The 57,671-nt window shown below is 53.2% G+C and carries 54 protein-coding genes (1 of these 54 running past the window's edge); 13 read left to right on the forward strand and 41 right to left on the reverse strand.

Translation table 11 applies throughout. The features are described from left to right. Positions 1 to 254: 254 nt before the first annotated feature. The gene (locus SQ11_RS10580) at positions 255 to 1,004 is read right to left on the reverse strand and encodes a Nif3-like dinuclear metal center hexameric protein (RefSeq protein WP_041514151.1); all 750 of its coding nucleotides are present in this window, start codon (positions 1,002 to 1,004) and stop codon (positions 255 to 257) included. Positions 1,005 to 1,061: 57 nt separating this feature from the next. On the opposite strand from SQ11_RS10580, the gene SQ11_RS10585 reads away from it, so the two are divergent. Next, the gene (locus SQ11_RS10585) at positions 1,062 to 2,246 is read left to right on the forward strand and encodes a S1C family serine protease (protein ID WP_041514152.1); all 1,185 of its coding nucleotides are present in this window, start codon (positions 1,062 to 1,064) and stop codon (positions 2,244 to 2,246) included. A 55-nt stretch (positions 2,247 to 2,301) separates the two neighbouring features. On the opposite strand, the gene tatC is transcribed toward SQ11_RS10585, so the two are convergent. The 13 genes from tatC to hisG form a co-directional block, all read right to left on the reverse strand. Next, a complete protein-coding gene (gene tatC, locus SQ11_RS10590; protein WP_041514153.1) occupies positions 2,302 to 3,117 on the reverse strand; it encodes a twin-arginine translocase subunit TatC in 816 nt (271 codons plus the stop codon). Between the two features lie 124 nt (positions 3,118 to 3,241). After that, entirely contained in the window at positions 3,242 to 3,628 is a 387-nt protein-coding gene (tatB, locus tag SQ11_RS10595) for a Sec-independent protein translocase protein TatB (RefSeq protein ID WP_041514154.1), read from the reverse strand. A gap of 94 nt (positions 3,629 to 3,722) precedes the next feature. Next, positions 3,723 to 3,950 (reverse strand): Sec-independent protein translocase subunit TatA, encoded by a 228-nt coding sequence (gene tatA / locus SQ11_RS10600; RefSeq protein WP_041514155.1) that lies wholly within the window; start codon positions 3,948 to 3,950, stop codon positions 3,723 to 3,725. Between the two features lie 10 nt (positions 3,951 to 3,960). Then, positions 3,961 to 4,314, reverse strand: a complete 354-nt coding sequence (locus tag SQ11_RS10605) for a histidine triad nucleotide-binding protein (protein ID WP_041514156.1) — start codon at positions 4,312 to 4,314, stop codon at positions 3,961 to 3,963. A 2-nt stretch (positions 4,315 to 4,316) separates the two neighbouring features. After that, positions 4,317 to 4,643, reverse strand: coding sequence for a phosphoribosyl-ATP diphosphatase (locus tag SQ11_RS10610; RefSeq protein ID WP_041514157.1), 327 nt, complete (start codon positions 4,641 to 4,643; stop codon positions 4,317 to 4,319). Next, positions 4,640 to 5,032: a phosphoribosyl-AMP cyclohydrolase gene (gene hisI / locus SQ11_RS10615; protein ID WP_041514158.1), complete on the reverse strand. Its 393-nt coding sequence runs from the start codon at positions 5,030 to 5,032 to the stop codon at positions 4,640 to 4,642. The genes SQ11_RS10610 and hisI overlap by 4 nt, the downstream gene beginning before the upstream one ends. Before the next feature lie 39 nt (positions 5,033 to 5,071). After that, the gene (gene hisF, locus SQ11_RS10620) at positions 5,072 to 5,845 is read right to left on the reverse strand and encodes an imidazole glycerol phosphate synthase subunit HisF (RefSeq protein WP_041514159.1); all 774 of its coding nucleotides are present in this window, start codon (positions 5,843 to 5,845) and stop codon (positions 5,072 to 5,074) included. Between the two features lie 96 nt (positions 5,846 to 5,941). Beyond that, the gene (gene hisA, locus SQ11_RS10625; RefSeq protein ID WP_041514160.1) at positions 5,942 to 6,712 is read right to left on the reverse strand and encodes a 1-(5-phosphoribosyl)-5-[(5-phosphoribosylamino)methylideneamino]imidazole-4-carboxamide isomerase; all 771 of its coding nucleotides are present in this window, start codon (positions 6,710 to 6,712) and stop codon (positions 5,942 to 5,944) included. 58 nt (positions 6,713 to 6,770) lie between these two features. Next, positions 6,771 to 7,439 (reverse strand): imidazole glycerol phosphate synthase subunit HisH, encoded by a 669-nt coding sequence (gene hisH, locus SQ11_RS10630; RefSeq protein WP_041514161.1) that lies wholly within the window; start codon positions 7,437 to 7,439, stop codon positions 6,771 to 6,773. 42 nt (positions 7,440 to 7,481) lie between these two features. Continuing rightward, on the reverse strand, positions 7,482 to 8,069 hold the full coding sequence (hisB, locus tag SQ11_RS10635) for an imidazoleglycerol-phosphate dehydratase HisB (protein ID WP_041514162.1): 588 nt from the start codon (positions 8,067 to 8,069) through the stop codon (positions 7,482 to 7,484). Between the two features lie 16 nt (positions 8,070 to 8,085). Further along, positions 8,086 to 9,186, reverse strand: coding sequence for a histidinol-phosphate transaminase (gene hisC / locus SQ11_RS10640; RefSeq protein ID WP_041514163.1), 1,101 nt, complete (start codon positions 9,184 to 9,186; stop codon positions 8,086 to 8,088). 6 nt (positions 9,187 to 9,192) lie between these two features. Further along, positions 9,193 to 10,512 (reverse strand): histidinol dehydrogenase, encoded by a 1,320-nt coding sequence (gene hisD / locus SQ11_RS10645; protein ID WP_041514164.1) that lies wholly within the window; start codon positions 10,510 to 10,512, stop codon positions 9,193 to 9,195. An 8-nt stretch (positions 10,513 to 10,520) separates the two neighbouring features. Beyond that, a complete protein-coding gene (gene hisG / locus SQ11_RS10650) occupies positions 10,521 to 11,189 on the reverse strand; it encodes an ATP phosphoribosyltransferase (protein WP_041514165.1) in 669 nt (222 codons plus the stop codon). 1,190 nt (positions 11,190 to 12,379) lie between these two features. Between hisG and SQ11_RS10655 the strand changes: the two genes are divergently transcribed. After that, the gene (locus SQ11_RS10655) at positions 12,380 to 13,351 is read left to right on the forward strand and encodes an HAF repeat-containing protein (RefSeq protein WP_052494175.1); all 972 of its coding nucleotides are present in this window, start codon (positions 12,380 to 12,382) and stop codon (positions 13,349 to 13,351) included. Between the two features lie 633 nt (positions 13,352 to 13,984). Here SQ11_RS10655 and lpdA read toward each other — a convergent pair. The 11 genes from lpdA to sdhC form a co-directional block, all read right to left on the reverse strand. Continuing rightward, positions 13,985 to 15,430, reverse strand: a complete 1,446-nt coding sequence (gene lpdA, locus SQ11_RS10660; protein ID WP_041514166.1) for a dihydrolipoyl dehydrogenase — start codon at positions 15,428 to 15,430, stop codon at positions 13,985 to 13,987. Between the two features lie 81 nt (positions 15,431 to 15,511). Continuing rightward, a complete protein-coding gene (gene odhB / locus SQ11_RS10665) occupies positions 15,512 to 16,747 on the reverse strand; it encodes a 2-oxoglutarate dehydrogenase complex dihydrolipoyllysine-residue succinyltransferase (RefSeq protein WP_041514167.1) in 1,236 nt (411 codons plus the stop codon). Between the two features lie 134 nt (positions 16,748 to 16,881). Then, a complete protein-coding gene (locus SQ11_RS10670) occupies positions 16,882 to 19,743 on the reverse strand; it encodes a 2-oxoglutarate dehydrogenase E1 component (RefSeq protein WP_041514168.1) in 2,862 nt (953 codons plus the stop codon). 42 nt (positions 19,744 to 19,785) lie between these two features. Then, a complete protein-coding gene (gltA, locus tag SQ11_RS10675) occupies positions 19,786 to 21,087 on the reverse strand; it encodes a citrate synthase (protein ID WP_041514169.1) in 1,302 nt (433 codons plus the stop codon). A 46-nt stretch (positions 21,088 to 21,133) separates the two neighbouring features. Continuing rightward, a complete protein-coding gene (locus SQ11_RS10680) occupies positions 21,134 to 21,367 on the reverse strand; it encodes a succinate dehydrogenase assembly factor 2 (RefSeq protein ID WP_041514170.1) in 234 nt (77 codons plus the stop codon). 135 nt (positions 21,368 to 21,502) lie between these two features. Then, complete coding sequence (locus SQ11_RS10685) at positions 21,503 to 22,198, reverse strand: succinate dehydrogenase iron-sulfur subunit (protein WP_041514171.1); 696 nt, start codon at positions 22,196 to 22,198, stop codon at positions 21,503 to 21,505. Between the two features lie 63 nt (positions 22,199 to 22,261). Then, entirely contained in the window at positions 22,262 to 24,817 is a 2,556-nt protein-coding gene (locus SQ11_RS10690; protein WP_052494176.1) for a glycogen/starch/alpha-glucan phosphorylase, read from the reverse strand. A gap of 31 nt (positions 24,818 to 24,848) precedes the next feature. Then, positions 24,849 to 26,354 (reverse strand): glucose-6-phosphate dehydrogenase, encoded by a 1,506-nt coding sequence (gene zwf, locus SQ11_RS10695; RefSeq protein WP_041514172.1) that lies wholly within the window; start codon positions 26,352 to 26,354, stop codon positions 24,849 to 24,851. Positions 26,355 to 26,446: 92 nt separating this feature from the next. Beyond that, positions 26,447 to 28,210, reverse strand: coding sequence for a succinate dehydrogenase flavoprotein subunit (sdhA, locus tag SQ11_RS10700; RefSeq protein WP_041514225.1), 1,764 nt, complete (start codon positions 28,208 to 28,210; stop codon positions 26,447 to 26,449). Then, entirely contained in the window at positions 28,201 to 28,563 is a 363-nt protein-coding gene (gene sdhD, locus SQ11_RS10705) for a succinate dehydrogenase, hydrophobic membrane anchor protein (protein WP_041514173.1), read from the reverse strand. Before sdhD ends, sdhA begins: the two co-directional genes overlap by 10 nt. Further along, positions 28,557 to 28,934 (reverse strand): succinate dehydrogenase, cytochrome b556 subunit, encoded by a 378-nt coding sequence (gene sdhC / locus SQ11_RS10710; RefSeq protein ID WP_232297970.1) that lies wholly within the window; start codon positions 28,932 to 28,934, stop codon positions 28,557 to 28,559. The genes sdhD and sdhC overlap by 7 nt, the downstream gene beginning before the upstream one ends. 436 nt (positions 28,935 to 29,370) lie before the next feature. Here sdhC and SQ11_RS10715 point away from each other — a divergent pair, with 436 nt between their 5' ends. From SQ11_RS10715 to SQ11_RS10740, 6 genes are all read left to right on the forward strand, one after another. Beyond that, the gene (locus tag SQ11_RS10715) at positions 29,371 to 29,646 is read left to right on the forward strand and encodes a hypothetical protein (RefSeq protein WP_041514175.1); all 276 of its coding nucleotides are present in this window, start codon (positions 29,371 to 29,373) and stop codon (positions 29,644 to 29,646) included. A 33-nt stretch (positions 29,647 to 29,679) separates the two neighbouring features. Beyond that, a complete protein-coding gene (gene prpB / locus SQ11_RS10720) occupies positions 29,680 to 30,576 on the forward strand; it encodes a methylisocitrate lyase (protein WP_041514176.1) in 897 nt (298 codons plus the stop codon). After that, entirely contained in the window at positions 30,569 to 31,726 is a 1,158-nt protein-coding gene (gene prpC / locus SQ11_RS10725; RefSeq protein ID WP_041514177.1) for a 2-methylcitrate synthase, read from the forward strand. The genes prpB and prpC overlap by 8 nt, the downstream gene beginning before the upstream one ends. 81 nt (positions 31,727 to 31,807) lie before the next feature. After that, a complete protein-coding gene (locus SQ11_RS10730; protein ID WP_041514178.1) occupies positions 31,808 to 32,398 on the forward strand; it encodes a DedA family protein in 591 nt (196 codons plus the stop codon). Between the two features lie 247 nt (positions 32,399 to 32,645). Beyond that, complete coding sequence (locus SQ11_RS16490; protein ID WP_198140850.1) at positions 32,646 to 32,921, forward strand: MliC family protein; 276 nt, start codon at positions 32,646 to 32,648, stop codon at positions 32,919 to 32,921. A gap of 156 nt (positions 32,922 to 33,077) precedes the next feature. Then, the gene (locus tag SQ11_RS10740) at positions 33,078 to 34,529 is read left to right on the forward strand and encodes a bifunctional 2-methylcitrate dehydratase/aconitate hydratase (protein WP_041514179.1); all 1,452 of its coding nucleotides are present in this window, start codon (positions 33,078 to 33,080) and stop codon (positions 34,527 to 34,529) included. Between the two features lie 43 nt (positions 34,530 to 34,572). On the opposite strand, the gene SQ11_RS17575 is transcribed toward SQ11_RS10740, so the two are convergent. Both SQ11_RS17575 and SQ11_RS10750 read right to left on the reverse strand, forming a co-directional pair. Then, entirely contained in the window at positions 34,573 to 35,991 is a 1,419-nt protein-coding gene (locus SQ11_RS17575) for a hypothetical protein (RefSeq protein ID WP_041514180.1), read from the reverse strand. A gap of 10 nt (positions 35,992 to 36,001) precedes the next feature. Further along, the gene (locus tag SQ11_RS10750) at positions 36,002 to 36,736 is read right to left on the reverse strand and encodes a triacylglycerol lipase (protein WP_156972470.1); all 735 of its coding nucleotides are present in this window, start codon (positions 36,734 to 36,736) and stop codon (positions 36,002 to 36,004) included. Positions 36,737 to 37,016: 280 nt separating this feature from the next. On the opposite strand from SQ11_RS10750, the gene SQ11_RS10755 reads away from it, so the two are divergent. Beyond that, positions 37,017 to 37,781 (forward strand): SDR family oxidoreductase, encoded by a 765-nt coding sequence (locus tag SQ11_RS10755; RefSeq protein ID WP_198140851.1) that lies wholly within the window; start codon positions 37,017 to 37,019, stop codon positions 37,779 to 37,781. 103 nt (positions 37,782 to 37,884) lie between these two features. Further along, a complete protein-coding gene (locus SQ11_RS10760) occupies positions 37,885 to 40,716 on the forward strand; it encodes an aconitate hydratase (protein ID WP_041514181.1) in 2,832 nt (943 codons plus the stop codon). Between the two features lie 101 nt (positions 40,717 to 40,817). On the opposite strand, the gene SQ11_RS10765 is transcribed toward SQ11_RS10760, so the two are convergent. After that, positions 40,818 to 41,594, reverse strand: a complete 777-nt coding sequence (locus SQ11_RS10765; RefSeq protein WP_041514182.1) for a Crp/Fnr family transcriptional regulator — start codon at positions 41,592 to 41,594, stop codon at positions 40,818 to 40,820. A 600-nt stretch (positions 41,595 to 42,194) separates the two neighbouring features. Here SQ11_RS10765 and SQ11_RS17580 point away from each other — a divergent pair. Next, positions 42,195 to 42,803 carry a hypothetical protein gene (locus SQ11_RS17580; protein ID WP_198140852.1) on the forward strand — a complete coding sequence of 203 codons (609 nt, stop codon included), beginning with the start codon at positions 42,195 to 42,197 and terminating at the stop codon, positions 42,801 to 42,803. 51 nt (positions 42,804 to 42,854) lie between these two features. Here the strand turns inward: SQ11_RS17580 and panC are convergent, their stop codons facing one another. The 8 genes from panC to SQ11_RS10815 all read right to left on the reverse strand — a co-directional run bounded on the left by panC (position 42,855) and on the right by SQ11_RS10815 (position 50,420). Further along, entirely contained in the window at positions 42,855 to 43,685 is an 831-nt protein-coding gene (gene panC, locus SQ11_RS10780; protein ID WP_041514185.1) for a pantoate--beta-alanine ligase, read from the reverse strand. A 12-nt stretch (positions 43,686 to 43,697) separates the two neighbouring features. After that, on the reverse strand, positions 43,698 to 44,489 hold the full coding sequence (gene panB / locus SQ11_RS10785; protein WP_041514186.1) for a 3-methyl-2-oxobutanoate hydroxymethyltransferase: 792 nt from the start codon (positions 44,487 to 44,489) through the stop codon (positions 43,698 to 43,700). 10 nt (positions 44,490 to 44,499) lie between these two features. Continuing rightward, positions 44,500 to 45,141, reverse strand: coding sequence for a deoxynucleoside kinase (locus SQ11_RS10790; protein ID WP_041514187.1), 642 nt, complete (start codon positions 45,139 to 45,141; stop codon positions 44,500 to 44,502). Further along, on the reverse strand, positions 45,142 to 45,642 hold the full coding sequence (gene folK, locus SQ11_RS10795; RefSeq protein ID WP_041514188.1) for a 2-amino-4-hydroxy-6-hydroxymethyldihydropteridine diphosphokinase: 501 nt from the start codon (positions 45,640 to 45,642) through the stop codon (positions 45,142 to 45,144). Continuing rightward, entirely contained in the window at positions 45,643 to 47,043 is a 1,401-nt protein-coding gene (gene pcnB / locus SQ11_RS10800; protein ID WP_041514189.1) for a polynucleotide adenylyltransferase PcnB, read from the reverse strand. It lies immediately after the preceding gene. Between the two features lie 29 nt (positions 47,044 to 47,072). After that, positions 47,073 to 47,861, reverse strand: coding sequence for an ABC transporter ATP-binding protein (locus SQ11_RS10805; protein WP_041514190.1), 789 nt, complete (start codon positions 47,859 to 47,861; stop codon positions 47,073 to 47,075). A 70-nt stretch (positions 47,862 to 47,931) separates the two neighbouring features. Then, positions 47,932 to 50,034 carry an ATP-dependent DNA helicase RecG gene (gene recG / locus SQ11_RS10810; protein WP_084226820.1) on the reverse strand — a complete coding sequence of 701 codons (2,103 nt, stop codon included), beginning with the start codon at positions 50,032 to 50,034 and terminating at the stop codon, positions 47,932 to 47,934. Then, positions 50,031 to 50,420, reverse strand: coding sequence for a RidA family protein (locus tag SQ11_RS10815; protein ID WP_041514191.1), 390 nt, complete (start codon positions 50,418 to 50,420; stop codon positions 50,031 to 50,033). The genes recG and SQ11_RS10815 overlap by 4 nt, the downstream gene beginning before the upstream one ends. Before the next feature lie 307 nt (positions 50,421 to 50,727). Here SQ11_RS10815 and murA point away from each other — a divergent pair, with 307 nt between their 5' ends. Beyond that, entirely contained in the window at positions 50,728 to 51,978 is a 1,251-nt protein-coding gene (gene murA / locus SQ11_RS10820; RefSeq protein ID WP_041514192.1) for a UDP-N-acetylglucosamine 1-carboxyvinyltransferase, read from the forward strand. 91 nt (positions 51,979 to 52,069) lie between these two features. Here the strand turns inward: murA and SQ11_RS16495 are convergent, their stop codons facing one another. Together SQ11_RS16495 and SQ11_RS10830 are read right to left on the reverse strand one after the other, a co-directional pair. Next, positions 52,070 to 52,960: an SUMF1/EgtB/PvdO family nonheme iron enzyme gene (locus tag SQ11_RS16495; RefSeq protein ID WP_084226821.1), complete on the reverse strand. Its 891-nt coding sequence runs from the start codon at positions 52,958 to 52,960 to the stop codon at positions 52,070 to 52,072. Between the two features lie 203 nt (positions 52,961 to 53,163). Further along, on the reverse strand, positions 53,164 to 53,655 hold the full coding sequence (locus tag SQ11_RS10830) for a TIGR02281 family clan AA aspartic protease (protein ID WP_232297972.1): 492 nt from the start codon (positions 53,653 to 53,655) through the stop codon (positions 53,164 to 53,166). 422 nt (positions 53,656 to 54,077) lie between these two features. On the opposite strand from SQ11_RS10830, the gene SQ11_RS10835 reads away from it, so the two are divergent. Further along, positions 54,078 to 54,389 (forward strand): hypothetical protein, encoded by a 312-nt coding sequence (locus SQ11_RS10835; protein WP_156972471.1) that lies wholly within the window; start codon positions 54,078 to 54,080, stop codon positions 54,387 to 54,389. Positions 54,390 to 54,459: 70 nt separating this feature from the next. Here SQ11_RS10835 and ettA read toward each other — a convergent pair whose 3' ends face one another. From ettA to SQ11_RS10850, 3 genes are all read right to left on the reverse strand, one after another. Further along, entirely contained in the window at positions 54,460 to 56,124 is a 1,665-nt protein-coding gene (gene ettA / locus SQ11_RS10840) for an energy-dependent translational throttle protein EttA (protein WP_041514194.1), read from the reverse strand. A 130-nt stretch (positions 56,125 to 56,254) separates the two neighbouring features. Next, the gene (locus SQ11_RS10845) at positions 56,255 to 57,592 is read right to left on the reverse strand and encodes a TolC family outer membrane protein (RefSeq protein WP_041514195.1); all 1,338 of its coding nucleotides are present in this window, start codon (positions 57,590 to 57,592) and stop codon (positions 56,255 to 56,257) included. 2 nt (positions 57,593 to 57,594) lie between these two features. Continuing rightward, positions 57,595 to 57,671, reverse strand: partial view of an HlyD family type I secretion periplasmic adaptor subunit gene (locus SQ11_RS10850; RefSeq protein ID WP_232297973.1) — the 3' end only. It continues 1,279 nt past the right edge of the window; 77 of the gene's 1,356 nt are visible here — the last part of the coding sequence; the start codon falls outside the window, past its right edge — the gene reads right to left on this strand; the stop codon is at positions 57,595 to 57,597.

A 57,671-nucleotide genomic window follows, 5' to 3' on the forward strand; every position in this document is an offset into this window, starting at 1 on the left:
AATAATTGTTTTTTTGATGCCGTTGCCATCTGTGCCGTCTGATCCGTTTAGACTATTCCGCCATCAGACAAAAGAGCCTACCCTAGTCAATGGCCCTTATTATAACCCAAGATTTTCAGTTAGACTAACTTTGGGAGCTACGGTGTGTCAAGAAAATAGCACGCTGAAATTGAGTGGGCCCAACTGCTAGGCAATGCGCATAACTGGATTATAAATAAGAATATCCGCATGGTATTCAGAGCGAGCGTCATGCCTCACACCGGACTATCAATATCAATGAATTGATGCGAAACACCAAATTTGCGGGAGATAAGCTCTCCCAATTCCTGTATGCCATAACGCTCGGTGGCGTGATGCCCCGCGGCAATAAAGGCCACGCCGGACTCGCGTGCGGCATGCACGTTTCGCTCGGAAATCTCTCCTGTAAGAAACGCATCCACTCCCAAACGGATGGCTTCATCGAAATAATCCTGGGCGCCGCCGGTGCACCAAGCTACACGCCGAATCAATTTTGCATCCTTTCCAATGACCAGAGGTTTTCGAGACAGGATATATTCAACATTGAGCCGCAGTTCTTGCAGGGTTGATGCCCCTGACAATAAATTACCTTGCATAGCGATATTTTGTTCACCGAAACGGCCGGTTTCGACGAAACCCAGTCTGCGGGCGAGCTGAGCGTTGTTGCCAAATTCCGGGTGTGCGTCCAGCGGCAAATGATATGCCAGCAGACTGACATGGTGCGCCATCAGCAGCGCAACACGGCGATGTTTCATTCCGATCAGGCATTGATCCTCACCGCGCCAGAAATAACCGTGATGTACCAGCACCGCGTCCGCTTCGGCTGCTACAGCCGCTTGCAGGAGATCGAACGAGGCGGTTACACCGCTGACTAGTTTACGCACTTCACTTCGGCCTTCCACTTGCAGTCCATTTGGGCAATAATCGCGAAAACGGGCGACATCCAGAAGTTGGCTCAAATAGGTTTCAAGTTCATTCAATTGCATCGATATTTCCTGGGCCTATCCCATTTATCCTGATCTCAAAATCTGCACCCTAAAAAAATGCATAAACTCTGGTTGATTTTCGCACAAACGGCAACGATAGTCCTTGCGGTGTTGTTTGTAGTTTCTACCTTGCGGCCTGAACTGCTGCCATGGAGTCAGCGTGGCGCCACGATAACCATCAAAGAGGCTGCGTCCGGGGGGGAGCCCAAGGAGGTATCCAAGTTCAACAGTTTTAGCGAGGCCGCCCAAGTCGCCATGCCTTCAGTGGTGAATGTTTTTACTAGCAAAGAGATCAAGGTATCCCCCCATCCATTGATGGATGACCCCAGGTTCCGTCGCTTCTTCGGCGATCGCTTCGAGTCCCCGAGCCGGCGTGCATCAAGTCTTGGCTCCGGTGTCATTGTCAGTCCTGAAGGCTATATCCTCACCAATCATCATGTGATAGAGGCGGCGGACGAAATCGAGATAGCGTTGGCTGATGGAAGAAAGGGAAAAGCACGCGTCATCGGCTCGGATCCGGAAACTGACCTTGCGGTTGTAAAGGTGGATATGGAGGCATTGCCTACGATGACTTTCGGACACTCCGACCGCGCCAAGGTTGGCGACGTCGTGCTTGCCATAGGCAATCCATTTGGGGTTGGGCAGACGGTGACCATGGGCATCGTCAGCGCATTGGGACGATCACACCTGGGTATAAATACTTTTGAAAATTTTATCCAGACCGACGCCGCTATCAACCCGGGTAATTCGGGCGGTGCGCTGGTGGATACCTCTGGCAATTTGATCGGCATCAATACCGCGATTGTTTCCCGGACTGGCGGATCGCTTGGCATCGGCTTTGCCATTACCACCAGTGTGGCCAGACAGATAATGGAACAGATCATTCAGACTGGCGGCGTGACGCGAGGGTGGATCGGTGTGGAAGTACAAGATTTGACACCCGAGCTGGCAGAATCATTCAAGCGCCCCAACACCAATGGTGCGCTAATCGCGGGTGTGCTCAAGAACGGGCCGGCGGATCAGGCTGGAGTGAAGCCAGGGGATATCCTTGTGGCGGTGGATGGCAAAGCAGTCACTGATTCATCCGTGATGCTCGATCTGATTGCTGCATTGCCGCCGGGAAAAACCGCCAATATTGCGGTGATGCGCAATCAGTCGGAGAAATCCATCAAGATTAATGTCGGGAAGCGCCCCAAGCCAATGCCCCAAGATCAGTATCAGGACCCGGATGGGATAGAATAAATCTCGAGACCGGCTTTACCCGTTCGTGCAATTATTGCAGCAAGAATTGCGGCATTCAGCCACTTTTCTCTTCCGGGTTTTTCGCCTGGGCTTCTACGCCATCTAATTCCCGCTCCTTCTCTTGGTCGTTCGAGGAATACATTAATGCCGGCCCGGGAGCCGGGTTGATAATGAAACCCGCCACCAATATGCCTAGTTCGTAGAGCAGGTAAAGCGGTACTGCCAACATAAATTGCGAAACCACATCGGGCGGCGTGAATATTGCGCCGACAACGAATGCACCAACGAGGACATAGCGGCGTACTTCCTTCAGCTTCTCGATAGAGACAATTCCCATTCGAACCAGGATCACTACAAATATCGGAACTTCGAACGTAATACCGAAGGCAATGAACATCGTTAGCACAAAGTCGAGATACTTGCCGATATCGGTCATCACCGCTACACCTTGCGGTGCAAAATGGGTAATGAATTCGAATACCAGTGGCAGCGCTGCAAAATAGGCAAAAGCCATGCCGCAAATGAATAGAAAGCTGCTGACAACCACCAGAGGCAGCACCAGCCGTTTTTCGTGGGCATACAATCCCGGTGCGACAAATGCCCACACCTGATATAGCGTATGCGGCAGGGTGATGACGAAAGCGGTCATCATGGCAACCTTCATCGGCACGAAGAAAGGTGTGACAACTTCGGTGGCTATCATCTGCCCGCCTTGTGGCAGTTTTTCCAGAAGAGGTTGCGCCAGCAGTGAGTAGAGTTCCCGCGCATAATATGCGCAGGGCAGAAACCCGACCGCCAGCCCGCTGATGATGCGCAGCAGCCTGGCGCGTAATTCCACAAGATGCGAAATAAATGTTTCGTCGACACTCATGCTGTGCGGTAATGGGAGTAGAAAAAACGGTCCTAGTATACCGAGCCGTGCCCGGCCGGGTAGGGGTTATTTGCCGTTCTATCTTCTGGCGATATACCTTTGCTCCCCGCCGTTTTATCCGATTCTAGGATTGTGCCAGCGATTTGGCTGATTTGGCAGGGGTGGTGGCGGACGAGGCTACCGGAGCTGTGGGTTCTGCTACATTCCCTCCGGCGGGATCGGTTGTGGCCATGGACTTTGTTTCCGCTGCAATGTCCTGGAATTGGTTTATTTCTGTTCTTACCGTGCTTTCAATGGATCTGGCGGTCTCCTGTACCGAAGTTTTCAATTTCCTCAGTTCTTCCAGTTCCATTTCATGCCGAATATCATTCTTGACATCATTCACATAACGTTGAGCCCGCCCGAACAGATGTCCCAAAGTACGCGCTACCTGAGGCAGTCGTTCCGGGCCGAGGACGATCAACGCCACCATCGCTATAACAACAATTTCTGTGAAGCTGATATCGAACATTTTTTGTGAGCATCACTTGTGAAAGCGTGATAAGGGTCACTGGATTCCAATTCCTTCAGCGATTCACCGCACCTTGTTCAGTAGTAATCACCCGTTACAGCTTTGTTTGGGTTTTGTCCTTCACCTCGCCCTCGATGGTCTGACCGCCGGCTTGCTGGGATGGGGGGGATATCTCTTCTCCATCGGCGTTTTTCATGCCTTCCTTGAAGCCTTTCACCGCGCCGCCCAGATCACTGCCTAGGTTGCGAAGTTTTTTGGTGCCGAATACCAGAACAACGATTATAAGAACGACCAGCCAGTGCCAGATACTGAATGATCCCATCATTTACTCCTTATCTCGGGTGGGGAATCATGACAGGCAAGCGATCCCTGCCACCGATGACGTGAATATGCAAATGGTAAACTTCCTGTCCCCCCACGCGCCCGGTGTTGATAACGGTACGAAAGCCATCGGTGCACCCTTGTTCTTTCGCCAGTCTGGGTATCAGAATCATCATATCGCCCAGTAAACTGCGATGCTTGTCCTCAACGTCGGCGAGTGAGCTAATGTGCAATTTGGGTACCACCATAAAATGTACCGGGGCCGCGGGATGGATATCGTGAAAGGCGAACACGTCGGCATCCTCGTATACGTGTTTACTGGAGATCTCTCCTCGTACGATTTTACAGAAGATACAGTTTTCCATATTTATCCCATTTTCCGCAATGCCTTCTCGTCTAGCCCCGAAGTTCCCTCCCGGCGCTGCAATTCATTCAGCACATCATCCGGCCTTAGTCCATGATGAGCCAGCAACACCATACAGTGGAACCACAAATCCGCCGTCTCGCGTGCAATATGCTCCTTATTCCCCTCTTTTGAGGCTAACAAAACCTCTACAGCCTCTTCCGTAACTTTCCTGAGGATTTTGTCCTCTCCCTCGTGCAATAGCCTCGCTACATAGGAGGCCGCGGGGTCTGCGCTTTTACGGGCTTCGATCGTTGCAGCCAGGCGGTCAAGGATAGCTGGATCAGTCATTTCTTCTTATAGATCTCTTCAGGGCTCTTGATCACCGGCGAAACCACCGTCCACTGACCATTATCTAATTTATTGAAAAAGCAATTATGTCTGCCTGTATGACAGGCTATGCCGCCTACTTGTTCCACTGTTAGTAGCAGAACATCCTGATCACAATCCAGGCGGATTTCCTTTACTTTTTGAACGTGTCCCGATTCTTCGCCTTTATGCCAGAGTTTCTTGCGGGAGCGGGACCAATAATGCGCCTCGTTGGTTTGGACAGTGAGTTTCAGCGCCTCGCGGTTCATCCAGGCGACCATCAGCACCGTATAACTGCGGGCCTCCTGTGTCACTACCTGCACCAGCCCGTCCTCGGACCAGTTTACTTTGTTGAGCCAATTGTCGGACATGGACATGCTTGGAGTAATTATTGAATTTTCATTCTACCACTACAGGCGTACTTCAATACCATGCTGCGCCATATACGCTTTGGCCTGGCGTATGCTGTATTCACCATAGTGGAAAATACTTGCGGCCAACACCGCATCCGCGTGGCCCTGCAAGATTCCATCCGCCAGGTGATGGAGATTACCTACACCACCGCTTGCGATTACCGGCACATCCACCGCGTCCGAGACCGCCCGCGTAAGCGCCAGATCAAACCCATTGCGAGTGCCATCCTTATCCATACTGGTAAGCAATATCTCGCCAGCCCCTAGTAATTGCATTCTTTTTGCCCATTCAACCACGTCCAGACCGGTAGCCTTACGCCCCCCATGGGTAAATACTTCCCATTGCGGGAAATCGTCAGTCCCGCTTACCCGCTTCGCGTCGATCGCCACCACGATGCACTGTGACCCATAACGGCCCGTGGCATCGGCGACCAATTGGGGATTCTGTACCGCCGAGGTGTTGATGCTTACCTTATCTGCTCCGGCATTCAATAGTCTGCGGACGTCCTCCACTTGACGAACCCCGCCGCCCACGGTTAACGGAATGAACACCTGGGATGCAACCTCTTCAATAATATGCAGAATCAAGTCGCGATTATCAGAGCTGGCGGTGATATCGAGAAAAGTCAGTTCATCTGCTCCCTGCTCGTCGTAACGGCGCGATATCTCGACGGGATCACCCGCGTCTCTCAGCTCGATGAAATTGACGCCCTTGACTACGCGTCCATTTGTGACGTCAAGGCAGGGAATGATACGTTTGGCAAGACCCATAGCTGGAATAGACCGGGATACGGAAAGATGTAGTTAAATGACAAAACAGAACCCTATCCGGGTTCCACTGTTTTGCGGTAATTTATTGAAATTCCATCAGGAAGGGGCCGTATCTCCGGACCTCATTTTTATACTCAGATCATCCGCCAGAGTTTGTGCCGATTTGAAATCCAGAGTCCCTTCGTAGATCGCGCGACCCGTGATTGCACCCATAATGCCTTCCAATTCGATTTCGCAGAGCGCTTTGATATCGTCGAGATTGGTAATGCCGCCACTGGCAACGACCGGAATAGTGAGCGCCCGGGCAAGCTCCACGGTAGCCCGGATATTGACGCCGCTGAGCATGCCGTCCCGTCCTATATCCGTGTAGATGATCGCTTCGACACCATAATCCTCAAATTTTTTCGCAAGATCCACCACGTCATGACCGGTGACCTTGGACCAGCCATTAACAGCCACTTTGCCTTCCCTGGCGTCCAATCCCACCATGATATGACCGGGGAAAGCGTTACAGGCTTCATGCAGGAACCCCGGCGTCTTCACCGCCGCGGTGCCGATGATGATATAGGTGATGCCGTCGTCGAGATAACGTTCGATCGTTTCGAGATCGCGTATGCCGCCGCCAAGCTGGGTCGGAATCTCATCGCCGATGGCTTCAACGATGTCACGAATGGCCAGTTCATTCTTTGGCCTGCCGGCAAACGCACCGTTGAGATCCACCAGATGCAGCCGCCGCGCACCCTGATCTACCCAATGTCTAGCCATGGCGCCAGGATTTTCCGAAAATACGGTGGCGTCTTCCATTACGCCTTGCTTTAGACGTACACACTGACCATCTTTCAGATCTATTGCGGGAATGATAAGCATTTTGGATCAGGATTTAAAAATATAGGATTGGATTCGATGTTTCGAGACAGAAAAGATTTTATGTCCGGGGCTGATTATCCAGGCGAGAAGCGGGTTCCCATTGCACGAAGTTACGCAGCAGCGTCAATCCCGCTTCATGACTTTTTTCGGGGTGAAACTGCACGGCAAAAATATTATTTTTTGCTACCGCGCAAGTAAATGCAAAAGGATAAAAGCTATAGGCTGCGGCGGATTCCGGGCTGGCGGTTTCGACGTAATAGCTGTGTACAAAATAAAAGCGAGCGTCGTTGGGGATGTCTTTCCATAAGGGATGATCGATAGCCCGATGCACTTGATTCCAGCCCATGTGCGGCACTTTAAGTTTTTGCCCCTCCGCGCTCACCATCGCTGTGGAGGGAAAGCGTAATACCTTGCCGGATACGATACCCAGGCCTTTTACATTACCTTCCTCGCTGCTTTCGAACAGCATTTGCAGACCTATGCAAATACCGAGAAACGGTTTATTGATGGCGGCATCCCGCACCACCTCGCGCAACCCGCGCGCATCCAGTTCACGCAGGCAGTCGGGCATCGCGCCCTGGCCGGGCACCACCACACGATCAGCTTTCCGTACGACTTCCGGGTCGCCGGTAACGACGATAGAGGCATGCGGGGCAACATGCTCCAGAGCCTTGGATACCGAGCGCAGGTTGCCCATGCCATAATCAACGATCGCAATATCAGTCATGTGGGTACTTCTCATACCATGCAAATGAGGGGGAGTAAGACGTTACAAGGAGCCTTTGGTGGAGGGGATTATTCCTGCCGCCCGGGGATCGGGTTCCATCGCCATGCGCAACGCGCGGCCGAACGCCTTGAACACGGTTTCCGCCTGGTGATGGGCATTGCGTCCCGACAGGTTGTCGACGTGCAGTGTCACCATGGCATGGTTGACAAGACCTTGAAAGAATTCATTTATCAAATCAACGTCAAATTCGCCGATGCGCGCGCGCGTAAACTCGATGTTAAGTTCCAGCCCGGGACGTCCCGAGAAATCCACCACCACGCGTGACAGTGCTTCGTCCAGCGGTACATAAGCGTGGCCGTAACGACGCAAACCCTTCTTGTCCCCGATAGCCTGTGCGAGGGCTTGTCCAAGGGTAATGCCGATATCTTCCACGGTGTGATGGGCATCGATGTGCAAATCCCCTTTGGCGGCGATCTCCAAGTCTATCATGCCATGACGTGCCACCTGATCCAGCATATGGTCGAGAAATGGTACGCCGGTATCCAGCGTTGCCTTGCCGGTTCCATCCAGATCAATTTTGACGCTGATCTGCGTTTCCAGGGTGTTGCGGGTGACTTGGGCCTGACGCATGGGGATATTTTAATTGCTAGGGTTCTTGGGTGAAGCTTGTCGTAAGCGAGGCCCGCAGTGCTTCCAAAAATTGCACGTTTTCAGTGGGCGTTCCCACTGTCACGCGCAGGCAGTTTTTTAATAATGGGTGAGAACCGTCAAGATTCTTGATCAATATGCCACGCATTTTAAGTTCTTGAAACACTTCACCGGCCTTATATCCCTGGGGTACACGGAACAGGATAAAATTCGCATCTGTCGGAAAAACCTCAATACCATCCAGGGTCGCCAGACGCTCACTCATCACCGTTCGTTCAGTCTTGATCGCCTCGGCTTGTTGCAGCAGGATATCGGGATACTGTAATACTTTTTCCGCGATCAACTGGGTGAAGATCCCCACATTATACGGCAAACGCAACTTCTCAAGCTGACTCAACCATTCGGTTCGTCCGATCAGGAGTCCCAGCCTCAAACCGGCCAATCCCAGCTTGGAAAGCGTACGCATCAACAGCAGATTGGGGTACTGCACCAGTTTATCCAAAAAGCTCGCGTCGGCGAAGGCATGGTAGGCCTCATCCACCACCACTACGCCGGGAGCAGCTTCAATAATACGCGAGACTGCGTCGGCGTCAAACAGGTTGCCGGTGGGGTTATTAGGATAGGCGATAAAAATCACCGCAGGTTGCTGCTGCGCGATGGCGGCAAGCATCGCATCCACATCGAGCGAAAAATCGGCTCTCAGTGGCACGCCCGCGTAACCCATTCCTGTGAAAGTGGCAATCATACGGAACATGACGAATGCGGGCTCGACACTCATCAATATTGCTCCCGGTCTGGCAAAGGCCAGGGCGATAATCTGGATGATCTCGTCCGAACCGTTGCCCAGCATGATGTCCATTCCTTCGGGAATCGCCAGCGCCCCCTGCAACGCGGCTTTGAGAGAGGCGGCCCCTGCGTCGGGATAGCGATTGATCGGCGCATCGGCCGCAAGCAGTGCGATTTCATCACGCAGTTCCCGCGGCAAGGAATAAGGATTTTCCATGGCATCCAGCTTCACCAGACCGCTTGCAGGCGACACGTGATAGGCGGAAAGCGCAAGAATTTCAGGACGGATAACCTGATCGGGTGATCTGGACATTTTTTATCAGTCTTGCCTGCCAGCCCTGTTCATGAAGCGATATTCCGCAGACATGGCATGGGCCTGCAGGCCTTCGCCATGGGCGAGGGTTGAAGCAATCGCGCCTAGCTTTGCCGCGCCTTGCTCCGACACCTGGATAAGGCTGCTGCGCTTCTGAAAATCATACACGCCCAACGGTGACGAAAAGCGCGCGGTACGGGAAGTGGGCAACACGTGATTGGGGCCGGCGCAGTAATCGCCGAGGGCTTCGGATGTGTAGCGTCCCAGGAAAATCGCACCGGCATGGTTGATTTTATCCACCCATTTTTCCGGCTGTTCGACCGATAATTCCAAGTGCTCGGGTGCCACATGATTCGCGATGGCGCAGGCTTCGTCGAGATCCTGCACTTGAATCAGGGCGCCGCGATTCTCCAGCGACGCCTGTATAACCGCCTTGCGTGGCATTGTTTCCAGCTGTCGCGCAATACTTTCCGCTACTGCGTCGATAAAAGCAGCGTCGGGGCAAAGCAGGATTGCCTGGGCCATTTCATCGTGTTCAGCTTGCGAAAATAGATCCATTGCAATCCAGTCAGGATTGGTTTTGCCATCGCAAATCACCAGGATTTCGGACGGGCCCGCCACCATATCGATACCCACCACGCCAAATACGCGGCGCTTGGCCGCCGCCACATATTCATTGCCCGGTCCGACGATCTTATCCACGCGCGGCACGGTCTCGGTGCCATAGGCCAGTGCGCCGACAGCCTGGGCGCCGCCAATGGTAAACAGCCGATCCACTTCGCAGATCGCCGCCGCAGCCAGTACCAGATTATTTTTTTCTCCGCCGGGGGTCGGTGTCACCATGATAAGTTCGGTGACGCCCGCCACCTTGGCGGGAATTGCGTTCATCAGCACCGACGACGGATACGATGCCTTGCCGCCGGGAACATACAGCCCGACGCGGCTCAGCGGGGTTATTTTCTGGCCCAGGAGCGTACCGTCAGGTTCTGTATAACTCCAGGACTGGGCCAACTGCTTTTCGTGGTAGGCGCGCACGCGTGCCGCAGCCTGCTCCAGGGCATTACGTTGATCTGCGGATAGGCTCTGCAGAGCTTGATTCAAGTAGTCCCGGGACAATTCCAGCCGCGCCGCCGAGCTTGCCTCCAGACGGTCGAAGCGGCGCGTGTATTCCAGCAGGGCTTCATCGCCGCGTGCTTTGATATCCGTGAGAATGCCGGCGACTGTTGCGTCTACCGCCGCATCGTGCGCGTCTTCAAAGGCCAGCAGTTTCGCCAGCGCCGCGTGGAAGCCGGCATCGGCGGAAGACAATTTCTTAATTTGAATCATAGGATTAGTTAGGGTTGTGCTGTTGTCTCTTCGCATTGCCCGATTGCCGCGGAGAATGCATCCAGCATCGGTTGTATAGTTTCCCGCTTCAATTTCAACGCTGCCTGGTTGACGATCAGCCGGGCTGAAATCGGCATAATTTCTTCCACTGCCTTAAGATGGTTGGCCTTCAGCGTATTGCCACTGGAAACAAGATCGACAATTGCATCCGCCAATCCTACCAGCGGTGCAAGCTCCATCGAGCCGTAGAGTTTGATGAGATCCACATGCATGCCCTTTTCGGCGAAGTGTTCGCGCGCCGTGTGCAGATACTTGGTCGCTACCCGCAGCCGCGCTCCGCGGCGTACAGCGGATTCGTAATCGAAGTCGTCGCGTACCGCCACCATCATGCGGCAGCGGGCGATATGCAGATCCAGCGGCTGATAAAGCCCCGACCCGCCATGCTCCAGCAACACATCCTTGCCGGCGATACCCATATCCGCCGCACCATATTGCACATAAGTCGGCACATCCGAAGCGCGCACAATGATAAGCCGTACGTTATCGCGGTTGGTGGCAAGAATCAGTTTACGCGACGTCTCGGGATCGTCCAGCGCGACAACCCCCGCTGCTTTCAACAGCGGGGCGGTATCGTCGAAAATGCGACCCTTGGAGAGAGCAATGGTAATGCTAGTCATAGAGAACCCGTAAAAAAACTATTTTACCTCAAAGCGGCTACGGCGAGCTTGCCGAAAAATATTGAAAGATTTTGCGGCTATGCAAGGTTCCAACGAGCCCTTGAACAAATCCTCTGCGAGGTCCGTTCACGGTGCAATCCACAATAAAGCGAGGTAGAGAAAACAGGGAGGGGATGCCTCTCAATTTTTTTTTCGGATAGTGGTACCGGAAGTGATCATCTATTCGACGTCTTGCACCAGGCCAGCACGCGAACAAGAGTGACTATCCGGAAGCCCTCCAGTCAATAAATAGTGACGAAACGATGAAGCTACGCAAGCCGTTCTGGTAAGCGCGCCAGGTTTGCGGATTATCGATGCTGGCGAACCACTCACTTCTTAAGGGGGGAGCAGCTGTGATATAAGACGCTGAAAATGTCTCATGATGATGTCTTCCTGAGGTACGCCAATACGGTACAATTCGAGGGGATAGGCATTAATAGTCAACTTGGGTAGACATGACATATGAATGATAGGCAAGCAAGACTTGTGACATTTAAGCGAATCTGGATCGCAGATACTTTAAATAGAGGAATGCAGGGGATTTGAATATGTATGGCCGGAACCTGCTTGAACGCGTAACGGTCGCTGTTCACTAACACAAACTGAAAAACCTTTTGACAGTTTTTTACATTTTCCTCGAAGAAGTGTCGATATTTCTGCTCTATTTGTTTTATCCGCTATGCGTGTCTATGCAACACATTATTTATAATAGATATATTTTAATGGCTTGAAACTTGCTTTAAGGTCAAGAGATAGTGCACTACCTTTGCAAGTCACTGTGAAGCTATCCTTTCATCACCTTTTCCTCTAGGCGATTTAACAAGATGACGCGGCGCACGCTCGGAAAATCATTTTGGTAGGAAAGTGTTATCAATATCTACGATGTGATGCATTCGCTTATCGTGAGATTCGACGATCTCGATCGAATAAGCCGTGCGCATCACCTATAATGCATAAACGTTCAACTTTCTTAAGAATTCATAATCATGAAGATTATTCGTTATTCTAAAATCCAAAACCTGATTTGTGTTGTTATTATAAGCATTTATCCTGCTTTCGTTGCTCCAGTCTTCGCACAGCCACACGCATATATTATCGACCTCAACAGTAAGAAGGTGACCGACCTGGGCACGCTAGGCGGGAGTATTAGCATGGCTTCTGACATCAACGATGCTGGGCAGGTGGTGGGGTATGCCGAAACGGCCGCCGGCCAGTTCCACGCGTTCGTCACCGGTCCCAATGGCATGGGCATGACCGATCTGGGTACGTCGAGAGGGGGGTTTAGCTGGGCTACTGGCATCAACGATGCCGGGCAGGTGGTGGGATGGTCCGGCAACGGCGCCGTCGGGACCCGCTCATTCATTACCGGTCCCAACGGCATGGGCATCACCGACTTGGGCACATTGGACGGATATGATACCTCGGCTACTGGCATCAACGCTGCCGGGCAGGTAGTGGGGTTATCCATGGTCAACGGCCAGACCCATGCGTTCATCACCGGCCCTAACGGCGTGGGCATGACCGACCTGGGCACGCAGGGGATGGGTTATAGCCACGCTGCTGGTATCAACGCTGCCGGACAGGTGGCAGGGGTTTTTGGATGGGACCTCGGTGGGGGGATCTACGCATTCATCACCGGTCCCAACGGCGTGGGCATGACCTCTCCGGGCACGCTGAGCGGAATTGATAGCGGGGCTACTGGCATCAACGATGTCGGGCAGGTAGTAGGGCATTACGACACGGTTGACGGACAGACCCATGCTTTCATCACTGGCCCCAATGGCGTGGGCATGACCGATCTGGGCACACTGAGCGGAATTTATAGCGGGGCTACTGGCATCAACGATGTCGGGCAGGTAGTAGGGGCTTACGACACGGTTGACGGGCAGACCCATGCTTTCATCACCGGCCCCAACGGCGTGGGCATGACCGACCTCAATTCGCTGGTTACCTTGCCGGCCGGAGTTGTGCTATCGGAGGCAATCGCTATTAATAATATGGGACAGGTGATTGCAATCTCCACTGTCCCCATTCCTTCTGTTCCCGAACCGCAATCCTATGCCCTGATGCTGGCAGGCCTGGTTCTGATCAGAGTCTTGGTATCGCGTAAACAGAAAGGCTGATACGCCGGAGGAGGGCTGTCAGTGGTCCCCGTTCCAACCTGCTCAATACCCAAAAAGGCTGGAAGATGCCCCAATTGGGCATTAACAGCCATTATGCATTTCGCTACAATCAGCATCCAATTGACATGAAAACCATATTGGCTGGTGTTAAAGATTCCGCCGGTTTGGGCTTAGACCCCCAGTAAATCTTCAACAATTTATAGTTGTGGTTTGGCAAAAGAAAAAAATGAGGAGGGTTTCTCGCTCTTCACTGCGCTGTTACCCTCTACGTTGCGTTAACCGTATCTTTCACACCTCTCAATGGGATATTCGCCTTCTTTATGACTTCGTTTTATGATCCAGGTACTTACCTTAAAGCATCTTTGGGGCAAGATATCTATATCATAATCGAGCCTGGTACCATGGGCCGTGCCTCATTCGATATTATCAATGGCTGGCGTTCCAATGAGGTAGTCGTGAAGATTATTGAAAAAAATGCTGATCTCCGCTAAGGTCTTGATCATTTTCCCTCCAGGAAATACGCCTTACGCGGCGCTGATAGAAACCGGGATTGAATAGGGGATGGCGAGGAGAGAGAGGAGGGAGAGGAGGGAGGCTAATCGTCGCCCTCTTCCCGTACCGGGTTCAGCTCATTTATATATGCACCGCCCGTTTATCCACCCCCAGCGCCGCTTCGTGCAGAACTTCCGATAATGAGGGATGGGCATGAACGATGCGGGCGATATCTTCGCTGCTGGCCGCGAATTCCATTGCCACCACCGCTTCGGCGATCATTTCGGAAACGTAGGGGCCGATCATGTGGACGCCCAGGATGCGGTCAGTGTCCACGTCGGCCAGCACTTTGACGAACCCGCCCGTCTCGCCCAATGCGCGCGCGCGCCCGTTCGCCATGAAGGGAAATTGTCCCGCTTTATATTGAATACCTGCTGTTTTCAGTTCCTGTTCGGTCTTGCCTACCCAGGCAATTTCCGGTGAGGTATAGATCACCCAGGGAATGGTGTCGAGATTCACATGCCCCGCCTGGCCCGCGATGGTTTCGGCTACCGCGACGCCTTCTTCGGAGGCTTTATGCGCCAGCATGGGCCCGCGTACCACGTCACCCACGGCATATATGTTCGGCAGATTGGTGCGGCATTGGCTGTCGACTGCGATGTAACCGCGGTCATCCAGTTTCAGCCCGACATTTTCCGCACCCAGGCCAGTAGTATTGGGAACCCGGCCGACCGCGACAATCAATTTGTCGATTTCCAGTTGTTGCGCTTTGCCCTCGGCATCAGCATATTCTACCGTGATGGCCTTCCCGGTTTTGATCCCGCTGATCTTGATGCCCGTTTGTATTACTAGGCCTGTTTCTCTGGTAAAGATTTTTTTTGCTTCTTTTGCCACTTGTTCGTCGGCGGCCGCAAGGAATCCGGGCAGCGCTTCAAGGAGGGTGACTTCCGAACCGAGCCGCCGCCACACGCTACCCATTTCCAGGCCGATCACGCCCGCACCAATCACACCGAGCCGTTTTGGTGTTTCCGTCAGCGCCAATGCGCCGGCATTGTCCAGTATCCGTTCATTGTCCACCGGCGCGAAGGGCAATTGGCGCGGAATCGAACCCGTGGCAAGGATGATATGTTTTGCCTCGATGGTATCGACTTTATCTCCGTTTTTCACTTCGATTTGCCAGAGCGTATTGCTGCCGTCATATTTGATGCTTTTGAGCAGCGTTCCACGCCCATGTATCGGTGTCACTTTATTTTTCTTGAGCAGCATGGCAACGCCGCCGGTGAAGGCGGCGACAATTTTATCCTTGCGCGACATCATCGTGGGAATATCCACGGACAGGCCTTCCACCTTGATTCCGTGCGCCGCGAATTTATGCGCGGCACGTTCATAATTCTCCGACGATTCCAGCAGCGCCTTGGAGGGAATGCAGCCGACATTCAGACAGGTGCCGCCGAGACTGGCCTTGCCTTGCGGATTCTTCCACTCATCTATACAGACGGTCTTGAGTTCCAGCTGGGCGCAGCGAATCGCCGCCACATACCCGCCGGGACCGGCACCGATTACCGCAACATCAAAAGATTGGGACATGCTGGCACTTTATGAAAAGAATGAAAAATAGACCATAAAATACAGAATATGGCTCCGCAAAAGTGAAACGTTGACTGCGCATCAGGCTTCCAGCAATGGGCTCATCGGATATTCCAGCGCTTCCTTCATCGCCACCAGCGAAAGTACCGCTTCGCGCCCATCAATGATGCGGTGATCGTAAGAGAGGGCGAGGTAGGTCATCGGACGAATCACCACCTGGCCGTTTTCGGCCACTGGGCGGTCCTTGGTTGCGTGAATGCCAAGAATGGCGCTTTGCGGCGGGTTAATAATGGGTGTGGAGAGCATCGAGCCGAATACCCCGCCATTGGTAATGGAGAAGGTACCGCCCGTCAATTCTTCAATGGTCAGCTTGCCGTCCATGGCGCGCTTGCCGAAATCGGCAATCTGTCGTTCAATCCCAGCCTGCGTCAAGGAGTCGGCGTCGCGAATAATGGGGACCACCAGGCCTCGCGGGCTGCTCACGGCAATACCAATATCGAAATAGCCATGGTAAATAATATCGTTTCCATCCACCGACGCGTTGACGATGGGGAATTTTTTCAGCGCCGCAACCGCCGCCTTGACAAAGAACGACATGAGACCGAGCTTGACGCCGTGCTCTTTCTCGAATTTATCCTTATAGCGGGCGCGCAGATCCATGATCGCTTGCATATTGACTTCGTTGAATGTGGTCAGTATTGCGGCAGTGGATTGAGACTGCACGAGACGCTCGGCGATGCGCGCCCGTAGTCGCGACATGGGCACCCGCTGCTCGGGTCGATTACCGGCAGGCGCAGGCACGGCGGTAACGGTAGGCGGCACGGATATGGGAGCTGCGGGAGCGGGCGAGGGCTTACTTTTCACATGTGCCGCCACATCTTCCTTGGTGATACGGCCGTCACGCCCGCTACCCTTGATCGAGCTGATTTCTTCGGCTCCAAGGTTGGCCTGGGCCGCCAGGCTTCGGGCGGCCGGCATCATCGCCGGAACGGGCGTTGCGACAGAGGCGGTGGTTGGAGCAGGTTCCGTGCTCGCGGGTGCTGGCGAGGCAGATACGGGCGTGGGAGATGCCGCCGCAGCCACGGTATCTATGGTGGCAATGATTTCACCACCCGCCACCGTTGCGCCATCGTCCTTGATGATTTTGGCCAGTACTCCCGTGGCGGGTGCCGGTAATTCCAATACGACTTTATCAGTCTCGATATCGATCAGATTTTCGTCGCGGTCGACATGTTCTCCCGTTTTCTTGTGCCAGGAAAGCAGCGTGGCTTCCGCCACCGATTCAGATAGTACCGGAACTTTGACTTCGACTAGCATAGACCCATCTCCTCGTTAAATCTGAATCCGGCAGTTAATCGCTAATTTTTCAATTCAGTGCAATTAAAAAAAGACTTTTCTTGTCCACTTGCTTTCACCTTTAGGATGTGTCCGCTGCAACGGCCGGATTCAGGTCAGATTTTTTCGCGGAATGCCGCAGCCACCAATTCCTTCTGCTGGAAATTATGCTTTGCCAGGTATCCCACCGCCGGGGATGCCGAGGATGCACGCAATGCATAGCCCAACACCTGGTCCGGCCGTTTGTGCCGCAGCAGGTAGTGCTGGATGCGGTGCCATGCCCCCTGATTGCCGGGTTCTTCCTGACACCAGAGAATATCTCCGGCTTGTGGGTAGCGATCGATTTCAGTCTGAAAATCATCATGTGGAAACGGATACAGCTGCTCGATGCGGATAATCGCGACATCTTCGATCCGATGCTCCCTGCGGTATGCCAACAGGTCGTAATATACTCTGCCACAGCAAGCGATAACGCGACGTATATTTTCCGGATCTAATTTCTGAGTTTCCGGAATCACATTCTGAAAATTGCCATCGGCGAGTTCCGCAAGACCCGATACCGATTCCTTATGACGCAACAGGCTCTTGGGACTCATGATGACAAGCGGTTTGCGCAGCGGACGGATCATCTGCCGTCGCAGCACATGGAACATCTGTGCCGGCGTGGACGGAACGCATACCTGGATATTGTATTCCGCGCAGAGTTGCAGGTAACGTTCCAGACGGGCTGAAGAGTGTTCCGGTCCTTGTCCCTCGTAACCGTGCGGTAGCATCAACACCAGGCCGCATAGCCGTCCCCACTTGGCCTCGCCGGAAGCGATGAACTGATCTATCACTACCTGCGCGCCATTGGTGAAATCGCCAAACTGTGCTTCCCATACCACCAGTTCATCCGGTTCCGCGGTCGCATAGCCGTATTCGAAGCCCAGCACCGCTTCTTCCGATAATACGGAATCGATTATGACGAAATCCGGTTGTCCCGGCGCAATATGGCGCAATGGCACATAGGTGCCTTCGTCCCATCGCTCCCGGTTCTGGTCATGCAACACCGCATGCCGGTGGAAGAAAGTTCCACGGCCGGAATCCTGGCCGGAAATGCGTATGGGGAAGCCATTCTTCAGAAGTGCCGCGTAAGCGAGATTTTCGGCCATCCCCCAATCCAGCGGCAACTTTCCTTCACCCATCAGGCGGCGGTCGGCGATAATCTTTTCCACGCGCGAATGCAATTTGAATTTAGCGGGAATATCGGTCAGCCGTTCCGCCAGATTCCGTAATTCCACTTCCGGCAATCCGGTCTTTACTTTTGCATTCCACTTGCCCTTTTTCAGAAAGGGTGTCCAGTCCACCGCCTTGGGCGACTTGTAGTCATAAAGGATGGTTTTATTCGGGTTGCGGCCCGCATCCATGTCATCACGATAGGCCTTGACCATTGACTCAGCCTGACCAGTGCTGATGGCTCCTTCAGCTTCCAGTTTATCGGCATAGAGTTTGCGGGTACCGGGATGGCGGCCGATAATCTTGTACATGAGCGGCTGAGTTACCATCGGTTCATCTTGTTCATTGTGCCCGAGGGTACGGAAACAAACCATATCCACGACCACGTCCTTGTGGAATTTCATCCGGAAATCAAGCGCGATTTCGGTCACCATGATGACTGCTTCGGGATCGTCGCCATTGACGTGAAAAACCGGCGCTTCGATCATTTTCGATACATCGGTGCAATAAAGCGTGGAGCGGGCGTCCCTCGGGTCGGAGGTGGTGAAACCGATCTGGTTATTGATGATGACATGCACCGTCCCGCCAGTGCCATAGCCTCGGGTTTGCGACAGATTCAGGGTTTCCATTACCACGCCCTGCGCGGAATAGGCGGCATCGCCGTGCAGCAGCACAGGCAACACCAGATTGCCTTCCCTGTCTTGCAAGCGGTGTTGGCGGGCCCGTACCGATCCCTCCACCACCGGATCCACGATTTCCAGATGTGAGGGATTAAATGCCAGTGTCAAGCGCATGATCCCGCCTGGCGTGGATACCGCCGAGGAGAAGCCCTGGTGATATTTGACATCGCCTTCAGTCAGCTCCTGCGGCTGCTTGCCTTCGAATTCCTGGAACAGATCGGCGGGCACTTTACCCAACGTATTGACCAATACGTTGAGTCGCGCGCGGTGCGCCATGCCGATGACCACCTGTTGCACACCCATTTTCCCGGCGCGCTGCAGCAAGTTATCCAATAACGGAATCAGACTTTCGCTGCCTTCACCCGAGAAGCGTTTCTGGCCGACATAGCGCGTGTGCAGATATTTCTCCAGCCCTTCCGCCGCGTTGAGGCGCTCCAGAATATGGCGCTTGTATTCAGCGGAGTAATCGGGTTGCGCGCGCGGACCTTCGATGCGATTCTGAATCCAGCGCTTCTGCTCGGTATCGGTGATATACATATATTCGACGCCGATACTGCCGCAGTAGGTTTGCTGCAGTATCTGAAGAATTTCCCGTAGCGATGCGCGGGATGGGCCCATTAACGAACCGGTGCCAAAAACCGTGTCCAGGTCTGATTCCGTTAATCCATAATGGCCCGGATTGAGCTCCGCGATGTACGGTTTTTCCTGTCGCTTAAGAGGATCGAGATTGGCATGGCGCACGCCGAGAAAACGGTAGGCATTGATTAATTGCAATACCGAAATCTGTTTGTGCTCCGAAGCAAGATCATCCCTATCCGGGTAGGCTTCCTGGGAGGTATCGCCAGAGGTGCGGCGAGAGCGCTCATTTGCCAGACGGAGGAATGACTCAATTACCGGGCCGTGCGGCACATCCTGAAAATCCTGCCCTAAAGCCGATTCTGCCGCCACGCGTAATTTATCGAAATAGCGATGCCATTCCGGTGGAACCGACTCCGGATTCCGCAGGTAGTCTTCGTAAAGCCCTTCAATGAAGGGCGCGTTCGCGCCGAACAAGGGAGAGTCTTCGAATAGCTGCTTTATCATGGCCTGGATTCCATGGTTTGATGAACATCTGGTAAAACCAGATCACTTGCGTAATGCGATCGGCACCACGTCCCGGGTGACAGCGCCGGTGTAAAGCTGACGCGGGCGTCCTATCTTGTAATCGGGATCGGAGATCATTTCATTCCACTGCGCAATCCACCCCACTGTGCGCGCCATGGTAAATATGGCGGTGAACATGGAAATGGGAATGCCCAATGCGCGCTGCACGATACCGGAGTAAAAATCGACATTGGGGTAGAGTTTCCGGGAAATGAAATATTCATCCTCCAACGCGATTTTCTCCAGTTTCAACGCCAGCTTGAACAAACGGTCGTCATGCAACCCCAGTTCGCTCAATACCTCGTGGCAGGTTTCGCGCATCAATTTTGCGCGGGGGTCGAAATTCTTGTATACCCGGTGGCCAAAGCCCACCAGTCGGAAAGGGTCGTTTTTGTCTTTAGCACGGTCAATATATTCGCCGATGCGTGAATCATCGCCGATTTCTTCCAGCATATTGAGGCAGGCTTCATTTGCTCCGCCATGCGCGGGTCCCCAGAGGCAGGCAATGCCGGCGGAGATACAGGCAAACGGATTTGCGCCGCTGGAACCGGCGAGACGCACGGTGGAAGTGGAGGCATTCTGCTCGTGGTCGGCATGCAAGATCAGAATGCGATCCAGCGCTCGCGCCAATACCGGGTTGGGTTTATATTCCTCGGCGGGCGTGGCGAACATCATATGCATGAAATTTTCCGCATAATTAAGATTATTGCGCGGATAGACGAAAGGCTGGCCGATATTGTATTTATACGTCATTGCGGTAATGGTCGGCAATTTCGCCACCAGGCGAAATGCGGACAGCTCGCGGTGCGAGGCATCGGAAATATCCATCGCATCATGATAAAACGCCGATAGTGCGCCGACCACTCCAACCATTACCGCCATGGGATGGGCATCGCGGCGGAAGCCGGTGTAGAACCGCGCCAGTTGCTCATGCACCATCGTATGCTCCTTGATGGTTTTATCGAATGATGCCTTTTCGCTTCTGGTCGGCAATTCTCCATTCATCAGCAAGTAACACACTTCCATGAAATCGCATCGCTTGGCCAACTGTTCGATCGGATATCCGCGATAAAGCAGGATGCCCTTGTCGCCATCGATATAGGTTATTTTCGAGCTGCTGCTGGCGGTGGAAAGAAAACCGGGATCGTAGGTAAATACACCACTCTTGGCGTGCAGGGTACGGATATCCACGACGTCCGGCCCCATGCTTCCGGACATGATGGGAAATTCCAGAGGTTGACCGCCATTATCCAGATTGAGAGTCGCGTTACGTTTTTGTTCCATGTCATTCTCCACTATTTCGTTCTCTCCGCTTGAAACCACGATGGGATTAAACTGTTTGCAAAAGGCGAAGCACAGGTTGCGAGCTTTCATCCTCGACTTCGTTCCTCAGGGCGATCATTTCCCACAGGTCGTTGTCGGGAAGATCCAGCAATGTTTCAAATTGCCGCAACTCTGTTTCGTCCAGCCGGGCATAATGCTCATCCATGAAGCGCTGCAGCACGATGTCAAGTTCCAGCAAACCGCGCCGGCACCGCCAGCGGGCACGCTCCTGTTCTTTCATCCTAAATCCGGCGGTGGTGGCAGCGAAATGCCGCTGAAGGCGAAGATCGAGCGATGCAAAAAATCTTCTTCCTTGATCATTGCGCCGAACTTGGCAAATGAACGAAAAATGAACATTTAATTGCCGGACTCAGGATCATACCGTTCTTTTCACCATCATGTCCTTAATCTTGCCAATTGCTCTGGTTGGATTCAATTCCTTGGGGCACACATCCACGCAGTTCATAATGGAGTGGCAGCGGAAAAGGCGATAGGGATCTTCCAGATTGTCCAGCCGCTCGGCGGTAGCCTGGTCGCGGCTGTCAGCGATGAAGCGATATGCTTGCAACAGTCCCGCCGGACCTACGAACTTATCCGGGTTCCACCAGAAGGAAGGGCATGCGGTGGAGCAGCATGCGCATAGGATACATTCATACAGTCCATCCAGTTCCGCCCTTTCTTCGGGCGATTGCAGCCGCTCGGTTTCCGGCGGCGGATCGTTGTTGATGAGATAAGGCTTGATGGAATGGTATTGTTTGAAAAATTGAGTCATGTCCACAATCAGATCGCGTATCACCGGTAGTCCTGGCAGTGGGCGTAATTCCACCGGTTCTTTCAGTCCGGCGACTGGGGTAATGCATGCCAATCCGTTGCGGCCATTGATGTTCATTCCATCCGATCCGCATACGCCTTCCCGGCAGGAGCGGCGCAGGCTCAAACTGTCATCCACGGACTTGATACGTATCAGTGCATCCAGCAACATCTTGTCGGCCGGTTCCAGCGCAATGTCGTAATCCTGCATATAAGGCTTTTCATCCTTGTCGGGATCGAAGCGGTAGATTGAGAATCTCATGGCTGATTCCTTAATATGTCCATCATAATCAGTTAGATTTGTTACGAGAAATACGGAGCTTAATTAAGGCAGGTGATCATGCCCCGATCCGCCTCCTGAAGTCGTTGCAGCATGGTGGCGAGCTTCGCCAGTCCTTACGTCGGAGGGTGCTACTGCCTTCGCATCCCAGATCTCGCTGGCATACTGCATGATGGTGCGGTCACTGGAAAATTTACTCATATTGGCAACATTCAGGATCGCCTTGCGCACCCACTGCTCCTGATCCTGGTAAGCCGCTTCAACTTTCTTCTGACAATCAATATAAGAGGCATAGTCCGCCAGCAGCAGATATCTATCCCCATGCTCTAAAAGCGTATCGACGATAGATTTAAAACGGGCCGGCTCATCCGGCGAGAAAAATCCCGATCCGATCATATCGAGCACCGCTCGCAACTCCGGGTTGGCGTGGTAGAAATCCCAAGGTTGATAACCCTTTGCTTTCGTCTCGGCCACTTCCGCCGCCGTGAGGCCGAATATGAAGATATTCTCCTCTCCGACTTCGCTGCCAATTTCGATATTGGCGCCATCCAGGGTACCAATCGTGAGCGCGCCGTTCAATGCCAGCTTCATGTTTCCCGTACCGGAGGCCTCTGTGCCCGCAGTGGAAATCTGCTCCGAGAGATCCGCGGCTGGAATCATCTTTTCAGCGGCAGATACATCGTAATTGGGCATAAACACCACTTTCAGATGGCTGGATACCTGCGGGTCATTATTAACGATGTCGGCGATATCGTTAATAAGTTTGATGATGAGCTTGGCCATGACATAACCAGGCGCGGCCTTGCCGCCAAAAATTACGGTGCGTGAAACGTACTCCGCGTTCGGGTTATGGCGAATGCGGTTATACAGAGTCACCACATGCAGCACGTTGAGCAGTTGCCGCTTGTACTCGTGGATCCGCTTGATCTGGACATCGAACAGCGAATCCGCGCTGATATCAATGTTGAGCTTTTGCTTCAGCACGGCAACCAATTGCTCCTTGTCCGCACGCTTCACTGCGGCGAACTCCTTGCGAAAGGAAGCGTCGTCGGCAAGTGGAACCAATTGCTTCAACTGGCTCAAGTCCTTGACCCAGTCGGAACCGATGCGCGTGGTAATGAGTTCGGCCAAACCCCGATTGGCCTGGTTCAGCCAGCGGCGTGGCGTGATGCCATTGGTTATGTTAATGATCTTACCGGGGAAAAACTGGTCGAAGTCCGAAAATATGGTCTGCTTCATCAATTCGGTATGAATTTGCGCTACTCCGTTCACCTTGTGGCTGCCGACGATGGCCAGGTGGGCCATGCGGATTCGTTTCTCTCCCGACTCGTCTATGATGGACATGCGGCGCAATATCGCGGTATCACCAGGGTATCGGTGCATCACATCTTTCAAGAACCGGTGGTTGATTTCATAGATGATTTGCAAATGGCGAGGCAGGACATTCTCGAACAGGGCAACCGTCCAGGTTTCGAGCGCTTCAGGCATCAGCGTGTGGTTGGTATAGGCGAAAGTGCGTATGGTGATATCCCACGCTTTCTCCCAATCCAGATGGTGCAAATCCACCAGCACGCGCATCAGTTCGGGGATGGCAATGGCGGGATGCGTGTCGTTCAACTGGATGGCTACCTTGTCGGGCAAGGCATCGAAATTGCTCTGGTATTTGTTGTAGCGATACAGGATGTCATGCAATGAAGCACATACGAAGAAATATTGTTGCTTCAGACGCAGCTCGCGTCCCATTGTGGTCGTATCGTCGGGATACAGTACCTTGGATAGATTCTCGGAATCGTTCTTATCTTCCACCGCCTTGACATAATTACCCTCGTTGAAATAACGCAATTCGAAATCGCGCGTCGCCTTAGCCGACCAGAGGCGCATGTTATTGACGGTATGGGTGCCATAGCCTGGAATAGGGGTGTCAAAAGCCATGGCCATTACATCGTCGGTATCTATCCAGTGATAGTGTGCCACACCTTGTTCATCCGGGTATTGAACCGCACGGCCGTGAAATTTAACCTGATATAGCACCTCAGGACGGGGAAATTCCCAGGGATTGCCGTAGCGCAGCCAGTTATCCGGATGCTCGACTTGCCTGCCATCCTCGATGCGCTGGGCGAACATGCCATACTCGTAACGGATGCCATAGCCGTAGCCGGGAAGGTCGAGCGTCGCCATGGAATCGAGGAAGCAGGCGGCAAGCCGCCCCAAGCCGCCATTTCCAAGCGCGGCATCCGGCTCTATTTCACGCACACTGTCCAGATTGATTCCCAAATCGTTAAGCGCCTCACGGAATTGCTGATCAAAACCCAGATTGTGCACGCTATTCATCAGCGTACGTCCCATCAGAAATTCCAGTGAAAAATAATAAACCCGCTTTGCATCATTGATGTAATAACCGCGCATGGTTTCCATCCAGCGGTCGATCAAGCGATTGCGCACTAAATACGCCGTGGCAAAGAACCTGTCGCGATCAGTGGCGGTAATGGTGTCTTTGCCGACCGAATAGATCAGGCAGTTGGAAAGAGACTGCTTGATCGAGTCGGTATCGAAACCGACTTTTTCGTGATCAAAAATAGATTTTGGTAAGGAATCAGTCATGATTTATCCCGTCAAGTTTATGAAACGGTAATCAATACGCCTGCAAATCAGCACCCTCCGGATTCAGTGAATGGCGCCAGAACTGACCGTCGCCATCAAACAGGCGATAGGTCCCGCGCGGTCCCCAGGTACCGGCCTGATAGCCATTGATAAAATCGCGTTCCATTGCCCACACCTTGATAATGGGATCTACTGCGCGCCACGCCCATTCCACTTCATCGATGCGCAGAAATAGTGAATGATCGCCTTGCATCACATCCAGCAGCAAACCTTCGTAAGCATCGTAATCCTCTTCGCTGGCTTTGCGATAGGTCGCATCCAGACTGATCGTGCGTGTATGCAAGTCCAGTCCCGGCACTTTGACTTGAACTTCCATCCTCAGGCAGTCGTTGGGTTGAATGCCCAGCATAATCCAATTTGGGTGCGATGATTCGCGAAGCGCATGACGCAGCAAATCCTGCGGCGGCTTTTTGAAGCGGATACAAATCGCCGAACTATTTTCCGCCAGGCGTTTGCCGGTGCGCAGATAGAAGGGTACGCCGGCCCACCGCCAGTTATCTAGATACAGTTTCAGGGCCGCATAGGTTTCGGTGGAACTATCCGGCGCCACACCTGATTCGTCCAGGTACCCCGGAACGGGCTTGCCATCGATGGTACCGCTGGTATATTGACCGCGGAAGGCGTGGGCATGCACCGAATTTTGCGTGATCGGCCGTATCGCTTTCAGCACTTTCACTTTCTCGTCCCGCAAGTGCTCTGCAGACACAGATACCGGCGGTTCCATCGCCACCAGGGCAAGCAACTGCAGCAAGTGGCTCTGTATCATGTCGCGTAGCGCACCGGCTCCCTCATAATAATCCGCCCGTCCGTCAACCCCCAGGGTTTCCGAATGGGTAATCTGCACATGGTCGATATAATGATTGTTCCATAATGGTTCCAGCAATATATTGGCGAAGCGAAATACCAGTACGTTCTGCACAGTGCCCTTGCCAAGATAGTGGTCGATCCGGAAAATTTGCGGCTCGTTCAAGTGACGGTATAGACTACCTTGTAGGGTTTGCGCACTTAACAAGTCGTAACCGAAAGGTTTTTCGATGACCACGCGGCACCAGCCCTTTTCCTGCTTGAGCAAGCCGATTACGCCGAGTTTGTCGATGATCGCCGGGAACGCTGACGGACGCACCGCCATATAAAATACGGTATTGGGGGGAAGTCCCGGCGTTTCCTCCAATATTTTCTTTAATTTCAGATAAGCATCGCTATTGCCGGGAGGGTTGGGATGGTAATGCAGACGTGCACGAAAACGCTCGAATGCCTGTTCGTCGAGCCCCGCCGCAAATTTGGACCGGAGCATGCTGGCTACTTCCGAGATCCACTGCTCGCTGCTCCAAGGCTCCAGGCTACACCCAAGTATCGTCATTTTTTCCGGCAGTCGTCCGGCGGTTTCGAGCCGGAACAGCGCCGGGATCAATTTGCGCCGCGCCAAATCCCCGCTTGCCCCAAAAATCACTACCACACATGGTTCGATGACCTGCATTTTCATTTCCCCCCTGTTCGGCGTGCGCCAACAACATCAAGATCCTATACGTCAATAATTAAAGATTCTCTCATTAATATGTGATTTTCTCGTTAATATGTCCTCGGCTTGGGCGGGAACGATTCCACGGTCAATGGTTTTAACCGAACCGGCTTGTAATCCAGCCGCCGTCCTTCGCTGAAAAATAAAGTGTGCTTCAGCCACTTATCGTCATCCCGCGCCGGAAAATCGTCACGCGCATGAGCCCCGCGGCTTTCAGTGCGCGCTTCAGCCGACACCATGGTAGCCACCGCCACCTCCACAAGGTTGTCGAGCTCCAGCGCTTCCACCCGCGCGGTATTGAAGACTCTGCTCTTGTCCCTGATCCCGGTATGCGTGGCCCGTTCCGCCACTTCTTCAATTTTTGAGATACCCTGCTTGAGCATGTCCGCAAAACGGAATACGCCACAATGCGCCTGCATGGTTTTGCGCAGCGCGTCGCCGACTTGGGCCACACTCTCTCCATCCTTCTGACCATCCAGCCGGGCCAGCCGTGCAAGTGACCTATCGGCGGCATCCGCTGGTAATTGTTTGTGATGAGGGTTCTTTTTCAGTTCCTCGATAATCTGATTGCCGGCTGCCCGTCCGAACACCACGATATCGAGCAGCGAATTGGTTCCCAGACGGTTGCCGCCATGCACGGAAACGCAAGCGCACTCGCCTACGGCATAAAAACCTTGTACCACTTCTTCGGGCCCCGTTTTGTAGGGAGCCACTACCTGTCCATAATAATTGGTGGGGATGCCACCCATCATATAATGCGCAGTGGGTGCCACCGGAATCGGATCACGGATTGGATCGGCATGGGCAAACTTCATGGCAATTTCACGAATACCCGGCAGCCGTGCCTTGATCACATCCGCACCCAGATGATCGAGCTTCAACAGCAGATGATCGGCGTCTCTGCCACAGCCGCGTCCTTCCTTGATTTCCGTAGTCAGGGCACGCGACACGACATCGCGGCTGGCCAGATCCTTGGCATGGGGCGCGTAGCGTTCCATGAAGCGCTCGCCATTCTTGTTAAGCAGATAGCCGCCCTCGCCGCGTACCGCCTCGCTGATGAGCACGCCAACTCCATACACGCCGGTGGGATGGAATTGCCAGAATTCCATATCCTCCAGAGGTATGCCAGCACGTGCCGCCATGCCGAGACCGTCGCCGGTATTGATGAATGCGTTGGTGCTGGCGTGGAATATGCGTGCACCGCCGCCGGTCGCGAACAGGGTGGCCCTGGCCTGCAGCGCCATGACTTCGCCGGTTTCCATGTCCAGTGCCGTAATGCCGCAGACTTCACCGTCTTCATCGCGGATCAGATCCAGGCCCATCCATTCCACAAAAAACTGGGTGTTGGCACGCACGTTGCGTTGATAGAGCGTGTGCAGCATCGCATGGCCGGTGCGATCCGCCGCTGCGCACGAGCGTGTTGCCTGTGCGCCGCCGAAATTCTGCGATTGACCGCCAAAGGGACGCTGGTAAATCTTGCCGTTCTCCAGACGATCGAACGGCATGCCATAATGCTCCAGTTCATACACTACCTCGCTGGCCTGACGGCACATGAATTCGATGGCGTCCTGATCGCCCAGATAATCGGACCCTTTCACTGTATCGTACATATGCCAGTGCCAGTTATCCTCGGTAACGTTCCCGAGCGCCGCGGCAATGCCACCCTGCGCGGCCACCGTGTGGGAGCGGGTGGGAAATACCTTGGATAACACCGCCACCTTGAGTCCAGCTTCCGATAACTGCAATGCGGCGCGCATGCCCGCGCCACCGGCGCCAACGATTACCGCATCGAATTTTCTTTTTGCTATCGCCACGCCAACTCCAATGCCCACAGGATCTCCACCGACCAGATGGTATAAAACAGCAGGGATAAAATGATCAATATCTGCAATGTCAGTCGGAGGCCGGTAGCGTGAACGTAGTCCATGAGGATATTACGCATCCCGATCCAGGCATGCCAGAACAGGCTGGCAAGAAACAGGAAGGCGGCAATGCGCATCCATCGTCCACTGAGCAGCGATTTCCATGTAGCATAATCATGCGGCGGCGAGATCAGTAGGGCGATGGCGAGGCACAGGACAAAGCCAACCATTACCACCGCAGTCACTCGCTGCGCCAGCCAGTCCCGTAGACCGTAATGGGCTCCGGTGACGATTCGCTTCACCATATCAATAGCGAGACCAGCAACGTGAGAATGATTCCCGCAGCCAGCACCACCCTGCTGGTCAATCGTGCCTGTGCCAATGCACCGCCATAATGCAGATCCAGCGCGAGAAAACGAATACCTGCACAGAGATGATGCAGGAAGAACCACAACAGGAGAGTCAGTGCGGTTTTAGACAGGGGGCTGGCCACAAGAGATTGGAATTGAGCATAGTCTTGAGGGGAACTCAGCGTCATTTCAAGGCCGCAAAGAAGGAGAGGGATGCCGGGAAAGAACAGTAGCACTCCGCTTACGCGGTGCAGAAAGGAAATCACGGCAGGGAGCGGCTGCCTGATTTCCATCAGATTAAGAAATTTGGGACGTGTTCTTTGCAATTTTTTACTTCCAAGATGCCGGGCTACCATCCACTGACTTAGTGTAGACCGTTATACTGAGCGATACAATATAAGTGCACGCACAAGTAACCCGGTAGTTAATGTGGTTTAAGGCGGGATTCCAGCCCAAGGCGAACCCTGAATACCGCTTAAATTGACAGCAGGGTGGAATGTTTTTATAGTCCGGTGCGTGGAGCATATACTAACCCGGCTGTTTCATAAATTGACGCGTCTCGCTGGTTTTTTGTTTCTTATGGAAATTTGTCCAGTCGGGCGTATGAATAATACACCGCTCTTTCACAGAATCTTCCTACAAAACAAGACCCTGCGTAATAATCGTGCAAATTTGCCCCGGATCATCTATTGGGATGTGAGAGGACGGCAGGGCGGGTTGTGGAATGGTTTTGCCGGTGGGGTGAAGTCCATAGCTTGATCCATGGACGCCAGGCAAGCGGCGAAACCTGACTGTCAGCACTTGGCGCCTAGGATTTTTGGTGCGCGGGAAAATGACTGGGTATCCATGGACATCTCCCCGGGCGGCAGCTACGGTATTCCCGAGGGTTTGATCTACGGTTATCCTGTAACCTGTCGTGAGGGGATCTACAGAATCGTCCCTGGTCTTGAGATAAGTAAATTCAGCAAAGCAAAAATGCAGGCAACCTACCATGAGTTGGTGGAGGAATGGGATTCTGTGAGACACCTGCTTGGATAACTGTACTCGACGGTTCACTATTTCGCTGCTTCCATGATCGACTCCGCTGGTTTTCGTTTCCGTGCCGCGCTTGCCGCAGAGAAGCCTTTGCAAATCGCAGGCTGCATCAATGCATATGCCGCACGCATGGCTGAGCGTACCGGCTTCAGAGCGATTTATCTTTCAGGTGCCGGAGTAGCGGCGGGCTCCCTGGGTCTTCCCGATCTCGCTATTTCGACGCTGGATGACGTGCTGACAGACGTGCGCCGCATCACGGACATCACTGATCTGCCATTACTGGTGGACGCGGATACCGGCTTTGGGGGAAGTGCCTTTAATATCGCCCGCACGGTGAAATCGCTGATCAAGTCTGGAGCAGCAGCGATGCATATTGAAGATCAGGTCTCGGCCAAACGCTGCGGCCACCGGCCGGGCAAGGCTGTCGTCAGCCATGAGGAAATGGTGGATCGTATTAAGGCCACTGTGGATGCCAGAACCGATCCCGATTTTGTCGTCATGGCGCGTACCGATGCCCTGGCGGTTGAAGGACTTCAAGCTGCCATAGATCGCGCGAGCCGATATGTGGAGGCGGGGGCGGATATAATTTTCCCCGAGGCTGTCACCGAATTGGACATGTATCGGCAATTCGCAGCAGCGATGCGAGTCCCGATTCTCGCTAATATCACCGAATTTGGTGTGACGCCTCTCTTTACAGTCGAAGAATTGGCCGAGGTGAATGTTTCCCTGGTGCTTTATCCACTATCCGCATTTCGGGCAATGAATGCCGCTGCCCTCAATGTGTATCGGTCAATACGTAATGAGGGCTCGCAGAAAAATGTGATAGATGCCATGCAGACTCGTGCAGAGCTATACGAATTTCTTGATTATCATGCCTACGAAGAGAAGCTGAATATCTTATTTTCCGAATCCAAAAAACCTGGAAATGACTGAAGTTATCAAGAATCCCACTTCAAAAACCAAGAAGTCCGTCATGCTGTCCGGCGTGGTGGCGGGCAACACCGCTATCAGCAGCGTCGGTAAAACCGGCAATGATCTGCATTATCGCGGCTATGACATCCTGGACGTGGCGGATACCTGTGAATTCGAAGAAATCGCCTATCTGCTGGTTCATGAAAAGCTGCCTACACTGGCGGAGCTGATTGCCTATAAAGAAAAACTGAGAAGTCTGCGCGACTTTCCCGCCAGCGTTAAGACCATGCTGGAAGCGATTCCCGCAGCCGCACATCCGATGGATGTCATGCGTACAGGCGTTTCGGCATTGGGTACCGTCCTGCCGGAAGCGGAGAATCATTCCGTTGAAGGTGCGCGCAATTTGGCCGACCGGTTGCTGGCCTGCCTGGGACCTTTATTGCTCTACTGGTATCATTATTCTCACCATCATCGCCGGATCGACGTGGCGACCGGCGATGACTCAATTGGTGGAAATTTTTTAAACCTATTGCATGGAAGACCGCCGCCCCCGAACTGGGTGAAGGCAATGCACACTTCGCTGGTGCTATATGCTGAGCATGAGTTCAATGCTTCCACTTTTACCGCGCGCGTGATTGCCGGAACCGGCTCGGATTTTTATTCCGCCATCAGCGGCGCTATCGGCGCACTGCGCGGACCGAAGCATGGTGGTGCCAATGAGGCCGCATTCGATATCCAGAAGCGCTACGATAATCCGGATGAAGCCGAAGCTGACATCCGTCGCCGGGTGGGGGATAAGGAAATCATCATTGGATTCGGTCATCCGGTTTATACCGTCTCCGACCCGCGTAACCGGATTATCCGGGAAGTGGCGAGAAGGCTCTCGGCAGAGACCGGTGACATGGAAATGTTTGATGTTGCCGCCAGACTGGAAACGGTGATGTGGGACATTAAGAAAATGTTCCCCAACCTCGACTGGTTCTCCGCTGTGAGTTATCACATGATGGGGATACCGACGGCCATGTTTACCCCGCTTTTTGCGATTGCGCGGACCAGTGGCTGGGCCGCCCATATTATTGAGCAACGCCTGGACAACAAGATTATCCGGCCTTCGGCGAATTATACCGGGCCGGAGGATCGCGGGTTTATTCCGATTTCGGCACGTGATTAGTGGACGGAGTAATCGACGTCATCGATTATATCCACCTTCCGAACACCATCCGTAATCACGAACCGCAAAAGCAATCCGTGCATGAGCAACCTCGTTGCAGCAGTGCATCCCTATCTGGCGCAATACGGCTATACGGCATTGTTTGCCGTGTTGTTTACTGAGTCGTTCGGTCTACCGCTACCGGGAGAGACCTTCCTGATTGCCGCGACCTTGCTCGCAGTCAATGAGCAGCTCAGTATCGTCGCGGTGGCTGGTTGGGCGATAACGGCAGTGGTTCTGGGAGATAACGTTGGCTATCTGATTGGTCGCCGGAAAGGGCATCGCTGGGCGATAGGCCATGGCAGCCGTATCGGCATCACCCCTGCGCGGCTTGAGGCTGTGCAAAGATTCTTTGACCGGTTCGGACCTGCGACAGTGATTGTGGCGCGCTTTTTTCCAGTGTTGCGGCAATTGAACGGTATCTTTGCCGGAAGTATGCGGATGCCATGGAGGAAGTTTGTCGCCTACAACACGCTTGGCGGTATATTGTGGGTAAGCGCCTGGACGAGTGGCGTCTATTTCCTGGGAGACCGGATCGAGTTGTGGCTGATGCGGATACATATAGCGGGTTGGTGGCTTGCCGGACCACTGATTGCCAGCATGGTTTGGTTGATTTATCGCAATTCAAAGTGAATGCAGTTGGTAAAGAAGGGAAAATAGGGTTGCCTGTCCGGCCTGAGGATGATCAGGCATGACGATAGTACTGAAGGGACCCATACGGTGCAATGCGCTCCGCTTATTGACGCCCTAAGTTGTACGTATGTTGCTCTATTCAATTCAGCCTCAAATATTGATGCGCTTTCTTCTCTTTATCATAACTGCGGCCTTGGCCGGGTGTAGTCACCTTTCTCCGGTCACCACACCGGTTGGGGAGGGAAAAGTGGGTATCGACGCACCAATTACTTATCGCTGCAAGAGTGATCGCATCGTGAAAGTGTCTTATCATTCTGGCACCATGGCCGTTGTGGAGTATGAGGGAAGGGTGCGCGAGATGATCATCGCCATATCGGGCAGCGGGGCACGCTACGCCGGTGGTGGATTGGAGTGGTGGACGAAAGGAATGGGACCAGGTTCGGAAGGCATGCTTCTCAATCACAGGAATGACGGTACTCCAGGAGACATAATCGAGCGGTGTGTTCAGGCGAGCGCCGGATGAAAGCTCAACGCCGATAGAGCGGATACGGTGCGGCCCATCAACGGCTCAGAATATGGAGATTGTTTGCGTATTTATTCAGGAAAATCTCTGGATTCCCGTTTTCGCGGGGGAAAGACGATGTTCGCTGCTGGATGGCTGACCCTATAACATATGACTATGTCACCCCATATCTCCAATCTTCGTCCCCAACCCGACCAAGTGCTGGTGGACATTGCCGACTACGTCGCCAACCATGATATTCAAAGCGGTCTGGCTTATGATACTGCGCGCAACTGCTTGATGGACTCGCTCGGCTGCGCGATGGAAGCACTTACTTATCCAGCTTGTACCAAATTGCTCGGACCCGTCGTTGCAGGTACAACTGTGCCCAATGGAGCCAGAGTTCCCGGCACCCAATTCCAGCTCGATCCGGTACAAGCCGCATTCAATATCGGCACCATGATCCGCTGGCTCGATTTCAATGATACCTGGCTTGCTGCTGAATGGGGACATCCATCGGATAACCTGGGCGGCATACTTGCCGTTGCGGACTGGTGTGCGCGCAATGCGGTGGCTGCGGGGAAGAAACCGTTCACGATACGCGATGTACTGACTGCCATGATCAAGGCGCATGAAATCCAGGGTTGCCTTGCATTGGAAAACAGCTTCAACAAGGTGGGGCTGGATCACGTGATACTGGTGAAGGTCGCCTCTGTGGCTGTCGTGATGCATTTGCTTGGCGGCAGCCGCGATCAGATTATCGATGCACTTTCACACGCCTGGGTGGATGGACAATCGTTGCGCACATACCGCCATGCCCCCAATACCGGATCCCGCAAATCCTGGGCCGCGGGTGATGCCACCAGTCGCGCTGTCTGGTTGGCGTTGATTACGCTTAAAGGCGAAATGGGCTATCCTTCCGCGCTCACGGCCAAAACCTGGGGATTTTACGACGTACTGTTCAAGGGACAATCATTACGGTTTCAGCGGCCCATTAAACAGTGGGGGTCATACGTGATGGAAAACGTGTTGTTCAAGATTTCGTTTCCTGCTGAATTCCATTCCCAGACAGCGGCGGAGTGCGCGATGCAACTGCATCCCCGCATAGGAGGGCGAATCGACGAGATCGAGAACATCACCATTCGGACACATGAGGCGGCGATCCGTATCATCGACAAGAAAGGGCCGCTCAACAACCCAGCTGACCGGGACCATTGCCTTCAGTATATCGTTGCGGTATCGCTGATATTCGGACGGCTTACCGCCGCCGACTATGAAGATGCCATGGCAGCCGACCCGCGCATCGACTGGCTGCGCGCTAAAATTATTTGTGTCGAGGACCCGCAGTTCACCCGGGATTATCATGATCCCGAAAAACGCTCCATCGCCAACGGTGTTACGGTTGAATTCAGGGACGGCGGCAAGGTGGACGAAGTGGTGGTGGAATATCCCATTGGCCACAAGCTTCGACGTAGCGAAGGTATTCCGTTATTGGAAGAAAAATTCAGAATCAATCTCGCGCGCCGGTTTCCTGCCGGGCAACAAAAATCGATCATTGATCTCTGCTTTGACCAGCCGGGGCTGGAGGCAACACCCGTCAACAAGTTTGTTGATATGTTTATGGTTTAAACCCGGATAATCCATAGACCTAAACCTGCATACGAGGAAAATCTCAGTCTGGTCTGTGTTCTTTCGTGTCCGAGATGGAATCTCCCGGCGGAGCAGCATATATATTAAGCAGTATTTTAAGAGCAGTGAGTTTTACCTTCCATGAAGGAATGCTCGCGGGATCTATCGATAAACCTGCCACCAACTCCTCTACGCCGTTGATCTGCGCGGACTCACAGGTAGACAGAAAATGCCACAACTCATCGCTACTGGTAATGCCCGTGTGCCGGACAAAGTCCGGATAATCCTCGCGCAAATGTGCCGCAAGCCAAGCTTGGTCTATCCACTGCTTTAACTGATTGTAGGTGAAGCAGGTGCGTACCGCCAAATCCACGGCGTCGGCGTTACACAAATTTTCAATATTGTCATAACCTTCACGTTCCAATCTCAACTCATGGGCGTAGCTCATGCCGGCAAGCATGGAAAGTGGCAGCGCACGGTAGTTGTCCCCGGGGATATTCCTCATCACTTTGAGCGCGACGCGCTCGATCGCCAGTGCGGCCCGTTTCGGATAAAAGCCGAAGAAAAAGCTCAAAACGGGAAGCAGGCTAAGGCTCGCTGGTATGGTTGTACCTGTCTCATCAGAGCTGTCCCCCGAATCTTTATTGGCGGATGGAGCTTCGGTAGCAGATGAAGCCTCGGTAGCGGATGGAGGTTGAGCAGTGTCATGGGCCGATACGGCAACTCGCGTCGCAGCGGGTTTGGAGTCCTCAGGAAAGGTGAAGTGGAAGACGAAAGAAAGAACCAATGCCAATATGCTCGCGACGATCATGCGGATGGCGCCATCGACGAAAGTGTGGGAGGTCAGGTCCAGCGTGAAGTATGCGCGCGCGACCGAGCCGATGAAATAAATGTAGGCGCCCAGGAAACCATATTGGAACGCGGTCAGATTGCGGACCAGATGGGAATAATACGCCTCCGGGTTTTTTTCGAATAATTCGGCGAAAGGTCCCATGGTCAACATATTCGCACCCAGACTAAAATCTACGCCTCCGTCCGCCGAGGAAACTGGTTTGAACAACAACAGGATACAAATACCGAGCAACACGATGATGGTGGTCAGCCAGACACTGCCCCGATAGGTGCTGAAGGAAGCGCGGCGCCCCATTCTTCTACGGATCTCGCCCCGGCGCGCAACCGGAACCTCACGCTGAAGCTGACGTTCCTTCCGGTTGGTCATGGTCTGGATATAGGTCAAGGCGAGAGACGGCACGACCAGCACCGCCAGTAGCGCCATAATCAGGTTGTATTGAAAGAAAACGGGATCGAACCAATGCGCAACGGCCCGAAAATCATGGTACTCAACGTCTTTGGGGCCCAGGGCGGATTCCACCCCAAGACCCACAATGAGAAGTGTCGGTACCACAAATACCAGCCAGTCGTACCAGGGCATCTTCCACTTATTTTCCTCGGTCTGATCCATGCATCCTCCTTCAGCTTGGTTTGCCTTCCGCCGCAGCCATGGCATCGACAGCGGCCCGAGTCCAGAAATCAAGATGGTCGAAAGGCCGGATGGCCCGCCTATTCGGCAGACCGAGGCTCCACCCGAGCAATTCGATATGGTCGGTACGCAGAATACCGCGGAATTCTCCCCACTGTGCCGATTCAACGGGCACCATGCCGTCATTGGCTGCCGGAATTGCCCGTCCAAAGTATCGTAGCCAGAAGGGTTGCTCATCGAGTGGACGATGACCGGCATAGGACGAGTAGACCACGTCAGAGCGATCCGGGATGGGTGCGGCGGAACGTGCCTCGGGGGTCAATTCACTCAAGCCAGGATTGCCAATGTGCCGAACCCAGGCTGGAATCACTCCACGTGATTCGAGCACCCATGTTGCCACGGGCGTGCCGCGATGCGGCGTGGCAACGGTAAGCAGACTTTTTATACGCCGATCGGGATCAAGATAGGCAATCAGATGACGGGCATCCAATCCCCCCATGCTGTGTGCTACCAACGCAAAGGCTGGCGCATTACTGCTGAAAAGCTGCTGCGCGAGCGCCTCCGCACGTTCGACTATCGTTCCGGAGGGCGGTACTTCCGGTATGAGAGGAATAATATGCACCCGGCGCAATGCATGCTCGACGCCACGAAAACACTCAATCGGTCCGCGACGCGAAAAACCAAGAAAACCATGCAACAGTGCCAGCGTGGGGAGGACCATAAACATGCTCGCTATAGGATAATCCATCGAATATTCGCACCATCACGAACGCCCATGCCTGAAATAATAACGACAAAGGTGCATGCGTGCGGCATGGCCGCATTATGCGGCAACATACATTCCTATTTCATATTATATGATTTTTCGGATTTGCGCGTTGTCCACGCCAAATTAGCCATTCCGAGAGGTTGCGCTTTGTGCTGTACCCCCAAAAACCCGCACTGTGTCCGTTCAACCATCGGATTTAGTTTAAAATGCTCGAACCAAATTGCATTGAAGAGCAAAGGTGAAGATACACTACGACATCGAAGGTAAGATCGCCCTGGTTACCGGCGCAAATCGCGGAATTGGCAAGGCGATAGTTGATGCTTTCTTGCATCATGGCGCGGCAAAAATCTATGCCGCGGTTCGCAATCTGGATTCTGCCGCTCACTTGGTCGAGCGCTATGGCAGCAAGGTGGTTCCCATCCAATTGGATTTGATCCGGCCGGAAACCATCGTAGCCGCCGCGGAGACTGCGAAAGATGTCCAGGTAGTGGTTAATAATGCAGGCGTTTTTATCGCCTCAACCCCCATGGATGATGAGGCTGGCAATTCGCTTGAGCTGGGAATGAAGATCAATGTACTGGGTCTTATCCAGATGGCGCAAGTTTTTGCCCCCATTCTCAAGATAAATGGGGGTGGAGCGTTGGTGCAGCTTAATTCGATTGCATCGCTGAAGTGTTCTGCCAATTTTGCGACGCATTCTGCTTCCAAAGCCGCTGCCTATTCCATCACACAGGCGTTGCATGAATTGCTGGGTCGACAGGGTACGGCAGTTCTGAGCGTACACCCTGGCCTCATCGCTACCGATATGAGTGCTGCCGCGGGCCTGGGCGGAGCCGCGGAACCCGCATCGCTTGTTGGTGAAGGTATCGTCACCGCACTGAAAGCGGGAGATTTTCATCTTTTTCCTGACTCGATGGCCAAGCGGATTGGAAGTGCCTATCAGCATTTTTCAGAAAGCATAATAGAAACCGATATTTCAGAATATCGACCGGTTAAAATTTAATAGCGGAAATAAGCCAGCGATCAACCACCGGATTGGGATCATTCACCTTTTTACGTTTTCTGGTTTTTCGCGGTCTGAAGCATTATTTTGAAGGAGTATCACTATGGCGCATAACTTGTTCAATACGCGGAAAGTGCTTCCTCTCGCCGCTGGCAAGAAAGCAAAGTTCTATTCTCTTCCCGCTTTGGAAACGGCGGGTTTGGGAAAGATTTCGCGGTTGCCGGTTTCCATTCGCATCGTGTTGGAGTCGGTATTGCGCAATTGCGACGGCAGGAAAATTACCGAAGCCCATGTGAAGCGCTTGGCAGGCTGGCAGGCCGCCGCCGCGCGGACGGATGAGATTCCTTTCGTTGTATCCCGCATCGTATTGCAAGATTTTACGGGCGTGCCACTACTCGTGGATCTGGCGGCGATGCGCGGCGTGGCAAAGAAAATGGGTAGCGACCCCAAGCTTGTTGAACCGCTTGTGCCGGTTGATCTGGTGGTTGACCACTCCGTCCAGGTCGATTACTACGGTGACAAACAGGCGCTCAATCTCAATATGGAAATCGAATTTCGCCGCAACAACGAGCGCTATCAGTTCATAAAATGGGGCATGCAGGCATTTGATACATTCAAGGTGGTGCCCCCCGGAATTGGTATCGTGCACCAGGTGAATCTGGAATATCTTGCCCGCGGAGTACACCAGAAAGACGGTGTAGTGTATCCCGATACGTTGGTTGGGACTGATTCGCATACCACCATGATCAATGGCATCGGTGTAGTCGGCTGGGGTGTTGGCGGGATCGAAGCGGAGGCTGGAATGCTGGGGCAACCGGTTTACTTTCTTACGCCGGATGTGGTGGGGGTGAATCTGACAGGCAGGTTGCGTGGCGGGGTTACCGCCACCGATCTGGTGCTCACCGTTACCGAGATGTTGCGCAAAGCCAACGTGGTGGGCAAGTTTGTGGAATTCTTTGGTGAAGGCACCGCATCGCTGCGGGTCCCCGATCGCGCCACGATCGCCAATATGGCACCTGAATATGGCGCCACCATGGGATTCTTTCCGGTGGATGATGCCACCATCGAATATTTCAGGGGTACGGGCCGCAGCGATGAGGAAGTTGCCCTGCTTCAATCCTACTTCAAGGCTCAGCGGCTGTATGGGATTCCCCGCAAGGGCGACATCGATTACACGCGTGAACTGGAGCTCGATCTGGGCACAGTCGCCCCCTCGCTGGCCGGCCCGAGGCGCCCTCAGGATCGGATCGAGATCGGCAATATCAAATCCAAATTCACTGAACTTTTCGCCAAGGCCATTATGGAAGGGGGTTATGGTAGAAAGGCAGCGGATTTGAGCCAAAGTTATCCAGTGCGCGGCTGCGATGACCTCCATAACGCCATGGAGGCCATCACTGGCAGCTCGAACGGTCATGCGGTGCGGCCGGGCACCGAAAGGAATATTACGGAGATGGTCGACAACCGTCCGATACTGGTAATGGAAGAAGTGCCATTATGTATACCGGAAGCCCCGTTTAACCTTGGTCACGGCGATATTCTAATCGCGGCAATCACGTCATGCACGAACACTTCGAACCCCAGCGTACTGATCGCCGCCGGCTTGCTGGCAAAGAAAGCGGTAGAGAAAGGGCTGACGGTGAAGCCGCATATCAAGACGTCGCTTGCTCCCGGATCAAGAGTGGTGACGGAATATCTCACCGCTACCGGCTTGCTGCCCTATCTCGAAAAACTCGGCTTTAATCTGGCGGGCTACGGTTGCACGACTTGTATCGGCAACTCCGGACCTTTGTCGGAACCCATCGAAGAAGCTGTGGTAACACATGATCTGGTGTGTGCCGCGGTGCTCTCGGGTAATCGTAATTTCGAGGCAAGAATTCACCCCAGCATCCGCGCCAATTTTCTCGCGTCTCCACCGCTGGTGGTGGCGTACGCTATCGCGGGCACCATACTCACGGATTTGATGACGGAACCGCTGGGTTTCGGCGAGGACAATAAACCTGTCTGGCTCGGTGATGTCTGGCCGAGCGAGGACGAAATTCATGGGTTGATGAAATTCGCCGCCAACGCGAAAACGTTTCGCCGCCTCTACAGCAATCTCACCAAGAATCATCCGTTATGGAACAATATATCCTCGGTTTCGGGGCAGGTGTATGATTGGCCAAAATCCACCTATATTGCCGAACCACCGTTTTTCGAGAATTTTTCCATGCAGCCGGAACGCCCCGGCGCCATACGCAATGCGCGCGTACTGGCCATATTCGGCGATTCCGTCACTACCGATCACATCAGTCCCGCAGGCTCTATTAAGGATACTTCGCCGGCAGGTCAATACTTGCTGGCAAGCGGTGTTTCGAAGTCGGATTTCAACAGCTACGGGGCACGCCGCGGCAATCATGAAGTGATGATGCGCGGTACTTTTGCCAATGTACGCATCAAAAATCTGATGATACCCGGCAGCGAAGGAGGCGTCACCCTGCATCAACCGGATGGCCGGCAGATGAGCATTTACGATGCTGCCATGAAGTATATTGCGGATGGAGTGCCAACGGTGGTATTTGGAGGCGAGGAGTACGGCGCTGGCTCCAGCCGTGATTGGGCCGCGAAGGGAACTCAGTTGCTCGGTGTCAAGGCGGTAATCGCCCGCAGCTTTGAACGTATACACCGCAGCAATCTCGTTGGGATGGGCGTGTTGCCATTGCAGTTCAAGGACAATGCCAGCGCCCAGTCGATGGGCATCAAAGGCGATGAACAATTCGATCTTCTGGGCTTGGATGATATCCGCCCGCAGCAGAGCGTAACACTGGTGATTCATGGCAGTGATGGTTCGCGCCGCGAAATCGGTTTATTGAGCCGAATTGATACCGCCATCGAGGTGGACTATTACATGCACGGCGGCATATTACCTTACGTTCTCAGGGATCTCATGAAATCCTGAAAAGGAGCGTGCATCTTAACGCGACAAGCCGGACTATACAGCTAAAACCAAGATCAGGGGGAGGGCGAATTTGGTTCCTGCTGAATAGTCCGGGGTTCTCCTCAATTTACAGCCCAGAGTTCCTTACTGATGCGGTATTTGGGCGCTGCCGGCGCGGGATCGGAAATCTCGCGATGAGGTAAGAGGCGTCCGTATTCATTGTTTACCACTGCGTAACATTCGCATATGGAATCTTCCAGTTCCTCGCGGTCCAAGACGGTGATATGACCACGGCTATATCGAATTGCTCCGATCGTCTGAAGCTTAAGCGCGGCTTGAGTCACGCTTTCCCTGCGCACGCCCAACATGATCGCTATCTGCTCGTGCGTCATTTGTAACTCATTGCCCGACAATCGATCCAGACTCATCAGCAGGAAACGGCCCAGTTGTTGCTCTATGTTATGGTGCCGGTTGCACACGGCGTTCTGTGCGGTTTGGGTAATCAGCGCCTGGGTGTAATGCAACACCAGCCGCTGAAATTTTCCGCGTGAATCGAATTCCTTCTTCAATATGTTCGCCTTGATTCGATAAGCCGCCCCTGCGCTCTGGACTACGACCCCGCCGGGCATGCCGCCGCCGCCCAAGAGGGTCGAAATACCGGTAAGGCCCTCGTTGCCGATGATTGCAAGACGCACTGAAGTGCCATTTTCCACGCCATATACCGGTGCAACGATGCTGGTGGTCGGAAAATACACGTGATTGATGGAAGCGCCGGGTTCATAAACTACCTGCCCCAACGACAAGAATGTGAATTCAAGGTACGGTAGAAGTCTCGCATAATCTTCCGTAGGCAGGGCCGCAAGAATTCGGTTTTGCTTCGGGCTTTGCAGTGAAAACATAATGAAAATACCTCCATATGTTATTGCTGTTTTGCCAAAGTCTATCCTTCGACCATGACGCTGTTAAGACACGTTTCAAGAGCAATCGGGGCAGTCAATCAGCTGCGCAGGATCAGCGCTATCGCCATGTGCCTTGGGTGCGATGTTTTTTTTTACGTTGATTACCTCCATCGAGTGAATGCTAGCAGCCGCAAATTTAATGCTTTGCTATCGGACCAGATTTTTTTAGGCGGCCTACACCCATTGAATGACAGGTATCATTCAATAGATAAAGCATTTATCATGCCAGAAATAATTATCTATATAAAACAGGAGATTAATATATAAGATAGGAGAAAATAGGCAGTTACTGTTGCTTCTCAGCAACGTGAAAGTGGTGAAGTTATGTAAACTATTGATAATAAGTATTTAGTTTGTGTCTCCAAATAGCGACGGATAAAACTAAAAATAATATCAATATGTTGCATGAGGTGAGGAATGTTCTGATTTCGTACTTAATCTGCCTGTATTCAGATCGTTAACCCCGAATGTCATGCTGGTAAACTTTACATGGTCGAACGCGTTACTAAAAAAAGGATTACACATTTGATAGAAAAAAGCATGATTTCAGTTCCGCGTGCCATTATTCTTGCCATTCTATTAAGTAGCCTTTCCGGTTGCGTCATGTTCGCTCCCCGCTATCAGATCATGCATCGCTATGAACCGCCCACAGACCCCGCAAGTGGGATATGCCTGGAAAAATGCACGCAGAAGCTGGAGGGATGCCAGCAACGTTGCACATCCATTTACCAGTCATGTCTGAAGCGTATAGAACCGCTGGCGGACGAGAGATATAACAAAGCGGTACAGCGCTATGAGAATGAGCTCAGCAGCTACCGGCAGCGGATGAATTCACGCTTTCTCGGTTGGGGCCGCGCTGGCCTGGGGTGGGGCGGTTCCGCCTGGGGATGGGGCGGATCGCCATGGGGATGGGGCGGATCGCCGTGGGGATGGGGAGGGCCCTATTATGGGCTGGGATATTCTTATCCTTTCTATTATCCTGCACCGCCAATCAGGCCAGATCGTAACAGGGAGTTTGATCGGCTGCGCTATGAACAATGCGAGGTTGAATGCGGCTGTCAATCGGTCCAGGACGCATGTTTCTTAAGTTGCGGCGGCAGGAAAATCGTGGAGGAGCGGTGTATCGCGAATTGTCCAAAATTGAAATGATTCCGGCTGATATTTCTTTGGAGACGAATTTAGGATCAACCGGGGTCAGATTTATATAGATACTTCCAGGCTGTCTATCAGTCGGGTTTTACCCAGCCGCGCAGCGCCAAGGATCACCATATCGCCATCATCCTCTTGCGCTGGAACCAGCGTATCGCGTTGCAGCACCGCAATGTAATCCGTTTTCCAGCCATGAGCGTCGAGCTCTTCTTTTGCGTTTTGCCGCAATGCATGAGAATTTCTGTTGCCGTTCTCTATTTCCCATTTGATTTGCGATAAAACTCGATAAAGCCGCACTGCCTCGATACGTTCTTCGTTTGACAGGTAGCGATTACGGGAACTCAACGCCAGATTATCCGATGTGCGTATGGTTTCCCCTGCGATGATTTCCAAGGGTAGATTGAATTGCCGCACCAGTTCACGCATGATATGCAGTTGCTGGTAATCTTTTTTTCCGAAAATCGCCACGTGGGGTTGCACGATATTGAAAAGCTTCAGTACGACCGTTGCTACCCCACGGAAAAATCCGGGACGAAACTCGCCTTCCAGCATATTCGCTACCGGTGGAGGTTCCAACATAAAGTCCTGTCGCACGGGGTAAAGGCTTTTCTCATCGGGCGAGAAAACAACGTTAGTGCCTTGATTCTTTAATAGCTCACAGTCATCCGCCAGAGTACGCGGATACCGATCAAAATCCTCTGTCGGTGCAAATTGCAGGCGGTTAACAAAAATACTCGCCACTACGCATTTCGCGTTTCGTTGTGCGATCCGAATCAGCGATAAATGGCCTTCGTGCAAACCACCCATGGTGGGAACAAAGGCAATGGAAGATTCCCGCTGGAGGCGGCGGCGCAAGGATGAGATCTCGGTGATAATTTCCACTCTGTTTGTAACTCAGAATACATGCTCCGGCCCGGGAAACTCTCCAGTTTTAACTGACCTGACGTAATGCTCTACCGCCTCATGGATGCTGCTTGCACCGATCATGAAATTCCTCATGAATCGGGCTTTCTTGCCGGAATAGATACCTAGCATGTCATAAAGTACCAATACTTGCGCCGAGCAATCCACGCCGGCGCCAATGCCGATGGTGGGGATGGATAGTTTTCTGGTAACTTTTTTGGCGAGCGCAGCGGGAACAACTTCCATCAGCAGCATAGCCGCCCCCGCCTTTTCCAGGGCGACCGCGTCTTCCAACAATTGTTTTGCCTGGTGGTCTGTTTTACCTTGTACCGTGTAGCCACCCAGTTGATTTACCGATTGCGGTGTCACGCCGATATGAGCGCAAACCGGGATACCGCGCCGGGTCAGGAATTCAACGGTTTCCGCCATGACGCAGCCGCCCTCGATCTTGACCATATTGGCACCCACGGCCATGAGTTCGGCGGCGTTCTCAAATGTGTCTTCGGGGGCCACCTGGGAGGTACCGAACGGCATATCAGCCATGATGAATGCTTTGCTTGAGCCGCGTGCCACACAACGTGTGTGATAAATCATGTCATCCAAAGTGACGGGAAGGGTACTCTCTTCGCCCTGGAGAACGTTACCTAGCGAATCACCCACCAGCAGAATATCGACACCGGCATTCTCCAGCAGCGCCGCAAAACTCGCATCGTAACAGGTGAGGATGGCAATTTTTTCCCCATCGTCACGCATCTTTTGTAGATCACCTTGTGTAGTACGCATAACTAAACTCCTAGAGTCCACGATTGAAATATTCCCGAGGGCTGCGCATCTGTTCCAGTTGTTGCAACAATAGATCGAAATCTTCCTGACTATCGACGAAATTGAGATTCTCGCTGTTGATCATCATGACTGGCGCATCCTCGTATTGATGAAAGAAGCGAGTATAACTTTCAGCCAGCCGCCACAGGTATTCTTGAGAGATGTTTTTCTCGAAGGTATTGCCGCGCCGCTTCACCCGTTCAATCAGCGTGGCGGGAGAAGCCTGTAAATAAATCACCAGGTCGGGTGGCGGAACCTGGAGTTGCAAGTGACGATAAATTTGCTGATAGAGTTCATACTCGGCATCGCTTAGCGTAAGGCGGGCAAACAGTTGGTCTTTGTCGAGCAGAAAATCGCTTACGGTTACCTGGGTGAACATATCCATTTGCGCAAAGCTCTGCAATTGATTCGCTCGCTGGAATAGAAAAAATAACTGCGTCGGCAGGGCATAGCGGGAAATATCGCCATAAAATTTTTCAAGAAATGGATTTTCGCCGGGCTTTTCCAGCAACAGCGCGCCGTTCAGGTAGTTTGCCATGCGTTGCGCCAGACTGGTCTTGCCTACGCCTATGGGCCCCTCGACGACAATGTAGCGGTATTTTTCCAGTTTCATTTATTCTTGTACCACTCTCTGTTCCGTGCAAGCAGCCAGCAACTCGCCGACTGCCCCATGTCCCGGAACACGGCAATCCGGTGCAATTTCCAGAAGCGGCTGCAATACGAATACACGCTGGTGCATACGGGGATGAGGCAGGATCAGATCGCCTTCGTCGCATTGCAGATCACCATACATCAGTATATCCAGGTCGAGCGTTCGCGGAGCGTTGGGATATTCGCGCACGCGTCCATGGGAATGCTCGATCTCAAGCAGTGCTTTGAGCAGGGCGCGTGGAGCGAGGGTGGTTTCAATTTGCGCCACCGCATTGATGAAATCAGGCTGGTCAAGCCACCCCACCGGCGCGGTTCGATAAAATGCGGAGTGTTTCAGCAAGCGGCAGGCGGGAAGTTTCGTCAGCTCATTAAGGGCCTGACGTACATGGGACGCCGGATCATCCAGATTACTGCCCAGTGCAATAAAAGCCTGTTGGACAGGCTGCGGTACAGAAGATGACATTTATTTCACCATATCCGCGGCCTTATGGTCGCTTACGGCATCGCTGGACGCTGATTTGGAGCGGCTACGGTTTCTTCTCCGCTTTTTTTGCATCTCATCCTTGAGCAGCATGGCTTCGCGTTCACCGGAGCCGACGCGCTGAAATGCCTCCCACCATTTGCCCAGCTCCATGTCTATCTCGCCGCTTTCGCAACGGAGCAGCATAAAATCATACGCGGCCCGGAAGCGGGGGTGTTCCAGCAAACGAAACGGCTTGCGGCCCGACCTGCCGGTAAAACGTGGCTGCATAGCCCAGATTTCCTTCATAATGGCATCGTAACGATGCGGAATCGCGAGTTTTTTATTTTGTACCGCCAACACGTCATCCATGGCTTGATGCAGCGCGAGGATCGTTTTTTCTCCGGCGCCTTGACGGTTATTCCATACCGCGAGCACTTCATGCCATAACAGAGCCGCGAACAGGAAGCCGGGAGATACAGGTTTTTCCTGCTGCACGCGCTCATCGGTATTCTTGAGCGCAAGTGTGATGAAGCGCTCACCCAGTGGTTGCTCCAGTATCACGTCAAGCATGGGCAGCAAACCGTGGTGCAAGCCGCGTGTGCGTAAATCGATCACACAGGCCAAGGCGTGACCGGACAGCAGCAGCTTTAACATTTCGTCGAATAGCCGTGACGGCGGTACGTTCTGCAATAATGGAGCAAGGTCGCCGATAGGCGCGGCGGTGTCCGCGTCTATCTGCATATCCAGTTTAGCCGCGAGCCGGACTGCCCGCAGCATTCGGACCGGGTCCTCCCGATACCGCCGCAAGGGATCGCCAATGATACGCAAGCGCTTCGCCTTGATATCTTCATAGCCGTTCAGGTAATCCCAGATTTCTTCATGGACGGGATCAAAGAACAAGGCGTTGACAGTAAAATCGCGCCGTTTCGCGTCCTCTTCCTGGCTGCCGAATACATTGTCCCGCAAAAGGCGTCCATGTTCGTCAGCATGCACGTTGGCTGTGGCCCCATCGTTCTCGCTAGTCAGCGTATCCCCGCGGAAGGTCGAAACTTCGACTGTTTCGGCACCGCACATTACATGCACCAGGCGGAAACGACGGCCGATAATGCGTGAGCGGCGGAAAAGGGCGCGCACTTGCTCAGGTGTGGCATTAGTAGCGATATCAAAATCTTTCGGATCCAGTCCCAGCAGCAAATCGCGAGCTGCGCCACCCACGACGAAAGCGGAGTATCCGGCTTCCTGTAAGCCTGAGGTAACTTTCAGCGCACAGGGATTGATGTGTTCGCGCGTAATGCCATGCTGCTTACGCGAGATGATGTGTACACCGGCGGGCGGGCGGGAAGCGGAAATGGAAGTAGATGGCTTGGTGCCGAAAACGCGATGGAGAAATTTACGGATCATTACGAAATTTGAGAAGCATCAAGGACGGATTATACACCCGGCATCGTTTCGGGTACGAAATGCCGCCCATGGTTCACAACGATCTCCTTAATATTGCATTGGTAAAGCGCCTCAAGATTGGACTGGTTGAGTGTCTCTTCCGTGCTTCCGCTGATAGCCTGACCATTATCAAACAACATCAAAACATGATCGCAAAAACGGCTTGCCCAGCTAATATCATGTAGCACCATCACCACCAGCGCGCTACCTTGTCTGGCCAGTGCGCTAAACAGCGTCATGGCAAGAAGCTGGTGGCGCAGATCCAGATGTTGCAGGGGTTCGTCCAGTAAATAGCATACTGGCGACTGTGTAAGCAATAAAGCGATACGCGCTCGCTGCCGCTCGCCACCGGAAAGGGTAATAAGCGGCCGATGGGCGAGGCTGGTCAATTCCATTTGCTCAATGGCTTGTAGTGCCATGTCCCGGTCAACGGCGTTCCAGCCAAACATATTTTTGACATGAGGATAGCGCCCCAGTAATACATATTCGTATACGCTGCCCCAGAATTCGCCGGGTTCTTCCTGCAACATGACGCCAAGCTTACGCGCAAGCTGGCGCCGGGACCAGGTTTGTGGCGGCTTCCCTGCCACCATGACGGAAGACTCGTTTCCGTTGCCGACGGGATGCAAGCCGCCTAACGCATGTATCAATGTCGTCTTACCACAACCATTCTGGCCGAGTATGGCCCAACATTCGCCCGGTTTGACAGTCAAGCTTAAATTGCGGCACAGCTGCTTGCCGGGATATTGCAGGGTTAGATTCTGGGCTTGTAGAAACATCGTTGATATCCGGCTAAATCCTCATGTCCATGTTGAGATTCGGGAACGGCTGCAAGCAAGCGATAGTCTGCTAGACCCGCAGGTATTCGCTCTTCCGCCCCAGCCAGCGCTGGAGATGGCGATTCGCGGCCTCCGGGTGGTCGCGGAGCAATTCCTCGGCGGCGGTACGGGCGTTATCGAGCAGATCCCCGTCATATTCCAGATCAGCGAAGCGCAGCATAGGTATGCCACTCTGGCGAGCACCCAGGAATTCGCCCGGACCGCGGAGCCGCAGATCCTGGCGCGCGATTTCAAAACCGTCATTATGTTCAAAGATAATTTTGAGCCGTTCCTGAGCGGCTGCGGACAGAGGTTTCTGATACAGCAATATGCATATGCTGGCTTCCGCACCCCGGCCCACACGACCTCTCAACTGATGCAATTGCGATAGCCCCATGCGTTCGGCATGCTCAATCACCATCAGCGAAGCATTGGGTACGTCTACGCCTACCTCGATCACCGTCGTTGCAACCAGCAATTGGATTTCACCTTGTTTGAATGATTCCATCACCGCCGATTTTTCCTGGGCGGAGAGCCGGCCGTGCACCAGGCCAATTTTCAACTCCCGGAAAGTCAGGCCTAATGTTTCATAAGTTTCCAGCGCTGTTTTAAGCTGCAAGGCATCGGATTCTTCAATCAGCGGACAAACCCAGTAGGCTTGCTTTCCGGCGCGGCAGGCTTCCTGGATACGTGCGGTCACTTCATCGCGGCGGGTGTCCGCGACCAGTTTAGTCAGCACTTCGGTCCTGCCGGGCGGCAATTCAGTTATCACCGACATATCCAGATCGGCGTAATAGCTCATCGACAGCGTGCGTGGAATAGGTGTCGCGCTCATCATTAATTGATGCGGCACGGAATCTGTTTTAGCTCCTTTCATTCTCAACGCCAGCCGCTGATGCACGCCGAAGCGATGCTGTTCGTCGATAATGGCGAGTCCGAGCCTATTGAATTCTACCTGCTCCTGGAACAATGCATGCGTACCAATGACGAGCATGGCACGGCCTTCAGCGATATCGGCGAGCGCGGCCTCCCGTTGTTTCTTTTTCTGATTGCCGGATAACCGGGCAATCGTAACTCCCAAGGGAGCAAGCAGCGGCCCCAGCCAACCTGAAAGCTTCTGATGATGTTGTTCAGCCAGGATCTCGGTTGGAGCCATCAATGCGGCCTGACAATCATTTTCAATTGCCTGCAACACAGCCAATGCGGCGACAATGGTCTTGCCGCAACCCACATCGCCCTGCAACAGCCGCTGCATTGGATAAGATGCGGCAAGATCGCGGCTGATTTCGGCAAATGCTTTTTCCTGACCGCTGGTGAGTTTGAAAGGGAGCGATTCCAGCAACGCGTTGGTCAGTTTGTTTTTGTTGAGTAGAGCAGAGGCGCTATGGCTTCTGCGCTGGCGATAATGCAGGCGCATGGATAATTGTTGGGCCAGCAGCTCATCGAATTTTATCCGCCGCCAGGCTGGATGCGTGCGTTCCTGCAATAGGGCGGCTGATGCATCCGGTAATGGCTGATGCAAGAAAATGACGCTGTCGCTGAAATCCTGCAATCGATAGTGCCTTAAAATCGTGTCAGGCAGAGTTTCCGCGAGAGTACTTTGCCGCTTGCCGCTTGCCGCTAACCGCTGTAGCGTCCGCCGGACCAGTTTGCGTATCGTTTCCGAGGAGAGTCCTGCCGTGGCCGGGTAGACTGGCGTCAGCGCGTCGGCCAATGGCTCGCCTTCATGTACGATGCGGCATTTGGGATGAACCATTTCAGCACCGAAAAAACCCGGACGCACTTCTCCCAGCAAGCGTACCCGTGCGCCGGGGGCATATGCCTTTGCCTGGCTGCCGTAAAAATTGAGGAAGCGCATGAAAAGTATGCCGCTCCCGTCTTCCACCTGGCATACCAGTTGGCGCCTCGGGCGATACATGACTTCACTGTGGATAATGACGCCCTCAACCTGCGCCGTCTTGTTTTCAGGCAGGTCGTTGATGGGATAAAGATGCGTTTCGTCCTCGTAGCGCAGTGGTAAATGCAGCAACAGATCGAACTCATTGGTGATGCCAAGTCTGGCGAGTTTTTCCTGTACTATCCTGCTGGTAAAACAGGCACCCGGCGTGGAGTCGACGCCGGTATTATGCTTCACTCCTGCAATACCATTACCGCGTCCATTTCCACTAACGCCCCGCGTGGAAGCGCCGCCACGCCTATCGCCGCCCGCGCCGGATAAGGCGAAGTAAAATAGCTCGCCATGATTTCGTTCACTCTCTCAAAATTGGCAAGATCGGTCAGATAGACATTCAACTTGACAATATCACCCAGACCGCCGCCGCTCGCTGCCGCCACTGCTTTCAGGTTCAAAAAAACCTGCTGGATTTGTCCCTCGACCCCTACCACCATCTGCATGGTAAATGGATCCAGCCCGATCTGGCCGGAAAGATAGACGGTATTCCCTCCGTCGACGCGTATCGCCTGAGAATAGGTACCGATGGCCTGGGGTGCGTCGCCAGTTTGAATCGTCTTTTTTTTCATTTGATCTCCTTTGAGTGGTTGAATAGCGGTTTTGTGGCCCAAGCGAAGTAGAAGGCTCGCAAATTTGAATTTATAACAGTGTTCTTTACGATATGATGAAGGGAACGGATGCATATTTCAACCGGTAAAACCATGACCGGCAATCATTACAAAAAAAGAGGTGTCGGGCCGTGCATTCTGGTATCCCAATACATGGCCGTGGGGAATTCAGCGCGGAGCGATTCCCGCTACCGACTCGTTCTTACCCGAATTCATGCCCATCGAAAGGTGAGCTGATACGGACTTACACTCATAACATTTATAACCCATGCAGAAACTAATCATCCAGGGTGGCGTACCGCTTTCCGGCGAAGTTCGTATTTCTGGCGCAAAGAATGCCGCATTGCCCATTCTATGCGCTTCTCTGCTTACCGGCGAGGCGCTGACCATCGAAAATGTTCCGCATCTCAACGATGTCACCACCATGCTGAGGCTTCTTGGGCAAATGGGCGTCAGCATTGCGGCGAATGGCAAAGTAACAGAATTGACTGCCGGACATCTTTCCCATCTTGTTGCACCTTACGAGATGGTAAAAACCATGCGCGCCGCAATTCTGGTATTGGGTCCCATGCTCGCGCGCGCGGGTGCGGCCAGGGTATCGTTGCCCGGCGGTTGCGCCATCGGTTTGCGTCCGGTTGACCAGCATATCAAGGGTTTGCAGGCTATGGGCGCGAAGATTGATATCGAGCATGGCTACATCCACGCGCAAGCGAAACGTCTTACCGGTGCCCATATCGTCATGGATATTGTCACCGTTACAGGGACCGAGAACCTGATGATGGCAGCGACCCTGGCCGATGGAACAACCGTGCTCGAGAATGCGGCACGCGAGCCGGAAGTATTGGATCTGGCAAATTGCCTGATTGCGATGGGCGCGAAAATTCATGGCGTCGGCAGCGATATCATCACCATTGAAGGCGTTGAGAAGCTGCACGGCGCTATGTACCGCGTCATGGCCGACCGCATCGAAACCGGCACATTCCTGGTGGCGGCTGCCGCCAGCGGCGGCGAGATTCACCTCACGGAGACACGCTCCGATACCCTCGATGCGGTACTCGACAAGCTAATGGAAGCGGGTGCCGCCATCGAATCAGGTGAAGACTGGATACACCTGAAAATTAATAATCCATTGAAATCCGTAAACCTGCGTACCGCGCCCTATCCGGCTTTCCCTACCGACATGCAGGCGCAGTTCATGGTATTGAACAGTGTTGCCGCCGGGACCTCAATCATTACCGAAACCATATTTGAGAATCGCTTTATGCACGTGCAGGAATTGAAACGCATGAACGCCGATATTAAAGTGGAAGGCAATACTGCCGTAGTGTGTGGCGTGCCCCGTCTGGATGGCGCCAGTGTCATGGCCACCGATCTGCGCGCCTCCGCCAGCCTGGTGTTGGCGGGATTGATCGCGAAGGGCGAAACGGTCATTGACCGTATCTATCACCTTGATCGCGGCTATGAGCATATCGAGGACAAATTATCGTTGCTGGGAGCGAGAATCAGACGAGCAGATTGAGGTATGGTAGGCTTTGCCTTTTCCCATGCTGGCGGGATACAGAATTCCAGGGATCAGGTGAGGAAAGGGTCATGCGTTTAGCCGCTCTGTTTCAGGGAATTGTCATGGCGAGGCGAAATCCCAGGTAGCGCATGCGCTTCGTTGTATCAAACCAGTTGCGCGTCGTGGCGCGCATATCCTGCGGTCTGTGATTCCATGAGCCACCATAAAACAGGCGTTTTGCGCAATTGCCCTGCCAGCAGGTGCCGGTCCATTGCCATACATTTCCCATCATATCGTATAGGCCGAAAGCATTTGGCTTGAAGCTGCCCACCGGTGCGGTCCTTCGGTTGTCCCACTCGCTTCCGCAGCCATCGCAATTCGCATGATTACGGCCGACATCATCCCCCCAGTAATATTCCGTAGTGGTACCGGCGCGCGCGGCAATTTCCCACTCCTCCGCGCTCGGCAGGCGGTAGGCTTTGCCGGATTTGTCCGACAGCCATTGAATATAGGTTTGCGCGTCGTTCCAGCTTACGTTGATCACCGGCCTTTTGCCGCGTCCCCAGCCGTTATCCGGGGGCTGGTATCCACCACAGCCACCGTCCGCCACGCAGGCATCCCATTCATCAAAAGTTACAGTGAACTTGCCGATGGCAAATTTATACCCTGGAATGGATATGAGTTCGGGGCAATCAGTACACGCGTTATTCCCTTCACCTTGTTTTTTGCCTCCATGCCGCTTGATTCCCTCATCAACTTGGGCCACCCGCTGGGCTTCGATCCTTTGGAAAAGGATATCGCTTTTTTCGAGTTCTTCCTCAACTAACGCCCCATTACTTGCGTTGCTTCTCTCGGACGCCTTCTTTGTTATCTGGGCTGGTATTTCCGCATTCAAGACATTGGCATCGTGTTCGCCGGCTAGCGCGGAGGCGGCCGAACGGGCTTCTGCCGATGCTGTAAAGATTAAAATGAGCAGATAGGTATAACAAACCGATTTCATGAATGCCATTCTAAACAATAAAGTTGGGAGTTTCAGTGCGTTTACGTATATAAGCCCACCAGGGAGCGCAGCGGGTGCCTACATGGTAGCCGATGCTAACCGCGTATGGCGAGAAATTGCTGCCTTGGGCGCGGGCAGTTTGGGCGATTCAGCCTGGCCTGGCGGTGAACCTATCACCGGCTCAGGCTTATTATCGGTACGACTTATTTAGTCTTGACCCGCAACACCATTTTATCATTCGACTGAAGCACATCCACCCTGCGCAGGAAGTTTTGTCCAAGCAGTGCTATATTACCCTGGATGCCGATACCTACGCTGAGACCTTCCACTACGATGCCTCCCGCTTCAATCGTTTGCCCGGCGACTATTTCCCCCATGACCGTACCATTCGGCGTCGAGAAGTTTGCGGGGATACCGCCAGCCAGGCCGGAGCGCAGTGCAATGTCGCGATTGATTGAAACCATGCTGGCGCCTGTATCCACCATAAAGTTGACTGCATGGCCATTGATCGCACCCCGCACATAGTAGTGTCCATCCCGCGATCTCGGGATTACCACTTCTCCGGCAGCAAGCTCTGGACTCGCTACCGCGATCGTGGGCTGCTGGCGCGCATCAAAATAAAGATAAACCGCGATGGAGATCGCCATCCAGATCGCAAGAGCAGCGATGTAGCCCGAGGGAAATCGGCTACTCATCTTCGCAGAAGGTTCTCGGCTTTAGGCAACAAAAAAAATCTTTGGATGGCGTAACAAGATTCCTGCAGCATGGATACTCTGTGAAGGTAAAAAAAATTTGAATCATTGCTACATTTCCAGGGGCATGAACGGATCAACATAGGGATTTTATGGCGCGGGAAATTCGTCTGCTATCATCCGCTGGGATCGGCGATACGTATATTGCGGAGCTGTATGTGACCGTGTTCAGTTAAGGGCTCACGATGATTTTATTATCTCTGAATTTACCAGAATTGTATTGAAAAGCCATGTCCTTCGAGAAACGCCATATAGCGATGGGGATATTTTTATTTTTTTATGTGTGGGCTACCGCACTGAGCCATTTGGCGATGGTGCGGATTATTTGAACGACAGCAATGTTGCTGGATCAACAGGAGGCAATCATGGAATTTTATCCGGCATTAAGGGCAGCATCATTGGTACTCGCGGGCGCGCTGATTGTCAGCGTCGCCAGCGTAGGGATCCTACAGGCGAAAGAATGCGATATGCCGGACGAGATAGCCGCGGGGGATTCCGCCGCCGTAAGGGACGAATGTCCGAATAAGGGCGCGGAACAGAAAAAGCAGCCGAAAAGCACCATGAGCTCGACCGGCAGTAAGCCGGATAACTCCAGATACAGCACCGATGGTATTGAAAGGTATGACGACGACAAGGAATATACCGGTACGGGCCCCAAGCTCGAGGGCCGCTATTAGCCGCCGGCGGTAAGGAGAGGCGGCGATTGGATCGATATGTGCTATCTAATTCTATAGATCCAATAACAAATCACCGGTTGATCGGTTTATACCGGATTCGCTTTGGTTTTGCGCCTTCCTCACCCAGCCGCTTGCGTTTATCGGCTTCATATTCCTGGTAATTGCCATCGAAGAACGTAACCTGCGAATTGCCTTCAAATGCGAGAATGTGGGTGGCGATGCGGTCTAGGAACCAGCGGTCATGTGAGATGACCAGCACACATCCGGCAAATTCCTGCAAGGCATCTTCCAGCGCGCGTAGGGTTTCCACATCGAGGTCGTTGGAGGGTTCGTCCAGCAGCAGGACATTGCCCCCCGAAATAAGCATTTTTGCCAAATGCAGCCGTCCGCGCTCACCACCGGAAAGATTACCGACGATCTTTTGCTGATCCGCGCCCTTGAAGTTGAAACGGCCGATATAAGCGCGTGCGGGGGTTTCATATTTACCGACGGAGAGAATGTCGTGGCCGTCGGAAATAGTATCGAACACGGTTTTGCCGCTTTCCAGCGTATCGCGGGATTGATCCACATGCGATATTTTGACGGTAGTGCCGATTGCTATCTCGCCGGAATCCGGCTGCTCTTTTCCAATGATCATGCGGAACAAGGTGGATTTGCCCGCGCCATTGGGACCGATAATGCCGACGATGGCACCAGGCGGTACTTTGAAGCTTAAATTATCGATCAGCAGTCGATCGCCGTAAGCCTTGGAGACATCCTTGAATTCGATGACGTCGTTGCCCAGCCTGTCGGCAACGGGAATGAAAATTTCCTGTGTCTCATTGCGCTTCTGGTACTCCTGCGAGTTGAGTTCCTCAAAGCGGGCAATACGGGCTTTGGATTTCGCCTGCCGTCCCTTGGGGTTTTGCCGCACCCATTCCAGTTCCTTGTGGAGTGCCTTACGACGCGCCGATTCCGTCGATTCCTCCTGTTTCAGGCGGGTTTCCTTCTGTTCCAGCCAGGAACTATAGTTACCCTTCCACGGAATGCCGTGACCGCGGTCGAGCTCCAGAATCCACTCCGCGGCGTTGTCGAGGAAGTAGCGATCATGCGTGACCGCCACTACCGTGCCGGGGAAACGGGTAAGAAATTGTTCCAGCCAGTCCACCGACTCGGCATCCAGATGATTGGTCGGTTCATCCAGCAATAGCATGTCGGGCTTGGATAGCAGAAGTTTGCACAGGGCGACACGGCGTTTCTCGCCACCGGAAAGATTCTTGACGATGGCATCCCATTCAGGCAGACGCAGCGCATCGGCGGCGATTTCAAGCTGTTGAGCGCCATCTCCGCCGCTCGCGGCAAGGATGGCTTCCAGCCGGACCTGCTCGGAAGCCAATGCTTCAAAGTCGGCGTCCGGTTCGGCATAAGCGGCGTAGACTTCTTCCAGTTTCTGCTGTGCGCTGAATACCTCGCCCAATCCCTCTTGTACAGCCTCGCGCACGGTCTGCTCGGGGTTGAGCTGCGGTTCCTGCGGGAGATAGCCGATTTTGAGGCTGGGCATCGCCGTCACCTCGCCTTCGATATCCTTGTCCACCCCTGCCATGATTCTCAGCACAGTGGATTTGCCGGAACCGTTCAGGCCGAGCAACCCTATCTTTGCGCCGGGAAAGAAGCTGATCGAGATATCCTTGAGGATCGCGCGCTTGGGCGGAACGACTTTGCCCACGCGGTTCATGGTGACGACGTATTGAGCCATAGATAGGTGTTAGCGTGAGTATGGTTAATTACTCAAGTTTAACCTATGGAGGCACTGCGTATAAGGCCTTTGTCACCAAAATGAAAGGATTAACAGGTTTTTACGCTCCAGCTTCTTATATACTGGCGCGTTACTGGCGAGCGATGAAATATTTTGCGACATCTTGCAGGTCACTTAGATCGACAGTACCCGCCGCTCTACGCAAACGCAGATATCCTAGGAGATAGCTGTAGCGCGCTTGTGTCAGATCGAGTCTTGCCCTGAACAGTTGTTGTTGCGCGTTGAGTATATCGATATTCGTCCGTGTACCGCCTTTAACACTTTTCTGGGTCGCATCGAGCAGAAAGGTTCCGGAGTTGACTGATTTCTCAAGCGCGTCGATTCGGCGCGCACTGGTCAAGGTCAGATTGAATTGCTTGCGTAGTTCGATCAATACCTGATTGATCTTGGTTTCGAGATCAGCCTTGGCTTTTTCATGGTTCGACACGGCCTGGCTGGTCAGGGCATTGACGCTGCCGCCCGCGTACAATGGCACATTCACCTGAACACCGATGCTGCGGGTAAATGTATCCAGGCCGAAGAATACGATATTGTCGGACTTGGTTTTGGTGACGCTGGCGATAACGTCAAGACGCGGCGCATGACCGGCGCGCTGCTTGTTGATTTCCTGGCGTGCAATTTCGACCGCATGGCGCTGGGCGGCGATTTCCGGATTGTTCTCCAGGGCGATGGCTTTCCATTCATCGAAGCCGCCCGGTTGCATCGGCTTCACGCGAAAATCATCCAGTAACGGATCCAGCGCCGTGATTTCATCACCAACAATAGCCGCAAGCACATTACGGGCATTCGTCAGACTATCACGTGCTTCGAGTACTTGCGCTTCGGCCAGATCGAATTTTGTCTGTGTTTCCAGCATCTCCGTTCTGGTACCCTCGCCCTTTTCGAACATGCGATCATTCGCCAACCGTTGATCCGCAAGTGCACTCAACTGCGACACCGTCAGTGCCAACTGATCTTCCGCATATCTAGCCTCGGCATACGCGCTGACAAGACGTACGATCAAGTCCTGGTTATTCGTAATAAACTTGGAATCACTCAGACTGGTTTGGGCAATACCTTGCTTATACTTGGCAAGCGCTTCCAGGTTGACAACCGGTTGACGTAACTGAATATTGGCGTTCTCACTGCGATAGGTCAGGTGCTGTGTGATGGTCCCCCGCGTGATATCCCCCATGTTTTCACTGGTTGTATAAGCTCCCGACAGCACGGGGAGCAGGCTGGCGCGTCCCACCGCTTTGAATTGCTGACCCGCCTCGTTTTCGTGAATCGCCGCGCGATGAGCGGAATCATTCATCAACGCCGCGTCATAGGCTTCGATCAGCCCCAATGCCGATACATTATTTATCTGAAATAGAGCCAGGATGCCCAAGCTTGAAACAAGCCAATGGCGGAGTGAAACTACACGCATCTCTATTCTTCTGTCATTGACATTTTAATATGGTCAAGTATCGGCTTCAGTATGTAATTCATCATTGTTCGTTCGCCTG

It is taken from the genome of Nitrosospira sp. NpAV (genome assembly GCF_000832065.1).
In the GTDB taxonomy this organism is placed as follows: Bacteria; Pseudomonadota; Gammaproteobacteria; order Burkholderiales; family Nitrosomonadaceae; genus Nitrosospira.

What these genes read in the sequence shown, in the direction of transcription:
- SQ11_RS10580 (WP_041514151.1), bottom strand. Translation starts at nt 1,004, where the DNA reads ATGCAATTGAATGAACTTGAAACCTATTTGAGCCAACTTCTGGATGTC.
- SQ11_RS10585 (WP_041514152.1), top strand. Translation starts at nt 1,062, where the DNA reads ATGCATAAACTCTGGTTGATTTTCGCACAAACGGCAACGATAGTCCTT.
- tatC (WP_041514153.1), bottom strand. Translation starts at nt 3,117, where the DNA reads ATGAGTGTCGACGAAACATTTATTTCGCATCTTGTGGAATTACGCGCC.
- tatB (WP_041514154.1), bottom strand. Translation starts at nt 3,628, where the DNA reads ATGTTCGATATCAGCTTCACAGAAATTGTTGTTATAGCGATGGTGGCG.
- tatA (WP_041514155.1), bottom strand. Translation starts at nt 3,950, where the DNA reads ATGGGATCATTCAGTATCTGGCACTGGCTGGTCGTTCTTATAATCGTT.
- SQ11_RS10605 (WP_041514156.1), bottom strand. Translation starts at nt 4,314, where the DNA reads ATGGAAAACTGTATCTTCTGTAAAATCGTACGAGGAGAGATCTCCAGT.
- SQ11_RS10610 (WP_041514157.1), bottom strand. Translation starts at nt 4,643, where the DNA reads ATGACTGATCCAGCTATCCTTGACCGCCTGGCTGCAACGATCGAAGCC.
- hisI (WP_041514158.1), bottom strand. Translation starts at nt 5,032, where the DNA reads ATGTCCGACAATTGGCTCAACAAAGTAAACTGGTCCGAGGACGGGCTG.
- hisF (WP_041514159.1), bottom strand. Translation starts at nt 5,845, where the DNA reads ATGGGTCTTGCCAAACGTATCATTCCCTGCCTTGACGTCACAAATGGA.
- hisA (WP_041514160.1), bottom strand. Translation starts at nt 6,712, where the DNA reads ATGCTTATCATTCCCGCAATAGATCTGAAAGATGGTCAGTGTGTACGT.
- hisH (WP_041514161.1), bottom strand. Translation starts at nt 7,439, where the DNA reads ATGACTGATATTGCGATCGTTGATTATGGCATGGGCAACCTGCGCTCG.
- hisB (WP_041514162.1), bottom strand. Translation starts at nt 8,069, where the DNA reads ATGCGTCAGGCCCAAGTCACCCGCAACACCCTGGAAACGCAGATCAGC.
- hisC (WP_041514163.1), bottom strand. Translation starts at nt 9,186, where the DNA reads ATGTCCAGATCACCCGATCAGGTTATCCGTCCTGAAATTCTTGCGCTT.
- hisD (WP_041514164.1), bottom strand. Translation starts at nt 10,512, where the DNA reads ATGATTCAAATTAAGAAATTGTCTTCCGCCGATGCCGGCTTCCACGCG.
- hisG (WP_041514165.1), bottom strand. Translation starts at nt 11,189, where the DNA reads ATGACTAGCATTACCATTGCTCTCTCCAAGGGTCGCATTTTCGACGAT.
- SQ11_RS10655 (WP_052494175.1), top strand. Translation starts at nt 12,380, where the DNA reads ATGGCTTCTGACATCAACGATGCTGGGCAGGTGGTGGGGTATGCCGAA.
- lpdA (WP_041514166.1), bottom strand. Translation starts at nt 15,430, where the DNA reads ATGTCCCAATCTTTTGATGTTGCGGTAATCGGTGCCGGTCCCGGCGGG.
- odhB (WP_041514167.1), bottom strand. Translation starts at nt 16,747, where the DNA reads ATGCTAGTCGAAGTCAAAGTTCCGGTACTATCTGAATCGGTGGCGGAA.
- SQ11_RS10670 (WP_041514168.1), bottom strand. Translation starts at nt 19,743, where the DNA reads ATGATAAAGCAGCTATTCGAAGACTCTCCCTTGTTCGGCGCGAACGCG.
- gltA (WP_041514169.1), bottom strand. Translation starts at nt 21,087, where the DNA reads ATGGAACAAAAACGTAACGCGACTCTCAATCTGGATAATGGCGGTCAA.
- SQ11_RS10680 (WP_041514170.1), bottom strand. Translation starts at nt 21,367, where the DNA reads ATGAAAGAACAGGAGCGTGCCCGCTGGCGGTGCCGGCGCGGTTTGCTG.
- SQ11_RS10685 (WP_041514171.1), bottom strand. Translation starts at nt 22,198, where the DNA reads ATGAGATTCTCAATCTACCGCTTCGATCCCGACAAGGATGAAAAGCCT.
- SQ11_RS10690 (WP_052494176.1), bottom strand. Translation starts at nt 24,817, where the DNA reads ATGACTGATTCCTTACCAAAATCTATTTTTGATCACGAAAAAGTCGGT.
- zwf (WP_041514172.1), bottom strand. Translation starts at nt 26,354, where the DNA reads ATGCAGGTCATCGAACCATGTGTGGTAGTGATTTTTGGGGCAAGCGGG.
- sdhD (WP_041514173.1), bottom strand. Translation starts at nt 28,563, where the DNA reads ATGGTGAAGCGAATCGTCACCGGAGCCCATTACGGTCTACGGGACTGG.
- SQ11_RS10715 (WP_041514175.1), top strand. Translation starts at nt 29,371, where the DNA reads ATGGACGCCAGGCAAGCGGCGAAACCTGACTGTCAGCACTTGGCGCCT.
- prpB (WP_041514176.1), top strand. Translation starts at nt 29,680, where the DNA reads ATGATCGACTCCGCTGGTTTTCGTTTCCGTGCCGCGCTTGCCGCAGAG.
- prpC (WP_041514177.1), top strand. Translation starts at nt 30,569, where the DNA reads ATGACTGAAGTTATCAAGAATCCCACTTCAAAAACCAAGAAGTCCGTC.
- SQ11_RS10730 (WP_041514178.1), top strand. Translation starts at nt 31,808, where the DNA reads ATGAGCAACCTCGTTGCAGCAGTGCATCCCTATCTGGCGCAATACGGC.
- SQ11_RS10740 (WP_041514179.1), top strand. Translation starts at nt 33,078, where the DNA reads ATGTCACCCCATATCTCCAATCTTCGTCCCCAACCCGACCAAGTGCTG.
- SQ11_RS17575 (WP_041514180.1), bottom strand. Translation starts at nt 35,991, where the DNA reads ATGGATCAGACCGAGGAAAATAAGTGGAAGATGCCCTGGTACGACTGG.
- SQ11_RS10750 (WP_156972470.1), bottom strand. Translation starts at nt 36,736, where the DNA reads ATGTTTATGGTCCTCCCCACGCTGGCACTGTTGCATGGTTTTCTTGGT.
- SQ11_RS10760 (WP_041514181.1), top strand. Translation starts at nt 37,885, where the DNA reads ATGGCGCATAACTTGTTCAATACGCGGAAAGTGCTTCCTCTCGCCGCT.
- SQ11_RS10765 (WP_041514182.1), bottom strand. Translation starts at nt 41,594, where the DNA reads ATGTTTTCACTGCAAAGCCCGAAGCAAAACCGAATTCTTGCGGCCCTG.
- SQ11_RS17580 (WP_198140852.1), top strand. Translation starts at nt 42,195, where the DNA reads ATGATTTCAGTTCCGCGTGCCATTATTCTTGCCATTCTATTAAGTAGC.
- panB (WP_041514186.1), bottom strand. Translation starts at nt 44,489, where the DNA reads ATGCGTACTACACAAGGTGATCTACAAAAGATGCGTGACGATGGGGAA.
- SQ11_RS10790 (WP_041514187.1), bottom strand. Translation starts at nt 45,141, where the DNA reads ATGAAACTGGAAAAATACCGCTACATTGTCGTCGAGGGGCCCATAGGC.
- folK (WP_041514188.1), bottom strand. Translation starts at nt 45,642, where the DNA reads ATGTCATCTTCTGTACCGCAGCCTGTCCAACAGGCTTTTATTGCACTG.
- pcnB (WP_041514189.1), bottom strand. Translation starts at nt 47,043, where the DNA reads ATGATCCGTAAATTTCTCCATCGCGTTTTCGGCACCAAGCCATCTACT.
- SQ11_RS10805 (WP_041514190.1), bottom strand. Translation starts at nt 47,861, where the DNA reads ATGTTTCTACAAGCCCAGAATCTAACCCTGCAATATCCCGGCAAGCAG.
- SQ11_RS10815 (WP_041514191.1), bottom strand. Translation starts at nt 50,420, where the DNA reads ATGAAAAAAAAGACGATTCAAACTGGCGACGCACCCCAGGCCATCGGT.
- murA (WP_041514192.1), top strand. Translation starts at nt 50,728, where the DNA reads ATGCAGAAACTAATCATCCAGGGTGGCGTACCGCTTTCCGGCGAAGTT.
- SQ11_RS16495 (WP_084226821.1), bottom strand. Translation starts at nt 52,960, where the DNA reads ATGAAATCGGTTTGTTATACCTATCTGCTCATTTTAATCTTTACAGCA.
- SQ11_RS10830 (WP_232297972.1), bottom strand. Translation starts at nt 53,655, where the DNA reads ATGAGTAGCCGATTTCCCTCGGGCTACATCGCTGCTCTTGCGATCTGG.
- SQ11_RS10835 (WP_156972471.1), top strand. Translation starts at nt 54,078, where the DNA reads ATGGAATTTTATCCGGCATTAAGGGCAGCATCATTGGTACTCGCGGGC.
- ettA (WP_041514194.1), bottom strand. Translation starts at nt 56,124, where the DNA reads ATGGCTCAATACGTCGTCACCATGAACCGCGTGGGCAAAGTCGTTCCG.
- SQ11_RS10845 (WP_041514195.1), bottom strand. Translation starts at nt 57,592, where the DNA reads ATGCGTGTAGTTTCACTCCGCCATTGGCTTGTTTCAAGCTTGGGCATC.